The organism is Guptibacillus hwajinpoensis, assembly GCF_020171785.1.
GTDB classification, from domain to species: Bacteria; Bacillota; Bacilli; order Bacillales; family Guptibacillaceae; genus Guptibacillus; species Guptibacillus sedimenti.
The window spans coordinates 1-57,671 of record NZ_JAIVAE010000011.1 but is presented as its reverse complement, the minus strand read 5'-3'; the positions used below and the strand labels follow the sequence as shown (position 1 = coordinate 57,671).

General features: G+C 40.1%; 61 protein-coding genes, 1 other RNA gene, 1 pseudogene and 1 other annotated feature (1 of these 64 running past the window's edge). Of the genes and pseudogenes, 16 read left to right on the top strand and 47 right to left on the bottom strand.

Annotated features, from left to right (window positions below):
- The 6 genes in view from LCL91_RS16320 to mnhG are tightly spaced (at most 5 nt apart) and all read left to right on the top strand, a layout consistent with a single transcriptional unit that may run on beyond the window.
- Nucleotides 1–266: the final stretch of a Na+/H+ antiporter subunit A gene (locus LCL91_RS16320; RefSeq protein ID WP_224883871.1), read on the top strand. 2,077 nt of this gene lie to the left of the window's left edge; only the last 266 of its 2,343 coding nucleotides appear in the window; the start codon falls outside the window, past its left edge; it ends in the stop codon at nt 264–266.
- Entirely contained in the window at nt 266–604 is a 339-nt protein-coding gene (locus LCL91_RS16315) for a Na(+)/H(+) antiporter subunit C (RefSeq protein WP_098444328.1), read from the top strand. Before LCL91_RS16320 ends, LCL91_RS16315 begins: the two co-directional genes overlap by 1 nt.
- Nucleotides 597–2,078 (top strand): Na+/H+ antiporter subunit D, encoded by a 1,482-nt coding sequence (locus LCL91_RS16310; RefSeq protein WP_224883869.1) that lies wholly within the window; start codon nt 597–599, stop codon nt 2,076–2,078. The genes LCL91_RS16315 and LCL91_RS16310 overlap by 8 nt, the downstream gene beginning before the upstream one ends.
- 5 nt (nt 2,079–2,083) lie before the next feature.
- On the top strand, nt 2,084–2,560 hold the full coding sequence (locus LCL91_RS16305; RefSeq protein ID WP_098444330.1) for a Na+/H+ antiporter subunit E: 477 nt from the start codon (nt 2,084–2,086) through the stop codon (nt 2,558–2,560).
- Nucleotides 2,557–2,847: a Na(+)/H(+) antiporter subunit F1 gene (locus tag LCL91_RS16300; RefSeq protein ID WP_098444331.1), complete on the top strand. Its 291-nt coding sequence runs from the start codon at nt 2,557–2,559 to the stop codon at nt 2,845–2,847. Before LCL91_RS16305 ends, LCL91_RS16300 begins: the two co-directional genes overlap by 4 nt.
- The gene (gene mnhG, locus LCL91_RS16295; RefSeq protein WP_165996827.1) at nt 2,819–3,184 is read left to right on the top strand and encodes a monovalent cation/H(+) antiporter subunit G; all 366 of its coding nucleotides are present in this window, start codon (nt 2,819–2,821) and stop codon (nt 3,182–3,184) included. Before LCL91_RS16300 ends, mnhG begins: the two co-directional genes overlap by 29 nt.
- Before the next feature lie 40 nt (nt 3,185–3,224).
- Here mnhG and LCL91_RS16290 read toward each other — a convergent pair whose 3' ends face one another.
- Nucleotides 3,225–3,380 (bottom strand): hypothetical protein, encoded by a 156-nt coding sequence (locus LCL91_RS16290; protein ID WP_168212300.1) that lies wholly within the window; start codon nt 3,378–3,380, stop codon nt 3,225–3,227.
- Between the two features lie 187 nt (nt 3,381–3,567).
- Here LCL91_RS16290 and yfkAB point away from each other — a divergent pair, with 187 nt between their 5' ends.
- Complete coding sequence (gene yfkAB, locus LCL91_RS16285; RefSeq protein ID WP_224883867.1) at nt 3,568–4,686, top strand: radical SAM/CxCxxxxC motif protein YfkAB; 1,119 nt, start codon at nt 3,568–3,570, stop codon at nt 4,684–4,686.
- Between the two features lie 114 nt (nt 4,687–4,800).
- Complete coding sequence (locus LCL91_RS16280; RefSeq protein ID WP_224883865.1) at nt 4,801–5,547, top strand: GDSL-type esterase/lipase family protein; 747 nt, start codon at nt 4,801–4,803, stop codon at nt 5,545–5,547.
- A 475-nt stretch (nt 5,548–6,022) separates the two neighbouring features.
- On the opposite strand, the gene sigK is transcribed toward LCL91_RS16280, so the two are convergent.
- The 3 genes from sigK to LCL91_RS16265 form a co-directional block, all read right to left on the bottom strand.
- Nucleotides 6,023–6,730: an RNA polymerase sporulation sigma factor SigK gene (sigK, locus tag LCL91_RS16275; RefSeq protein WP_159783352.1), complete on the bottom strand. Its 708-nt coding sequence runs from the start codon at nt 6,728–6,730 to the stop codon at nt 6,023–6,025.
- A 127-nt stretch (nt 6,731–6,857) separates the two neighbouring features.
- Nucleotides 6,858–7,016, bottom strand: a complete 159-nt coding sequence (locus LCL91_RS16270; RefSeq protein ID WP_179886251.1) for a hypothetical protein — start codon at nt 7,014–7,016, stop codon at nt 6,858–6,860.
- 54 nt (nt 7,017–7,070) lie between these two features.
- Nucleotides 7,071–7,511 carry an Rrf2 family transcriptional regulator gene (locus LCL91_RS16265; RefSeq protein ID WP_224883863.1) on the bottom strand — a complete coding sequence of 147 codons (441 nt, stop codon included), beginning with the start codon at nt 7,509–7,511 and terminating at the stop codon, nt 7,071–7,073.
- A 196-nt stretch (nt 7,512–7,707) separates the two neighbouring features.
- Here LCL91_RS16265 and hmpA point away from each other — a divergent pair, with 196 nt between their 5' ends.
- A complete protein-coding gene (gene hmpA / locus LCL91_RS16260) occupies nt 7,708–8,922 on the top strand; it encodes an NO-inducible flavohemoprotein (protein ID WP_224883861.1) in 1,215 nt (404 codons plus the stop codon).
- A 43-nt stretch (nt 8,923–8,965) separates the two neighbouring features.
- On the opposite strand, the gene LCL91_RS16255 is transcribed toward hmpA, so the two are convergent.
- The 6 genes from LCL91_RS16255 to LCL91_RS16235 all read right to left on the bottom strand — a co-directional run bounded on the left by LCL91_RS16255 (nt 8,966) and on the right by LCL91_RS16235 (nt 11,640).
- Nucleotides 8,966–9,448 (bottom strand): hypothetical protein, encoded by a 483-nt coding sequence (locus LCL91_RS16255; protein WP_224883859.1) that lies wholly within the window; start codon nt 9,446–9,448, stop codon nt 8,966–8,968.
- Nucleotides 9,449–9,509: 61 nt separating this feature from the next.
- A complete protein-coding gene (locus tag LCL91_RS16250) occupies nt 9,510–9,959 on the bottom strand; it encodes a hypothetical protein (RefSeq protein WP_224883857.1) in 450 nt (149 codons plus the stop codon).
- A 90-nt stretch (nt 9,960–10,049) separates the two neighbouring features.
- Entirely contained in the window at nt 10,050–10,862 is an 813-nt protein-coding gene (gene nadE, locus LCL91_RS16245; RefSeq protein ID WP_224884018.1) for an ammonia-dependent NAD(+) synthetase, read from the bottom strand.
- 203 nt (nt 10,863–11,065) lie between these two features.
- Nucleotides 11,066–11,209: a hypothetical protein gene (locus tag LCL91_RS16240; protein ID WP_224883855.1), complete on the bottom strand. Its 144-nt coding sequence runs from the start codon at nt 11,207–11,209 to the stop codon at nt 11,066–11,068.
- A 122-nt stretch (nt 11,210–11,331) separates the two neighbouring features.
- Entirely contained in the window at nt 11,332–11,466 is a 135-nt protein-coding gene (locus LCL91_RS22075) for a hypothetical protein (RefSeq protein WP_255640069.1), read from the bottom strand.
- Nucleotides 11,467–11,493: 27 nt separating this feature from the next.
- Complete coding sequence (locus LCL91_RS16235; RefSeq protein ID WP_224883852.1) at nt 11,494–11,640, bottom strand: hypothetical protein; 147 nt, start codon at nt 11,638–11,640, stop codon at nt 11,494–11,496.
- A gap of 508 nt (nt 11,641–12,148) precedes the next feature.
- Between LCL91_RS16235 and LCL91_RS16230 the strand changes: the two genes are divergently transcribed.
- Both LCL91_RS16230 and LCL91_RS16225 read left to right on the top strand, forming a co-directional pair.
- The gene (locus tag LCL91_RS16230) at nt 12,149–13,690 is read left to right on the top strand and encodes a hypothetical protein (protein WP_224883851.1); all 1,542 of its coding nucleotides are present in this window, start codon (nt 12,149–12,151) and stop codon (nt 13,688–13,690) included.
- A complete protein-coding gene (locus LCL91_RS16225) occupies nt 13,687–14,376 on the top strand; it encodes an OmpA/MotB family protein (protein WP_098444341.1) in 690 nt (229 codons plus the stop codon). The genes LCL91_RS16230 and LCL91_RS16225 overlap by 4 nt, the downstream gene beginning before the upstream one ends.
- 84 nt (nt 14,377–14,460) lie before the next feature.
- On the opposite strand, the gene LCL91_RS16220 is transcribed toward LCL91_RS16225, so the two are convergent.
- The 6 genes from LCL91_RS16220 to LCL91_RS16195 form a co-directional block, all read right to left on the bottom strand.
- Nucleotides 14,461–14,691 (bottom strand): YrhC family protein, encoded by a 231-nt coding sequence (locus LCL91_RS16220; RefSeq protein WP_098444342.1) that lies wholly within the window; start codon nt 14,689–14,691, stop codon nt 14,461–14,463.
- 115 nt (nt 14,692–14,806) lie between these two features.
- Nucleotides 14,807–15,940, bottom strand: a complete 1,134-nt coding sequence (locus LCL91_RS16215) for a bifunctional cystathionine gamma-lyase/homocysteine desulfhydrase (RefSeq protein WP_224883850.1) — start codon at nt 15,938–15,940, stop codon at nt 14,807–14,809.
- Between the two features lie 3 nt (nt 15,941–15,943).
- Nucleotides 15,944–16,867 carry a PLP-dependent cysteine synthase family protein gene (locus LCL91_RS16210; protein WP_224883849.1) on the bottom strand — a complete coding sequence of 308 codons (924 nt, stop codon included), beginning with the start codon at nt 16,865–16,867 and terminating at the stop codon, nt 15,944–15,946.
- 15 nt (nt 16,868–16,882) lie between these two features.
- Entirely contained in the window at nt 16,883–17,350 is a 468-nt protein-coding gene (locus LCL91_RS16205; RefSeq protein WP_224883848.1) for an S-ribosylhomocysteine lyase, read from the bottom strand.
- A complete protein-coding gene (gene mtnN, locus LCL91_RS16200) occupies nt 17,343–18,047 on the bottom strand; it encodes a 5'-methylthioadenosine/S-adenosylhomocysteine nucleosidase (RefSeq protein ID WP_224883847.1) in 705 nt (234 codons plus the stop codon). The genes LCL91_RS16205 and mtnN overlap by 8 nt, the downstream gene beginning before the upstream one ends.
- A gap of 19 nt (nt 18,048–18,066) precedes the next feature.
- Nucleotides 18,067–18,705 carry a class I SAM-dependent DNA methyltransferase gene (locus LCL91_RS16195; RefSeq protein ID WP_224883846.1) on the bottom strand — a complete coding sequence of 213 codons (639 nt, stop codon included), beginning with the start codon at nt 18,703–18,705 and terminating at the stop codon, nt 18,067–18,069.
- A gap of 161 nt (nt 18,706–18,866) precedes the next feature.
- Here LCL91_RS16195 and LCL91_RS16190 point away from each other — a divergent pair, with 161 nt between their 5' ends.
- Nucleotides 18,867–19,073, top strand: coding sequence for a YrzA family protein (locus LCL91_RS16190; RefSeq protein WP_098444348.1), 207 nt, complete (start codon nt 18,867–18,869; stop codon nt 19,071–19,073).
- Between the two features lie 31 nt (nt 19,074–19,104).
- On the opposite strand, the gene LCL91_RS16185 is transcribed toward LCL91_RS16190, so the two are convergent.
- The 18 genes from LCL91_RS16185 to LCL91_RS16100 form a co-directional block, all read right to left on the bottom strand.
- Nucleotides 19,105–19,761, bottom strand: a complete 657-nt coding sequence (locus LCL91_RS16185) for a YrrS family protein (protein WP_224883845.1) — start codon at nt 19,759–19,761, stop codon at nt 19,105–19,107.
- 83 nt (nt 19,762–19,844) lie between these two features.
- Entirely contained in the window at nt 19,845–21,569 is a 1,725-nt protein-coding gene (locus LCL91_RS16180) for a peptidoglycan D,D-transpeptidase FtsI family protein (RefSeq protein ID WP_224883843.1), read from the bottom strand.
- A 138-nt stretch (nt 21,570–21,707) separates the two neighbouring features.
- The gene (gene greA / locus LCL91_RS16175) at nt 21,708–22,184 is read right to left on the bottom strand and encodes a transcription elongation factor GreA (protein ID WP_224883841.1); all 477 of its coding nucleotides are present in this window, start codon (nt 22,182–22,184) and stop codon (nt 21,708–21,710) included.
- A gap of 82 nt (nt 22,185–22,266) precedes the next feature.
- Nucleotides 22,267–22,905 carry a uridine kinase gene (udk, locus tag LCL91_RS16170; RefSeq protein WP_179886333.1) on the bottom strand — a complete coding sequence of 213 codons (639 nt, stop codon included), beginning with the start codon at nt 22,903–22,905 and terminating at the stop codon, nt 22,267–22,269.
- 57 nt (nt 22,906–22,962) lie between these two features.
- Nucleotides 22,963–23,607 carry an O-methyltransferase gene (locus tag LCL91_RS16165; RefSeq protein WP_224883839.1) on the bottom strand — a complete coding sequence of 215 codons (645 nt, stop codon included), beginning with the start codon at nt 23,605–23,607 and terminating at the stop codon, nt 22,963–22,965.
- A gap of 86 nt (nt 23,608–23,693) precedes the next feature.
- Nucleotides 23,694–24,848 carry an endolytic transglycosylase MltG gene (gene mltG, locus LCL91_RS16160; protein ID WP_224883838.1) on the bottom strand — a complete coding sequence of 385 codons (1,155 nt, stop codon included), beginning with the start codon at nt 24,846–24,848 and terminating at the stop codon, nt 23,694–23,696.
- Nucleotides 24,849–25,066: 218 nt separating this feature from the next.
- Nucleotides 25,067–25,369 carry a DUF1292 domain-containing protein gene (locus LCL91_RS16155; RefSeq protein ID WP_273833297.1) on the bottom strand — a complete coding sequence of 101 codons (303 nt, stop codon included), beginning with the start codon at nt 25,367–25,369 and terminating at the stop codon, nt 25,067–25,069.
- Nucleotides 25,365–25,784, bottom strand: a complete 420-nt coding sequence (gene ruvX / locus LCL91_RS16150; RefSeq protein WP_224883837.1) for a Holliday junction resolvase RuvX — start codon at nt 25,782–25,784, stop codon at nt 25,365–25,367. Before ruvX ends, LCL91_RS16155 begins: the two co-directional genes overlap by 5 nt.
- A gap of 9 nt (nt 25,785–25,793) precedes the next feature.
- Nucleotides 25,794–26,057, bottom strand: coding sequence for an IreB family regulatory phosphoprotein (locus tag LCL91_RS16145; protein WP_098444356.1), 264 nt, complete (start codon nt 26,055–26,057; stop codon nt 25,794–25,796).
- Between the two features lie 79 nt (nt 26,058–26,136).
- On the bottom strand, nt 26,137–28,770 hold the full coding sequence (gene alaS, locus LCL91_RS16140) for an alanine--tRNA ligase (protein ID WP_224883836.1): 2,634 nt from the start codon (nt 28,768–28,770) through the stop codon (nt 26,137–26,139).
- Between the two features lie 370 nt (nt 28,771–29,140).
- Entirely contained in the window at nt 29,141–30,205 is a 1,065-nt protein-coding gene (locus tag LCL91_RS16135) for an AI-2E family transporter (protein ID WP_224883835.1), read from the bottom strand.
- A gap of 27 nt (nt 30,206–30,232) precedes the next feature.
- Nucleotides 30,233–30,421, bottom strand: coding sequence for a hypothetical protein (locus tag LCL91_RS16130; RefSeq protein WP_224883834.1), 189 nt, complete (start codon nt 30,419–30,421; stop codon nt 30,233–30,235).
- Between the two features lie 144 nt (nt 30,422–30,565).
- On the bottom strand, nt 30,566–32,836 hold the full coding sequence (gene recD2, locus LCL91_RS16125) for an SF1B family DNA helicase RecD2 (protein WP_224883833.1): 2,271 nt from the start codon (nt 32,834–32,836) through the stop codon (nt 30,566–30,568).
- Nucleotides 32,837–32,863: 27 nt separating this feature from the next.
- A complete protein-coding gene (locus tag LCL91_RS16120) occupies nt 32,864–33,532 on the bottom strand; it encodes a tetratricopeptide repeat protein (protein WP_159783397.1) in 669 nt (222 codons plus the stop codon).
- 108 nt (nt 33,533–33,640) lie between these two features.
- A complete protein-coding gene (gene mnmA / locus LCL91_RS16115; RefSeq protein WP_224883832.1) occupies nt 33,641–34,756 on the bottom strand; it encodes a tRNA 2-thiouridine(34) synthase MnmA in 1,116 nt (371 codons plus the stop codon).
- 44 nt (nt 34,757–34,800) lie between these two features.
- Entirely contained in the window at nt 34,801–35,943 is a 1,143-nt protein-coding gene (locus LCL91_RS16110; protein ID WP_224883831.1) for a cysteine desulfurase family protein, read from the bottom strand.
- Between the two features lie 37 nt (nt 35,944–35,980).
- Entirely contained in the window at nt 35,981–36,400 is a 420-nt protein-coding gene (gene cymR, locus LCL91_RS16105) for a cysteine metabolism transcriptional regulator CymR (protein WP_159783403.1), read from the bottom strand.
- Complete coding sequence (locus LCL91_RS16100; protein ID WP_224883829.1) at nt 36,333–37,040, bottom strand: YczE/YyaS/YitT family protein; 708 nt, start codon at nt 37,038–37,040, stop codon at nt 36,333–36,335. The genes cymR and LCL91_RS16100 overlap by 68 nt, the downstream gene beginning before the upstream one ends.
- Nucleotides 37,041–37,187: 147 nt before the next feature.
- Between LCL91_RS16100 and LCL91_RS16095 the strand changes: the two genes are divergently transcribed.
- Nucleotides 37,188–38,531 carry an AAA family ATPase gene (locus LCL91_RS16095; RefSeq protein WP_224883827.1) on the top strand — a complete coding sequence of 448 codons (1,344 nt, stop codon included), beginning with the start codon at nt 37,188–37,190 and terminating at the stop codon, nt 38,529–38,531.
- Nucleotides 38,532–38,680: 149 nt separating this feature from the next.
- The gene (locus tag LCL91_RS16090) at nt 38,681–39,346 is read left to right on the top strand and encodes an RsfA family transcriptional regulator (protein ID WP_224883825.1); all 666 of its coding nucleotides are present in this window, start codon (nt 38,681–38,683) and stop codon (nt 39,344–39,346) included.
- Nucleotides 39,347–39,944: 598 nt separating this feature from the next.
- Here LCL91_RS16090 and ssrS read toward each other — a convergent pair.
- The 4 genes from ssrS to LCL91_RS16070 form a co-directional block, all read right to left on the bottom strand.
- Nucleotides 39,945–40,128: non-coding RNA, 6S RNA (ssrS, locus tag LCL91_RS16085), on the bottom strand.
- A gap of 77 nt (nt 40,129–40,205) precedes the next feature.
- The gene (gene aspS, locus LCL91_RS16080; protein ID WP_224883823.1) at nt 40,206–41,993 is read right to left on the bottom strand and encodes an aspartate--tRNA ligase; all 1,788 of its coding nucleotides are present in this window, start codon (nt 41,991–41,993) and stop codon (nt 40,206–40,208) included.
- Between the two features lie 2 nt (nt 41,994–41,995).
- Nucleotides 41,996–43,276, bottom strand: coding sequence for a histidine--tRNA ligase (gene hisS / locus LCL91_RS16075; RefSeq protein ID WP_224883821.1), 1,281 nt, complete (start codon nt 43,274–43,276; stop codon nt 41,996–41,998).
- 101 nt (nt 43,277–43,377) lie between these two features.
- Nucleotides 43,378–43,602 (bottom strand) — a binding site (T-box leader).
- 68 nt (nt 43,603–43,670) lie between these two features.
- On the bottom strand, nt 43,671–43,844 hold the full coding sequence (locus tag LCL91_RS16070; RefSeq protein WP_098444369.1) for an RNA polymerase subunit sigma-70: 174 nt from the start codon (nt 43,842–43,844) through the stop codon (nt 43,671–43,673).
- Nucleotides 43,845–43,975: 131 nt separating this feature from the next.
- On the opposite strand from LCL91_RS16070, the gene LCL91_RS16065 reads away from it, so the two are divergent.
- Entirely contained in the window at nt 43,976–45,406 is a 1,431-nt protein-coding gene (locus tag LCL91_RS16065; RefSeq protein ID WP_224883819.1) for an N-acetylmuramoyl-L-alanine amidase, read from the top strand.
- 72 nt (nt 45,407–45,478) lie between these two features.
- On the opposite strand, the gene dtd is transcribed toward LCL91_RS16065, so the two are convergent.
- The 9 genes and pseudogenes from dtd to LCL91_RS16015 all read right to left on the bottom strand — a co-directional run bounded on the left by dtd (nt 45,479) and on the right by LCL91_RS16015 (nt 55,820).
- Nucleotides 45,479–45,922 carry a D-aminoacyl-tRNA deacylase gene (dtd, locus tag LCL91_RS16060; RefSeq protein WP_224883817.1) on the bottom strand — a complete coding sequence of 148 codons (444 nt, stop codon included), beginning with the start codon at nt 45,920–45,922 and terminating at the stop codon, nt 45,479–45,481.
- 19 nt (nt 45,923–45,941) lie between these two features.
- Nucleotides 45,942–48,104 (bottom strand): RelA/SpoT family protein, encoded by a 2,163-nt coding sequence (locus tag LCL91_RS16055; protein ID WP_420541535.1) that lies wholly within the window; start codon nt 48,102–48,104, stop codon nt 45,942–45,944.
- A gap of 187 nt (nt 48,105–48,291) precedes the next feature.
- Entirely contained in the window at nt 48,292–48,804 is a 513-nt protein-coding gene (locus LCL91_RS16050; RefSeq protein ID WP_098444373.1) for an adenine phosphoribosyltransferase, read from the bottom strand.
- Nucleotides 48,805–51,159 carry a single-stranded-DNA-specific exonuclease RecJ gene (gene recJ / locus LCL91_RS16045; protein ID WP_224883813.1) on the bottom strand — a complete coding sequence of 785 codons (2,355 nt, stop codon included), beginning with the start codon at nt 51,157–51,159 and terminating at the stop codon, nt 48,805–48,807.
- Between the two features lie 130 nt (nt 51,160–51,289).
- Nucleotides 51,290–51,625 (bottom strand): LapA family protein, encoded by a 336-nt coding sequence (locus LCL91_RS16040; RefSeq protein WP_224883811.1) that lies wholly within the window; start codon nt 51,623–51,625, stop codon nt 51,290–51,292.
- Nucleotides 51,626–51,660: 35 nt separating this feature from the next.
- Nucleotides 51,661–52,569 carry a cation diffusion facilitator family transporter gene (locus LCL91_RS16035; protein WP_224883809.1) on the bottom strand — a complete coding sequence of 303 codons (909 nt, stop codon included), beginning with the start codon at nt 52,567–52,569 and terminating at the stop codon, nt 51,661–51,663.
- A 130-nt stretch (nt 52,570–52,699) separates the two neighbouring features.
- Nucleotides 52,700–54,914, bottom strand: a pseudogene (secDF, locus tag LCL91_RS22270) (protein translocase subunit SecDF).
- A 108-nt stretch (nt 54,915–55,022) separates the two neighbouring features.
- Nucleotides 55,023–55,280 carry a post-transcriptional regulator gene (locus LCL91_RS16020; RefSeq protein ID WP_098444377.1) on the bottom strand — a complete coding sequence of 86 codons (258 nt, stop codon included), beginning with the start codon at nt 55,278–55,280 and terminating at the stop codon, nt 55,023–55,025.
- Nucleotides 55,281–55,334: 54 nt separating this feature from the next.
- Nucleotides 55,335–55,820: a COG2426 family protein gene (locus tag LCL91_RS16015; protein WP_159783427.1), complete on the bottom strand. Its 486-nt coding sequence runs from the start codon at nt 55,818–55,820 to the stop codon at nt 55,335–55,337.
- A 120-nt stretch (nt 55,821–55,940) separates the two neighbouring features.
- Between LCL91_RS16015 and spoVB the strand changes: the two genes are divergently transcribed.
- The gene (spoVB, locus tag LCL91_RS16010; protein WP_224883805.1) at nt 55,941–57,494 is read left to right on the top strand and encodes a stage V sporulation protein B; all 1,554 of its coding nucleotides are present in this window, start codon (nt 55,941–55,943) and stop codon (nt 57,492–57,494) included.
- Nucleotides 57,495–57,671: the final 177 nt, after the last annotated feature.

Genomic DNA, 57,671 nt, shown 5'->3' with positions numbered 1-57,671 from the left:
TTAACTGGGTTATTTCGATTTCAGTCGGTGTTCTTGTCACAATGGTAGGTATCGCTTCTCATAGCACAAAGCTTTTTGAACCGATCTCCGACTATTTCCTAAAGAACTCTTATAAATTAGGCGGAGGAGATAACGTGGTTAACGTGATTCTTGTTGACTTCCGTGGATTGGATACGATGCTTGAAATCCTTGTGCTTGGACTAGCCGCTCTTGGTATTTATACAATGATCAAACTTCGTCCAGGTAAGAAGGAGGGAAATGATTAATGGAAATCATCATGTCTGTGCTTGCAGGAATTCTTTTCACTGCAGGGGTTTATATGATTTTGCAGAAACAAATTCTTAAAATCATTATCGGTACGGCACTGTTGTCTCATGGGGCTCACTTATTTATTATTACGATGGGAAAGTTGAATCGTGGGAAACCACCAATTCTATCTGAGGGAGTAACGAGCTACGCTGATCCGCTCCCCCAGGCCCTGATTTTAACTTCCATTGTTATTAGCTTTGGTGTGACTTCATTTCTTCTTGTGCTAGCGTATCGGACGTACCAAACGAATGGTACCGATAATATGGAGAAATTGAGGGGTAATGACCATGAGTAACCTAGCTATACTTCCAATTTTATTGCCGCTCTTAACAGGAATCATTCTTGTATTCTTGAATAAGCGGTTACCGCTTGTAAGATTGATCACCCGCATCATGGTTCTAGTAAATCTTGCAGTTGTTTCAATTATTGCTTTTAACGTTATTCAAAATGGAACGATTGTGCTAAAAGCAGGTGATTGGACAGTGCCTTATGGCATTGTTCTCGTCGCTGATCCACTTGCTATGCTACTCGTTGTTACAGCGAATATCATCTCGGTTGCATGTGCTTTCTATGCATTTAAATCACTAGATGAACAGCGTGAGCGGTACTACTTTTATCCGCTCTTTCAGCTTCTAATCGCAGGGGTAAGTGGAGCCTTTTTAACAGGAGACTTGTTTAACTTATTCGTATTTTTTGAAGTTCTCTTAATTGCTTCATACGGGTTAATTGTTCTTGGAGGCACGAAAGAACAATTCAGAGAGTCATTTAAATACATTATTATCAACTTGTTCTCTTCAATGCTCTTTGTTACAACCGTATCTTTTCTTTATGCAGTTGTTGGAACAGTAAATATGGCTCAATTGGCAGAACGTGTAGGAGAAGTCCAACAAGATGGTGTCTTAACAACCATTGCTATACTCCTCCTTATTGTATTTGCAACAAAGGGAGCACTTTTCCCGCTATATTTCTGGCTACCTAAGTCTTACACTGTTCCACCAACCGTTATTTCAGCATTATTTGGTGCACTCCTTACGAAAGTTGGAGTCTACTCGATTCTTAGAGTTTTCTCATTGATTTTCGTCTATAACCTTTCTGTAACGCACCAGGTTTTACTGATCATGGCAGGTTTCACACTTGTATTTGGCGTGATAGGAGCGTTGTCAACGAATAATGTACAACTTATTATCGCCTACAATATCATCCCAGCAGTTGGCTATATGATTCTAGGCATTGGCGTCTTCTCAGCTACTGCACTCGCAGGAACTGTTTATTATCTCCTACATGATATGATCATTAAAGCGGCGCTCTTCTTCCTTGTAGGTGCTATGGTGGCTTATGCTGGCACTTCAGATTTAAGAAAGATGGGTGGCATTATTAAAAACCAACCACTACTTGGATGGCTCTTTTTCATTGGTGCACTCGCACTTGCAGGGTTACCGCCATTTAGTGGATTTATCGGTAAGCTTTTGATTCTAAGAGGAGCGTTTGAAGAAGGTCATTATGTACTTGGCGTAATTGGCTTAGTGACAAGTCTCTTAATTCTCCTATCTGTTATTCGCATCTTTATTAATGGTTTCTGGGGCGAGCCTAAATCGGAATACGTACAAAATGAAAATTCTATTAAAGGTAAGATCTTGCCAGCTGCGTTTCTATTAGTGTTCACCGTATTCCTTGGACTAGGTGCAGAGTTTATTTACCCTACTGTCCAAACTATTGCAGATCAAATGATTGATCCGGCAAACTATATTGATTCCGTCATGAAGGAGTAGATGGCATGCCAATTCAAATTATCATTAATCTCATAATTGCCGTTCTCTGGATGTTTCTATTTGAAAGCTACTCTTTTAGTACATTTTTTATCGGTTATTTATTTGGGATTGGGCTGCTCCTCTTAATGGAGCGTTTTATTCCAGATCGATTTTATTTCTATCGTCTCTGGGCAATTATTAAATTGTTGTTCTTGTTTATTAAAGAATTGTTAATGGCTAATGTACAAGTCGTTAAGCTCGTCTACAGTCCTAAGCTTAAAATGGAACCAGGTATTATTGAAGTTCCTATTGACGTTCGCACAAACTGGGAAATAACAATGCTTGCGAATCTAATCACATTAACTCCCGGTACGCTAACGGTATCAGTTGCACCTGACAATATGCACATTTACATTCATGCGATGGATGCTCCTGATGCTGATGAAGTCATTAAGGAAATTAAAGGAACGTTTGAGAAAGCGATTATGGAGGTGACAAGATGACTTCTCTTTTATCTACCGTATCAACGATCTGTATCGTCATCATTGCGATCTCCACTTTGTTTTTACTTTATCGAGCCATAAAAGGACCCTCAAATCCTGACCGGGCAGTTGCACTAGATACAATCGGCATTAATTTAATGGCAATAGCTGGTATTCTAGCGATTAAACTAGAAACAGAATATTTCAATGATATTATTCTTCTCATTGGAATCCTTGCTTTTATAGGGACAGTAGCTATTGCTAAATTTTTGGAAAAGGGTGTTATCATTGAAAGAAGTCGTGATTAGCATTTTTATGCTTATCGGTACGTTTTTCCTTTTTTCTGGAGCGCTAGGAATTTTTCGACTTCCTGACGTATACACTCGTCTACACGCTGCTTCAAAAAGTGCTACGCTAGGAGTAGCTGGAATTCTTATCGCCGCTTTCCTTTACTTCATCTTCGAAGAACAAATGGTGAGTGGTAAGCTCATTCTCGGGATTATCTTTATTCTTATGACAGCACCGGTTTCTGGGCATATGATTTCAAGAGCTGCCTATCAAAAAGGAGTCCCTCTATGGGATAAAACAACGAGAGACGATCTTGATAAAGCGCAACAAAAAAAAGCAAGCACGAACAAGGGTTAATCCCTATCGTGCTTGCTTTTTCACATTTGCAAAACGTTTATTATCGATAATTTGCGTAATAATAGTACCCGCCGCCAATCACAAGCAATAAAACAAGCAGTACAACAATTAACGCAAAGTACCCTCCTCCATAGCCTGGATATGGATATGGGTATGGAGGATAGGGATATCCACAGCCAGGATAGCCGTAACTCATACGCCCCCTCCTTTTCTCCCTTAGACATTCTTCTGGTAGATAGTATAGTCTATGAAAGGTTCGAATAGAATGTATGGACATTGGCGGAGTTTTCTAAATTCATCACTACCGCTGTTCATCCGTTTCTTAATGCTCTACAATTAGGAGGGGTATGAAGCCTTGCAATTACTAAAAGGGGTCGATATCAATGACAACATCAATGAAAACAATAACACCCACATATGACCCATGGGAAGCTTATATGGATGTTGAAGAATACGGAAGTATGATACTTTCTAATATTGAACTAACGACAACGACACTATGCAATATGCGTTGTGAGCACTGTGCAGTTGGTTATACTCTTCAACCCAAAGATCCTGATCCGCTTCCACTGGACCTTTTGACTGGTAGACTAGACGAGGTGGAAAAACTTCGTGCACTAAGCATTACAGGTGGCGAGCCGATGCTATCTATGAAATCAGTGAAACAATATGTAGCGCCACTACTTAAATATGCCCATGACCGAGGGGCACGCACACAAATAAACTCCAACCTAACGCTTGATCGAAAGCGATACGATCTTATTCTACCTTATTTGGATGTTTTACATATTTCTCATAACTATGGAAGTATTGAAGATTTTACTGACATTGGTTTTGCAGTAATGGATCGCAAACCTTCGATCGCTCAACGAGAGGCCTATTTTCATCGCATGGTTGAAAACGCAAAAGATTTAACTTCTAAAGGAGTAATTGTTTCAGCCGAGACGATGATTAATCGCAGAACAATTCCGAATATCGTTAGCATTCATAAACAAATTGCAGAGATGGGTTGTCAGAGACATGAGATTCATCCAATGTACCCTTCTGATTTTGCTTCTGATTTAGACATTGCTTCATTGGATGAAATTCGAGAAGGAATACACCGTCTATTAGATAACCGAGATCCCAACGTCTGGCTGCTATTTGGAACACTGCCATTCTACCCGTGTAGTTCAAATCCAGAAGATCTCAAACTTCTAGAAAGATTATATGCTGAGCCAAACGTAACAGTTAGAAATGATCCAGATGGTCGCTCAAGGTTAAACTTAAACATATTTGACGGGGACATCATCGTCACTGATTTTGGTGACACTCCTCCACTTGGGAATATTAAAGACACAAATTTAAACGACGCTTATCAAAAATGGCAAGATAGTAAAGTTGCTAAAAGCATAAGCTGCCACTGTCCAGCCGTGAAATGTCTAGGTCCTAACCTTCTTGTTAAAGATGCCTATTACAAGAACATCGACTTTTTACAAAGAGAGACAAATCTTTCTCTTTAAACCTCCAATTTCGGGGGTTTTTTTACTCATTTTTGTATCTAATCACAATTTCAGCTTTCACTTCGTTGAAGATAGGGTATAATACCTATCGTAATCAATAGGAGTGTGATACTTGTGAGGAAAAAAGTATGGATTCTGGTATTAGTTGCCGGTTCTCTAGCTATTTTACTAGCACTGGCTGAAAATCAAACGGATTTTCTTAGAACCAATGCAAACGAAATGCCCGAGAACGATTCAGAGTCCAAGAAGAAAAATATTACGTACTATACCAAATATTATCAAACGAAAAAGAGCATATATGACTCTTATACTCACAAAGACAGTGAGACAATTTTCCTTGGTGATAGCTTGACTGATTATTATGAATGGGGAGAAGCTCTCAGTGACCACGAGGTATTAAATCGAGGCATTGCTGGTGATACAACCACTGGAGTACTTAACCGAATCGATGAGGTTGTAAAAGCGAAACCTGATCGGGTGTATTTATTAATTGGAATTAACGATATGATTGCAGGTCAGCCTATTAATAAAATTGAGACAAACTATAAGCAGATTCTTGATATTCTGAAGACGCGATCTCCTAATACAAAGGTGTACGTTCAAAGTTTGTTCCCCGTTAACACGGCATTAACTGGTCATCCTCTTAATAACGCCACCATTCGTGATTTAAACAAGCGTTTAGAAGACCTCTCAAATCTGTATAATTATCAATATATCGATATTTATCCAGAACTAGTCGAATTTGGGCAGTTGAATAAAGATTTTACGTTCGATGGTCTTCATCTTAATGGAGAAGGTTATCGCATTTGGACTCGAAAAATTCTTGCTACGTACAATACAAATGAAGGTACTGAAAAGTAAATCACTACAATTCAGTGATCCGTTATTGCTTTTTCGCTTTTGTGTGTTAAACTACAATAGACCAACCTTAAAATGCTTCGGAGGGAAACCTTCGGAGTTCTTTTTTTACTCCTCACTGCTTTTTACTTTGGAAATCTTTAAAAGAGTTTACCGCTAGAATTTGTTCAACCTTAAATGTTCGAATATCCCCTCTTAAGTAACAATACCCAATGATCTCTTGTTCATATACATTGAGTATCCTAACAATTCTCTTAGTAATCTTGTTTTGACCAGATACATAGATCATTTCTATTTTCTTATGATGTCTTAAGTGTTTTTTTATATCCTTATACATGAGACACTCTCCTATACATTTATTCTTATTATATGACGAACAAACGTTCCTAATCACTACATTGCATCGATTGATATTCTTCTTTTTTTTCATTTGGGAGTTAGGCTGAGTAAATTAAAAAAACCCTGCCTTTTAGCAGGGTTACGCGCCACTTTCTTTTCGATTTCGATAAAACTCATGAAACAATTTCATTAGCGCTCTTTTTTCAATTCTAGAAACATAACTTCGAGAAATACCAAGCTGCCTCGCAATTTCCCGCTGTGTTAATTCTTTTTCAAGGTTTAAACCAAACCGTCCCACAATGACTTCCTTCTCTCGATCATCTAGAATATGAATGTATTCATAGATCTTCTTTTTCTCCATATTAAGTTGAATTAACTCTACAATATCTTCCGTTTCTGCTTTTAAAACGTCAATAAGTGAAATTTCATTCCCTTCCTTATCCTGACCGATTGGATCATGTAGAGACACATCTTTTTTTGTCTTTTTTAAAGCCCGTAAGTGCATGAGAATTTCGTTTTCAATACACCTTGCTGCATAGGTTGCTAGCTTTGTGCCTTTATCTGTTGAATAACTTTCAATTGCTTTGATTAAACCAATTGTACCGATCGAGATAAGATCTTCAGGATCCTCGCCAGTATTTTCGAACTTTTTCACAATATGGGCCACGAGACGGAGGTTGTGTTCGATGAGCCGATTTCTTGCATCTTCATCTCCTTCAGCCATTAATTCTAAATACTTTCTTTCATCTTTTCTAGAAAGTGGCTGGGGAAAGGCATTGTTTTTCACAAATGAGACAAAGAAAAGAACTTCCTTACAAACGTAAGCAAGTGCTGCCAGTAAGGACACATACTCACCTCCCATTGATGGGCTGTTACTATATCTTAAGCTTATGTAATTGCCTACCACCACGTGTCTGTCCTTCTGGAATTTTAAATCAAAAAAATAAGACGCCTCTCTGAAAGGAAACGTCTCATCACTCATCATGATTTCTCTTCTTTTCTTTTATCCATTTCTCAGACATAAACTCTTCCCTTAAATAGCGATGATGAGCTGAATACCGACCATATTTCATCCGTATAACTGCAAGAATCGCAACAATTCCTCCAACACCCGTTAGTTCAAACCATTCCATACACTGCCACACTCCTCATATGACAGTGTATTCATCTAAACAATGATTGCTACCTTATCGATTCGTCTCAAATAATTGTCTAAGCATCTCATCATTTACGATAAGATCTGCCAATTGATATTGATCTAAAACTTCAAAATATGCTGTCAGGGCCGAATGGAGAACGTGTTTTAGACGACATGCAGGACTGATTACACATGAATTGTTTTCTTTATCAAAGCACTCCACTAAATTAAAATCCTCTTCGGTACTTCTTACAACTTCTCCAACGTTGATGTCCTTAGGGAGTTGGGCCAATCTTAACCCTCCATTCCTCCCTCTTATTGTCTCAATATATCCTTTTCTTCCAAGCTCATGTGCGACTTTCATTAGATGATTCTTTGAGATTTGATAAGCATCTGCAATTTCTTGTATGCTTGCTAAGTTACTTTTTTTCATACTCCCAAGATATATAAGCATTCTTAAAGAGTAATCGGTATAATTTGTTAATCGCATGGTCATTCAACCTCTTTTCACTCCTATGTTCATAGGTCTATTTTATCATATCATTGAAAACTTAATGTTATGTAATGCTCTAGATAAGATGTGAACAATCTTTTAAAGATTCATTTTTGATATTGCTTTTGGGAGGGATAACCGGTACCATAAAGATATATTCAAAATACATCTTTAACGAAGTTGGAGGGTTTTTATGTTATCACCCAAAACAATAGCAACGATTAAATCGACTGTACCTGTTCTAGAAATTCACGGAACTGACATTACGAAACGCTTTTATAACATGCTCTTCACGAACCATCCTGAACTGTTAAATATTTTTAATCATGCTAATCAAAAACAAGGCAAGCAGCAGCAAGCTCTCGCAAACGCAGTTTATGCTGCAGCAAAAAACATTGATCAATTAGAAGCGATTCTACCCGTTGTAAAACAGGTTGCCCATAAGCATAGAAGCCTAGGGGTTCAACCAGAGCATTATCCAATCGTAGGAGAATATTTATTGAAAGCCATTAAAGATGTTTTAAAAGATGATGCTACAGAAGAAATTCTTCAAGCATGGGAAGAAGCATACGGGGTGATTGCTAATGTGTTTATTGAAGTAGAAGAAGAAATGTACAAAGATGCTGCAAAACAGCCTGGTGGTTGGGAACAGGAGCGCATTTTTGTTGTCGATCGTAAGGAAATGGAAAGTGACGTTATCACATCGTTTTACTTAAAGCCACTTGACGGAAAACCAATTGCATCTTTCAAATCCGGGCAATATATTAGTGTAAAAGTATCGATTCCAGATGATCAATATACTCATATTCGTCAATACAGTCTCTCAGACGTACCCGGAAAACCTTATTATAGAATTTCTGTCAAAAAAGAAGCCAACACCGCCAAGCCTGATGGCATCGTTTCCAACTATTTGCATGATCATGTCGGAGTAAACGATCAGCTTACCGTTACTGCTCCAGCAGGAGATTTTTATTTAGAAAAGTCAACAGCTCCAATTGTCCTATTGAGTGGTGGTGTAGGGATTACTCCTATGCTTAGCATGCTAAAGAGCAGCGCGCTTCAACATAGAAAAACAACATTTATTCATGCAGCACTTAACGGAAATGTTCATGCTTTTCACCGTGAAGTTCTCTCTCTTGAACACCCTTCTCTAGATTATTTCGTCTGTTACGAAGCGCCGACAGAAAACGATGCTCATAAAAAGAGCTATGATAAAGAAGGATTTATCACAAGCGACTGGTTAAAAGACATCTTGTCACTTGACGTAGACACTCAGTATTATTTCTGCGGACCTCTTCCATTTATGAAAGCTATTAAAGTTGCGTTAACAAACCTCGGTGTAGAAGAAAAGAATATGCATTTTGAATTTTTTGGCCCTGCTGTTGCGCTTGAACCCGCTATGTCATAAGTAACCCTATGAAAGAGTAAAGAAGCGCCTTGATGGCGCTTCTTTACATAGAAATAATAACTTTTTGATTCCTCTCTTTAATAAAAGAACTAATTTCTTCCCAATCTTTTTCGAATGGAAGATAAGGCACAAAAATTGGTTTTTCCATGTTTCCATTAATAATGGCAACGACGGGCGAGCCATTAACTTTGCCAAACATTACTTTTTTCATAGAAGAAAAAGCAACACTTCGACAACTTAATCCAAGTAGTTTATGTTCAATACGATACTCAGTTAATTCGATTCGCTGTGTTCGAATACAAAAGCTAAGAAAGATACAAAACAACACATAAATTAAGCCGATCAGCATGAAGGTTCGCCAGCGTTCAAATGATAAATCACCTTTGACCCACAATAAAAAGGTACCAAAGCAAACGACAATGCCGTAGACGAGAAACATGAACAGTTCAATCGCTCTCACTTTCGGATAATACGTTTTGATTACCTTCACGATCGTCACACCTTTACATAAGATGGCTAAAATCATAGTTTTTCACCTATAGTAACAAGGTGGAACGATTTTGTATATCCTTTCTAAAAAGTCTTTTCTACTGAATGATTTCTCTCTCCCTGTAAAGATCCATTGATTGATTCCTCACAGGAACAAGAATATGAGACAACTCTGGAATCAGTTTCATTGCAAATTTCCAGGCATTGTCTTCTATGATGATCGACAACTGCCTCTTCTTGTTTACACATCGTGTACTTGACCTCTGTTTCGCTAACAGGACCAGACTTTTGTCAGCTGCGTGACCAAGTTCGTGCGCCACTATCACGGTAAAATAGTCATTCAAATGGTCATCAGAACCGAATAGAAGAATACATTGTTTCCTTACCTCTTCCATATAAATCGTGATCATATTCGTTTCTAACGAATACTTCCCCCCTATTAATCGTTCACCAGGAAAATAGTCTGTTAGTTGAATTGGTACATTCATGCTAGCCTGTTCCTGTAGCCTGCGTACGATTGAATGAAGTACTCCAGAATCGTCTTTCATATGCGAAACTCCTTTGTGATGTAAATCGAACGTTTCATCTATTCATACGCAAAAAAAAGAGACCTTATTCAGGTCCCTCTCTTACTAATCTTATTTCCACCAATTATCAAAAATGGTTGCTGCCATATTGCGCTTATGTTTTGTTTTGCTAAAATGATTTTCGATGGTTCTTGCTGCTTCTTCAGGTACTTCTCTTCCTTCAAGATAATCATCAATATGATTATAACTTACTCCAAGTGCTTCTTCATCTGGAAGAGAAGGTCGATCATCTTCAAGATCAGCTGTTGGCACTTTTTCTACAAGATGATCTGGCATCCCAATGTCTTCCAAGATAGATCTACCCTGTCGCTTATTTAAACCGAAAAGTGGAGTAATGTCGCATGCCCCATCCCCATGCTTTGTATAAAAGCCTGTCACAGCTTCTGCAGCATGGTCGGTTCCAATGACAAGCTTTTTCTCGTCTCCGGCAATATTGTATTGCGCAATCATGCGTTCTCTTGCTTTATTATTGCCTTTTGTAAAGTCAGTTAAGTTATTGCCCGTTGCTTCTAGATAACTTGAAACAGATGCATCAACAGCAGGCTTTACGTTGATGGTAACCGTTTGATCCGGTTTAATAAATTTTAAAGCAGCCTGCGCGTCATCTTCATCTTTCTGTTCACCGTAGGGCAATCTGACGGCAATAAAGGAAGCATCGATTCCTTCTTCCCGTAGTTCTTCAACAGCCATCTGAGCAAACTTTCCTGCAAGTGATGAATCCTGTCCACCTGAAATCCCCAGGACGAACCCTGTTGTTCCGCTTTTCTTTAAATATTCTTTTAAAAACCCTACTCGCTTCGTCACTTCTTCTTTTACATCAATTGTTGGCTGCACACCAAGTTCTTGAATGATTTCTTTTTGCATTTCTCTCATTCTCAATCACTCCTTTTTTAAGACCACATCATATATTTTTATACATTAAGCGCTAGTATTCAATACCCCTTCCTATTCTTTTAAAAACTGTTTCCCCATATGTATTCTTCTATTGTAAATCGAAAGAATAGATTTGATTCAGTTCTGAGAAAGATATTCAAAATAAAAGGCAGGATTACCCCTGCCTTTAATTATTAATGGTGGATATAGAAGCTTTGCTTGTATTGATTAGCATCAATTAATTCCCGTCTTCTTTTATGGTTTAACTCTTGATCAAGCGTTTGCCGATAACGATTGATCGTGACAGTAATTGTGACAAATACTAAGTTTAAAGTCAATCCACTCCACTCCCTTCTTCTTTATTCGTTTCAGGTTAACCCTTTCTCTACAGTGATCCATTTTTGAATTGCGCATTTTTTTAAGGCGATCCTCATTTTACTCTTCCTTTCATAACTTAATGTTAGAAAATCTTGAACTGTTTTTCGTGAACCTGATTCATTTTGCTTTTGACTCGCAAATCATTTTTTTCTTTCTCCAACGTTCGCTCATGAACGCGAATACCAATTGTTACAAATACTAAATTTATCGTTAACATGATCATTTCTCCTTATTTTGTATTGAATTAGGACAACCACATTGAAGCTCGATCTCGTTTAGATTCAGCTTCTGAGATGCGTTCAGGAATGGAGCGCTGATGAAGTTCAGATGAGAGACTTCGGTCAAAAACGCTTTTCATTTTTGTTATGATCATTAGATGGAATGGCAACATGTTAACGACCTCCTTTCGGTTCAGTTATTTCAGGGGACCCATTTTCTTCTTTTCTCTTGCACATTAAACATCACGTTTCCTTTAATAACCAATGTGATTCCTCCTCTCAAAATTTGGACACAAAAAGCCGCAGGGCATGAGCCTGCGGCTAAAAAAGCATAGAAATACCGCAGGCGTCGACCTGCGGCTTTTCAATCCGTTAGTAAAAAAGGATTGCCCTTAAAGAGGCGCTGGTCGAACAGATCGTTCATATTGAGTTACAGTAGCTTTCACTTTCATCATCTTCATCATTCTGTTCGACCTCCTTTTTTCATAATTGTTTACAAAGGTAAGTATATCCACCACTTCCATTTTTGTAAACCTTTTTTACTAAATTACCTAAATATTTTATTAAAAAGAAAATTTTCGACAATCATCGTCGAAATTTACTTTGACGTCATCACCTCTGCAGAAAGCATGAAAGTTCTGTTAAAGAGGACATACATATGTATAAAGCGGAGGTGAACACATGCTGAACGTGACAACAATCGTCCTCTTTATCATTGGGTTCCTTGCTGTGTTTGGAGTAACAGCTACGATTCAAATTAGTATTCAAATGAAGAAATGGCTGAGAGATATTGAAAATGCAGAAGTTCAAAATGATGCAACGGCTTATACAGCACCATGGATTCAAAACGTAATTAAGGAATATAAATCCTACCATCTAGCAGGCGTTTCTCAAGTGAATACGCAAGCGCTTATTGAAAAACATTTTTTTAAAGAATCGGTTCCTCTGTTTGGTTTTGCTCGTGTTCCTGCTGGCGGCATGATGCGATTTATGCAACAGCTCCCACCGACCTCGATTATCATCGGGATATTAGGAACATTTATTGGGCTAACGCTTGCCATATCTTCCATGCAAGAAACGCTTATGTTTTTATCACAAAAACCAGAAGATGCCAATTTAAACCTAGCTTCTGTTATTGAAGCGATTTCTAGTCCATTTCAAGGTATGAGCGTTGCTTTTATTACGAGTATAGCTGGCATTGGGAATGCTCTTTTTTTAACGCTAATCCAAAATGGTGTATTAACGAATGGACGGACGACAGCCTATTATTTAGAGAAAATCATATCCGATTGCGAGTCATTTCTTGATCATAATTTGAATGCAAGCTTAACTCAGGAAAAACCTCATGATGAAATGGAGCGAATATTGGACCGCCTAGCGGGACGAATTCAAGAAAGCTTTCATGAAACGCTTGGAGATTTCTCAACGAACATGGTTAACTTTACATCTGGGCTTGAAAAGGCGATGCAAGACGTTCAAGCGACATTGTCAGCGCAGCGTGAATATACGGAACAGTTTTCAAATACCACAACGACATTAGAAGCATTCGGTTTGAAGCTTCAAGAGTCCTTTACACAACTAGACGGCGTTCAAGAAAAAGCCACGAACGGTATTATCGAACTTGGCAATCGATTAAAAAATCTTGAGAGTCAGCTTCAGTCTTTATCAAAGCATCATGAAGCAGGACAGCGTAAATTCGAGCAGCTCGTTCAACGTTCTGATCAATTAATTAAAGATACCCAGAAAAAATCCGAGGAGACAGGGCAGCATTATTTGAGAGGACTGGATGAACAAATGCAGCGTTTCCAGGGCTCTCAAGAAGAGCTTGAGCGGCGTGTTCATCAAATGCAGGACGAATGGTATTACCGCTACCAGGATAAGCAGAATCAATATGGGAGAGCATCTCAAGAATTTGCTGAATCAGTATCCCAACTTGAAAAAGCGTGGTATAGCTCTCTTGATAAAATTAAACGGGAAGCACTTGAGCCGATTATCCATCGAATGGAACGCGATCAGCGTGATCAGCCTCTTCAGCATGAAATGAGAGCCCTCTCAAACAGCATTGATTCTCTTTACCAGGCGCTGGCTCGTGAGCTTAAAGATATTCAACATCAGCTAGCAGAATCCCACCAACTACAGCTACGACTCTATGAAGAACAAATGCGTCGACAATCAATGGCCCAGCAGCATGTCCAATCTAGAATCATTGGTGACAATCGATGAAAAATCGAAAAAGACGCTTTCAAATTCAGGGTGATGAGGAACACTATTGGCCTAGTTTTGCAGATATGATGGCAATGATCGTTCTCGTCATGCTTTTTATTGCAATCATTGCCTTCGTTCAAATGATTTATGACGCTTATGATCAAACCGTAATGAAACAAGAACTAGCAAAAGTAGCGGATGTAAAAAAGCATATTAGTGATTTAATTGAAGAACAGTTAGAAGAAAATGTTGGAAAAGACAAAATTGTGCGTGGGCCAAATAATACGATTTCAGTTGAGGGAGATATTTTATTTGACACTGGAAGTGCCGAAATTAGTGAGGAAGGAAAACGAGTATTAAACGATTTAGCAGATGTTTTTGCAAATTTAATTGACGAAGAAGACATTAGTCAATATCTCTACATCATTTTAATTGAAGGACACACTGACAAAGTCCCTTACGATAACTGGAAACTTTCAGCTGATCGTTCTGTAGCTGTCGTTAAAGAACTAATGAAGGCGAACCCAAAGCTTAATTCACCTGAGTACGCAAAATATTTAGCCGCAACAGGTTACTCAGAATACAAACCGGTTGTCGAAGAAGACACGAATGAAGCATACGAGAAAAACAGACGTATCTCATTCCAAATTATTCTTGATGATGAGAAATGGCAGGGGCGGTTGAAAGAAATTATGACGTATTAAGCTCAATTACTCATCAAAGAATAATAAAAGCCGAATCCTATTATTTAAGGAATCGGCTTTTCATTGTTATATTTCATCTATTAGTTAGGAATTCATGTTTTGCTCATTTATTTTTTTCTGTATAGCGATAGCGCGAGAATAAAAGAAAATCGCAATCCCAACTAGTAAAAATCCTCCACCAGTCAGTATAAGAGCAGCGCCATCCGTCTTTCCTTGAACCGGGAGAAAAGAACCAATATATAAGAAAACACTAAGACTAAGCAATACAAACGCAAATCGCTTATAGTCTGTCATTTTGTCTTGAAGTTGCTTCATAGTGCTCACCTCTCTCGGCTTTTATTCTATCATAAAAAACCAAGGTACTAGAGATGTAACTCTTTCCAGTCGTCTAAAAGCCCTTACCCGGTGAATCGGATAAGGGCTTTCTACATTATCCTAATGCATTTGCAAGGTCTTCAATCAGATCCTCTGCATCTTCAAGTCCAACAGAAATACGAACAAGACCTTCGGTAATGCCAAGCTCTGCTCTTCGATCTTTTGGAATAGAAGCGTGCGTCATTCGTGCTGGAACGGAAATTAAGCTTTCTACTGCTCCTAAGCTTTCAGCTAACGTGAAATATTTCACTTTACTTAATAGCTCATCTGCCTTCTCTGCACTTCCAATATCAAAGGAAATCATCCCACCGAATCCACGCGATTGATTTACAGCAATATCATTCCCAGGATGTGTACTTAGTCCAGGATAGTAGATCTTTTCAACGGAGGGGTGTTTGCTAAGGAATTGAACGATTTTTGCAGTGTTTTTCTCGTGTTCTTCCATCCGTACACCGAGCGTCTTCAATCCTCGAATCAGTAACCATGAATCCTGAGGTCCAAGAATAGCGCCTGCTGAATTTTGAACAAAATGTACTTCCTCTGCAAGCTCCTTAGAATTAACGACCACAAGACCGGCCACAACGTCACTATGTCCACCTAAATATTTCGTTGCTGAGTGAAGCACGATGTCAGCACCATGATCAATCGGGTTCTGCCAATACGGTGTATTGAACGTGTTATCAACGATCGTTAAAAGGTTATTTTCTTTTGCAAGTTTCGAAATGGCTTGAATATCAGTAACCTTCAAGAGCGGATTTGTTGGTGTTTCAACGTAAATGGCTTTCGTGTTATCTTGTATCGCCTCTTTTACAACTTCTAAGTCAGTTGTATCCACAAATGTAGATTCAATGCCAAGACGATTTAATACTTTTGTCATCACGCGATAAGTGCCACCATAAACGTCATCTGTCATGACAATATGGTCTCCAGAATTGAACATCATCATCACAGAAGAAATGGCTGCCATACCAGATCCAAATGCAAACCCTGCGAACCCATTTTCAAGGTCTTTAATCAGCTCTTCAAGAGCGTGACGCGTTGGATTCCCAGTTCTAGAATATTCATAGCCGTTGAACTTCCCGACTGCTTCTTGTTTATACGTACTAACCTGGTAGATTGGTACTGAGACCGCACCCGTTTGCGGATCACCAGTAATCCCACCATGAATGAGTTTTGTTTTTGGCTTCATTGCTTAAATGCCTCCCTCATAAATCTTCTTACTTAAGTATCGTTCACTACTATCTGGAAAGATCGTAGCAATATTCGTTCCTGGAAGTGCTTGCCTTGCTTCAATAAGAGCAGCTTCAAGGGCCGCTCCTGAAGAACTACCTACTAAAAGACCTTCTTTTTCAGCAAGCTCTCTTACACGGTTGAAGGCAACGTCATCTGTCACTGTGTGAATACTGTCAAAGTAAGCGTCATCCATGTAATCTGGTAAAAATTCCATACCGATTCCCTCTGTTTTATGAGGCCCCGACTTTCCACCGTTTAAAATGGATCCTTCAGGTTCAACAATGACCGTTTTCACATTCGGATTCTGCTCCTTTAAATAGCGAGCGGTCCCCATGAACGTTCCACCCGTTCCTGCACCAGCTACGAAAACGTTAAGCTCACCGTCAAGCTGCCTCCACAGTTCTGGGCCGAGCGTTTTATAATAAGTGAGAGGGTTAGCCGGGTTTCCAAACTGACGAGGCATATATGAATTCGGAATTTCCTTAATAAGTTCCTCAGCTCGGGCAATTGCACCCTTCATTCCTTGTTCAGTAGGGGTATTCACGATTTTGGCACCTAGTGCTCGCATTAAATCTTGTTTCTCCATGCTAAACTTCTCAGGGACCACAAACATGACAGTGTACCCACGATTGACAGCTGCAAGAGCGAGGCCAATGCCTGTATTTCCTGCAGTAGGTTCTATAAATGTTCCCCCGGGAGCTATTCGATTTTGCTCAATGGCTTCCTGAAGTAATTCCTGTCCGAGTCGATCTTTAATACTGCCCCCAGGATTATAGAACTCAAGCTTAGCGAAAAGGCGAACGCCCTCCGGTATATCAAAATGATGAAGCTCGATGACCGGAGTGCGGCCGACGAGCTCATGAATGTTATGAAAGATTTCCATAGTGTGAAACCCTTTCTATTCAGCAAACACAATATGCCATTCGTCACGGTGTGTCAGCATTTCGTCTGCGATTTCTTTAGCTCCTGCTAAGCTGTGGTTAGCAGCCCATCCACACTGCACTTCATTGCATGCTGGTACTTCATCAGCATTAAGCACATCCTGTAAAGTTTTCTCGAGAACTTCTAAGATCTCATCATAATTAGAGTGATTCAGAACCGCTAGATAAAATCCTGTTTGACAACCCATTGGCCCAATATCAACAACATTATCCATATGGTTACGAATATTTTCAGCCATTAAGTGTTCAATGGAATGGAGCCCTGCCATTTCCATATGTTCTTTATTTGGTTGCTTAAATCGAATATCGTATTTATAAATTTCATCACCGTTTGGCCCTTTTGTTACACCTACAAGGCGAACATATGGCGCCGCTACTTTTGTATGATCAAGATTGAAACTTTCTACATTCATTTTTTTAGCCATTCTTCTTCAACTCCTCCACTAGATTTAAAATTAAGTTTGCTGAATTAATTGAAGCTGTTTCTAGAAATTGATCGAAAGAAACATTTGATTCTTTCCCAGCAATATCAGAAAGCGAGCGGATAATGACAAAAGGTGTACCAAATTGATAACAAACTTGTGCAATCGCTCCAGCTTCCATCTCTGCAGCGTCGAGATTGGATAGTTTTGATCTAACGAATTCCACTCGATCTGCGTCATTCATAAATGAATCGCCTGTTGCGATCATCCCTTTCACTACCTGGTGCTCCGTTACTTTCTCTGCGCTTCTTTCAGCCGCTTCAACAAGCATACTGTTTGGTTCATAAAGAGCCGGCATTTGAGGAACCTGACCATATTCGTAACCAAAAATGGTCGCATCCACATCATGGTAGCGAACTTCTGAAGAAATCACGATGTCGCCTACTTTTAATTCAGGGTTAAATCCACCTGCAGAACCTGTATTTAGAATATAATCTGGTTTAAATAGTTGATTCATTAATGTAGTGCCGATGGCCGCATTCACCTTACCAATGCCCGATTTCAAGAGAACAACCTCCTGGCCATCAATGCTTCCTGTAGTGAACTCAGATCCCGCAATCACCTGTTCTTCTCTGTGATCGAGACGGTCACGTAAAATTCTTACCTCTTCTTCCATTGCTCCAATAATACCGATCTTCATGATGTACTCCTTTACTTGTTCAATTTTTAACGGCTTCCATCAACCAAACAAAATCATTTAGCTGTGAAAATACAACTCGAAATCCATGTTGCTGGAATAGTTCTTCTAACACTGGAATGGTTGTATAATATTCCGTTTGCAAGTCCTGTAGCAAATTGTAATATCCTTTTGCTTTCACTTTCTTATGCATCTCTATTCTAGCATTCTCATCTTTGAATGCTGTATCCGCAAATACAATTTTATCATTTTGCCCCAGTAGTTGGCTATATTTGTGAATGGCGATCTCCTTCTCTTTATCAGTGAGATGGTGAAATGCATAAGTACTCACGATTGTTTGTACAGGTTTGGTGGGCGTTGGGAAAACCATAAAGTCGCCATCATAAAACGTCACATCTGGCAGCCTTTTACTCGCCTTTTCTCTCATTGCTTTTGACGGTTCTACTCCAGTAACTTCCAAACCTTCATTAAGTAAAATAGAGGTTAAATTCCCTGTGCCAACGCCAAATTCTAAAACGTGTCCTGAGGAAGCTTGAGCGACTGAAGATAAGATTCCATCGTAACCTTTAAAAACGTCACGGTACTCTTCATCCTGTCCAGACACTGTTGTATCGTAGGAGTCTGCCCAACGCTCAAATAAATCAATAAATTCTCTTCCCATTACTGTCACATCGCTTTCCAAAATTTAATTCATAGTATTAAGGTATGAATAATATGCATTATGGTTCTAACTTATCATATTCTTTTTTGAATATCAATTTGTATGATTTAACAAAAATGTGTAGACTGTTACATGGAAAGCATTTTAAGGAGGAGCAACAAATGAGTTTTTCGCTCGAACGAATTGATGACAAAGTGGAATTTTTCGAAGGGTTCTCGCTAGAAGAGATCGAGAAAAAAATACAAGTTCAGATCGATAACAACAGAGCCCTGCTGCTTCAGGTTCATTCTGTACAGCATCACGCCATTACCCATGAGAAAACAGGCAGACCTTACTATTCTGCTGTCGTTCATTTTAAAGCCAAATAAAAAAGCAGGAGCATTTGCTCCTGCTTTTCTGCTATTCTGGTGTAACACTAACCGGTTTCCAACCTTTTCCATCAATCCACTCAAGTTCGATGGAGTAAACCTGGTTTCCTGATCCTGCTTTACTTACACGTGCATACGACTTTTGAGGTCCGCCGTTACCTCCTATTTTCCAGATCGTCATTTCATCTGCTGAGATTCCCATAACAGATTCAACAGCTTTTAACTTTTCATTCCAATCAGTTGAACCAAGCTCATAGCTAGAAGTATGGGGACCAGTTTGCGTTGTTCCTACAGGTTCCCAAGGACCTTCAAGGTTTGGTTCTCCCGGCTTCTGGTCAGCTTCTTCTTTATCCTGAGCCTCTTTATCTTTATCCTGATCTTTCTCTTCGTCAGCACTTTCTTCATTCGTACTATCTTTATCAGTGGCGCTATCCGACTCTGAATCACTAGCCTGTGAATCTTCAGCCTCATCAGAAGTAACGGAATCGTCACTGCTACTATTCGATTTTTCATCCGAAGTTGTTTGTGCGGTTTTCTGTTCTTCACTTGCGGTTTGCTGAGAGTCATCGCCGGTAAAGACTATATTGGCAACAAGTACAAGTATCACTGCGAGAACAATTCCAATTAAACTATTTAGGACGATATTTTGTTTTCTCTTTGAATGACGGTCCCCATATCGTGATCTCAAACCTATCCACTCCTCTATTTAGCTGTTGTTCTTATTTTACCATCTCTAAATGATTCGTAGAAGGCTTGACTTTTGTATCGTTTTTATCTCTCATTTTGGTATAAATCCTTAACAATGGTTGCAAATGCTTCATAAGCTCGATATTGTTTTTCTTTTCGTTCAAAATCTACAACCACTAAAGCATATTGTGGAGAATCATAAGGAAAATAACCAGCAAACCATTGATGATCATAGGAGACGTCTTCGCCAAGCTCTGCGGTACCTGACTTTCCTGCTACTTGTATCGGTAAATCGTTTAAATAAACATTCCCCGTACCACTTACTACTACTTCTCGCAATGATTTTTGAAGAGACTTGATTACATGTTTCGAAAGGTTTTCATCATGGCTTATTTCTTTGAAGCTAAGAAAAGTCGTTCCATTGCGATAGAGAATATCACTAACGACTTTCACATCTTTCGCTTCCCCACCCCTCCCAATTGTCGCCATCATATTACCAATTGCTAGGGGACTTAATTTCACATTTAATTGACCAATGGCTGTTTGGTCAATTGCTTTACGTATCCTCTTATCTTTTTCATCTTTAAAAAAGATCGGGATAGACTCGTCAGGAAACTGCTTAAAATTTTCATAATGATAAAGCTTATCTTCCCATCCAACCGTTGTTCCTACTCCAAGTTTCTCTGCGGTTTTCTCAATGACATCTGGATCAGTCTTAATAAGCTCTTCAGCAAGTTGTGTGAAGGTCGCATTACAGCTTTGGGCAAAACTATCTTTAAGGCTAAGCATACCTAACTTACGATTTCCAATGCCATCACGGTACAAATTTTGATCACAGTCAAAAAGACGCGTATCTTTAACATCATTTTCATATGCTGCTGCAAGAATAATTGTTTTAAATACAGACCCAGGGAAGTACCCTCTCACCATTTGATTCTCTGCGCCTTTCCCTAAAGGGTCCTCAGAATCAAATACCGGACGACTAACCATACCAATTAAATTATTCGACTTGATATCAATGAGAACCGCTCCACCATTTGTTATATTTGATTCATCTATTGCTTCCTCTAATTTCTTTTGAATCTTTGTATCTAATGTGGTCTTCACTTGAAGCGGATAAAATGAATCTGCACTTGAGAAATATTTTACATCAAGTCCAAGAAGTGGGTTCCCCTGACGATCAGCATGATAAAGAAGTGTTGTATCACCTTCAGACAGTAAAAAAGGGTCAAATGCAAGTTGAAGTCCAGATATCCCTAATTTTGTTTGTTCATCAATGGATCCTTCAGACCATTTTTCAGGATATTTTGATTGAATTAGCTCTGGGTTCGGTCTCACTGTCCCAATCACATGAGCCGCCAAAGGATTTTCATTCACAGGTTTATGGACGGCATAGACCCCAGGAATACTTTGTTCATTTATCTCTTTCATTTGCTCAATTGTTATCGTTTTGTCAAAAGTAAATGGTTGTAACTGTCCCTCAAATGAGCGTTCAAGACTCTCAGGAGTGACATTTATAATTTGGGCTACCTCCACAAGTGGCCATTCCCTCTCTTTAAGAAATGGAAATAGAACGAGAGAAGGAATTGATTCACTCATCGGAATCCCATTTCGATCAAGTATCGTTCCTCTACCTTCATCTAGCACATAGGACTGTGTACGTTGATTGATGCTTGCTTCAATTAAATTGATATGATGTTTTGAGTAAGACTCTGTTTCAACTAATTGAAGTTGGATCAAACGTCCGATTAACAAAAACATCCCACATACAAGGAGGAGACCAACCCCAATCATCCTTCTCCTTATCATCTCTCTCACCTCTGTATGAGTTTCGACGGATGTTCTCTATTTCAAACCCTTCAGAATGATTTGATCAACACATTGGAACATGAATAATATTTCCCCACAAAAAAGACAGCCTGAGCGGCTGCCATTTCCTTCTTACATTTAACTTACTTCCAAAATTTCTACGCGGATTTCTCCACCCGGAGTTTGAACATTTACTTTTTCTCCAATTTGACGACCTAGAAGACTTTTGGCCATTGGGGAATCATTTGAAATCTTTCCTTCAAAAGGATCAGCTTCTGCACTACCTACGATAAAGTATTCTTCTTCATCACCGTCTGGAATTTCAACGAATTTAACACGCTTACCTATTGATACAACATTAGATGAGCTATTGTCTTCTTCAATAATTTCAGCGTTACGAATCATATTTTCAACCGTTTGAATACGTGCTTCTACAAACGCTTGCTCATCTTTTGCAGCATCATACTCAGAGTTCTCAGAAAGATCTCCAAAACTACGTGCTATTTTAATACGTTCCACAACTTCTTTTCTTTTCTCAGTTTTTAGAAGGTCAAGCTCCTTCTCAAGCTTTTCTTTACCATCTTGCGTCATATAATACTTTTTATCCTCTGCCATTTCATTCACTCCTTCATCAATTAAGGGCATCAATCGTAATAAACTGTATGAAAAAAAGAGGTAAATATACCTCATTTAATCGTTATAGCATTGCTTTTTCTTCCAGTATCGTATGGATTTTCGTAACCATAAGGTCAATCGCAACTCGGTTTTGGCCGCCTTCAGGTACGATAATATCTGCATAGCGCTTTGTCGGTTCAATAAATTGAAGGTGCATCGGACGAACCACTGAAGTATACTGCTCAACTACTGAATCAAGCGTTCTCCCTCTGTCACGTATATCGCGAACCATTCTTCTTAAGATGCGAAGATCCGCATCAGTATCAACAAAAAGCTTAATATCCATTAGATCACGAAGACGTTCATCTTCAAGAATTAGGATACCTTCCAAAATAATGACATCTTTCGGTTCGACAGGAATAATTTTATCAGATCTTGTGTGAACTGTATAGTCATAGACTGGTTTTTGAATCGGTTTATATAACATTAATTCTTTAACATGTTCAATTAACAGATCGTTGTCAAATGCAAGTGGGTGGTCATAGTTTGTACCAAGTCGTTCAGGCATTGACTTTTCACTTTGATCTTTGTAGTAAGAATCCTGTTCAATAACTAAGACGGACTGATCGGCAAACTGTTTAAAAATCTCTCGTGTTACAGTGGTTTTACCAGAGCCTGATCCTCCAGCAACACCAATTACTACGGGTCTATTAACCATAATTCTTTCCCTTCTATTATAGAAAAACCGCCCGTACATGTGTACGTCGGCTTTCCTTCTTCATGAGTTTTTACGCTGACTAACAGCTAGACCATCTCCAATTGGATAAATCGTTGTATCTAACTCGGGATGGGAAATTAAAAATTCATTATAAAGACGGAGCTTTTTCACCATTGATTTAAAGCGCTTCTCCTCTATCTCATCTTCTGCAACCAATCCTCTGAATAAAATGTTATCAGAAAAGACGATGCCGCCTTCTTCTAATTCACTATAAAATTCATCAAAAAAGCGCTTATACTGACCTTTCGCCGCATCAATGAATAGAGCTTGATAAGGGCCGTATTGTTTGAGATCGTGAGCTAGATCAAATGCATCGCCAAATAGGACTGTAATTTGATCTGAATAGCCAGCTTTATCAATGTTTGCGATCGCTTCGTTATAACGAGTTTCGTCACGTTCTACAGTAAGTATCGCAGTATCCGGCAAACGCTCAGCCATACGAATGGCTGAATACCCAATAGCTGCACCAATTTCTAATATTCGTTTCGGTTTCAAGAAAGAAAGAATTTGAAGCATAACATCGAGACTCGTTTGTTCCATAATAGGAACATGGTTTTCCTCTGCATATTCCTCAATTTCTTTAATTATGCCTTCTCGATTCGGCCGTAAAGATTCAAGATATTGTTCAACATGATCGGATATCATGATCGGTCCTCCTTCATGTAACCCGAATAATTTTATCATAATCGAAAGGGGAATGGTAGTCTTACTCGCCATTCCCCATAAATTTCTTATTCTTCTTTCGCCTCTTCTTCTTTCTTCTTATAATACTCGTCCCATTCCTCTTTATACTTAGCTACTTTTTTATTGTGTTCTTTATTTGTTTCTGAGAACAACGTCTCTCCACTTGGGCGAGCATAGAAATAGAGGGCATCTGTATCAGCAGGTTCAATCGCAGCTACTATTGATGATTCACCAGGGTTCGCGATTGGTCCTACGGGCAAACCTTTTTGTTTATACGTATTATATGGCGATTTTAAATCAAGATCATCCTGTGTAATTTCACCGGATTGTTCTCCTCTGGCATAAACAACGGTAGGATCCGTTTGTAAGATCATATCCTTATCCAGACGGTTATAAAACACTTTTGAAATCTTTGTTCGATCAGCATTGGCGGAAGCTTCTTCTTCAATGATCGATGCGAGCGTCATTAGTTCATGGATTGAGTCGTCCCGATCTTCTATTTCAGATCGGTATTTATTTAGCACACTGTCTGTTTTATCTAACATCTCTTTTACAACAGCTTCCACCGACGGTTCTTCTACAAAATCATAAGTAGCAGGGAATAGATAACCTTCGAGCGGATGACGTATATCATCATTTAGAATATCATCTGTTAAAAACCAATATTCATTAATTAGAGCCTCCATGTACTTCTCATCATCTAACTGCTTCATCACATCTTCTTTCTTTAAATCCAATTCTTTTGCGATACGGGCGGCTATGTCTTCTATCCAGATTCCTTCTGGTACAGGAATCGTAGCAACAGCCTCTTTCATTACTTTTCCGCTTTTCATAATCGCAATAATTTCATCCATCGTCATCGATGGTGAAAGTTCATAATCTCCAGCCTGAAAGCCGCTTTCATTTTTATATTTTACATAATAACGAAAAGCCGTCCCATCTTTGATAATTCCCTCTTGTTCTAAGGTTTCACCGATCGAGGAAGTTGAAGAGCCAATTGGAATCGTAACAGCTGTTTTCGTGCTACTATTCGGATCCACTGGCTCAAGAATGTTTTTTATGTAGAAATAACCACCTGTTATAACGGCAGCCACCGTTATGGTTAAAAGCAATAGAATTATAAAAACAATTTTTCTTACCGTATGATTTTCACTTTGGCGCTTCATAAGCTTCTCTTTATACAAGTCTTTAAAATCAGACAACGCCGTGGCCCCCTTTCGTTCTTCACCTATTATACTACAAGTCGACATATTGTCAGCGTTATTGCTAACGTTCGCCATATTTACTCCAACATGTATTATACAAGTTAACGATAGAGGTTTGTAGTCATTTCCAAAATTCAGTATCGAAACGTTGTTATAATGATCAACTAAACATAAAAAAAGCTGCCGATGAATACATCGGTAGCTTTAATTGAACGTTATTCGTTCTCGTCCTCTTCTGAGAAAGTGTTGAGCATTTCTTCAACCATTTCCCATTCCTTATCTGATTCGATAGGGAAGAGCTTATAGTCTCGTTCTTCGTTATCTTCTTCTTCATAACGGAAAGCGTAAACCTCTACTTCTTCTTCGCTATCTGCCTGATCAGCTGGAACCACAGTCATATAAGATTGTCCGTTCTCAGCTACGTCGAAAGTAAAGAGAACTTCAAATAAATGTTCGTCTCCGTTTTCATCTGGAATGATAATGCGTTCTTTTTCCTCCATGCTTTTCACCTCATTAATTTTGCTTGCTGTCTAAGTATCCTTGCAGAATCATAACAGCAGCCATTTTGTCGATCACTTTCTTCCTTTTCTTACGACTCACATCAGCACTTATCAGCATGCGCTCAGCAGCGACAGTTGTCAGCCTTTCATCCCACATTTCCACTGGCAAATTGGTCCTTATCCGAATGAGCTCTGCAAATGCCTGACAAGCTTCACCACTCGGACCAATTGAACCATTCATGTTTTTAGGAAGTCCAACAACAATCTTGCTGACATCATTCCCATTAATGATTTCCATTAAACGATCAGGAATCACATCCTGCATATCCGGGTTACGTTTCACCGTTTCTAATCCCTGTGCCGTCCAACCCATCGCATCGCTTAGCGCGACACCGATTGTTTTTGTACCGACATCCAAACCAAGTGTTTTCATGCTGTCTCCTTATCTCTGATGATGAGTAAGATACGATTTTACAAGCTCTTCGATTAATTCATCTCGTTCTAGCTTACGAATTAAGCTTCTCGCATCATTGTGTCTCGGAATGTAAGCCGGATCTCCAGAAAGGAGGTATCCCACAATCTGGTTTATCGGATTGTAGCCCTTTTCTTGAAGAGCGCTATAGACGGTGAGCAACACTTCCTGGACATCGTGGTTGTCTGCGTCGTCTGGAAAATTAAATTTCATTGTTTTGTCCATCGAACTCATTCCTTACACCTCTTTCTCCGATCCCCATCTAGAATCGTAACTAGTCAACTAATTCTTATTGTACACTACTAAAACCAAATTAGGAAATGGATTTAACCCAATCTGTTGTATAAGCAAGCGCGTCATCTAACTTCTCAGGGTTTTTGCCGCCCGCCTGTGCCATATCCGGACGACCACCACCGCCACCGCCACAGCGTGTAGCAAGCTCTTTAATCAATTTCCCAGCATGATAACCTTCTTTTACAAGGTCATCTGTAATACCAGCCGCAAGTTGAACTTTTCCGTCAGCCCCACTTCCCAATACGACAATGACGCTTCCAATCTGTGATTTCAAATCATCAACAATACTACGAAGGTTATTCATATCTGTATCGATGCGTTTAGCAACTACTTTCACACCGTCTACTTCTTGAACATCTCCTGCCATTTGCTTCGCTTCAACATTTGCAAGTTTTGACGTCAATGAATCATTTTGGCGTTGTAAATCACGGATCTGACCAAGTAGTGCTTCTGTTCTTGAGGGGACGTCCTTCACATTTGATTTTAACAAGTTAGCCGTGTTTTTCAAAATCGACACTTGTTGATTCAAAACCTGGTAAGCTCCTTCACTAGTTACAGCTTCAATACGGCGTGTTCCTGCCCCAATACCTGATTCAGCAACAATTTTAAACAATCCAATTTCTGCTGTATTTTGAACGTGCGTACCGCCACATAATTCAAGACTATAATCACCAACACGTACAACCCGAACAGTATCTCCATATTTTTCACCAAACAATGCCATAGCTCCCATTGCTTTAGCTTCTTCAATAGGCTTTACCATCGTATTCACTGGAATGTTCGCCCAGATTTGATCGTTTACTTGTTTTTCAATCTCTTCAAGTTCTTCAGATGTAATCTGTCCGAAATGAGAGAAGTCAAAGCGAAGGCGCTCAGAACCTACGAGTGAACCAGCCTGGTTGACATGCTCACCAAGTACATCCTTTAAAGCTTGATGTAGCAAGTGAGTTGCTGTATGATTCTTTACGATTGCCGAACGGTTTGAACGATTGATTTCAGCTGTAATTTTTGCTCCTGTTTTTATTGTTCCAGATTCGACAACCGCCGTATGGACGTGCTGGCCATTTGGCGCTTTCTGTACATCCGTGACGCGAAGCTGAACATCTTCACCCCGAATTACACCAGGATCTGCAACTTGCCCGCCGCTTTCAGCATAGAAAGGCGTGCTTTGGATAATCACTTGAATTTCGTCCCCTTCTGACGCTACTTCCGTCAGCTCTTTGTCTTTTATAATAGCGACAACTTCTGTATCAACAGAACGCTCTTCATATCCGACAAAATCACTTTCCACTGAAATATCACCGAGGGCGCCACCTTGAACTTGCATAGAACCTACATCCTGGCGAGCATCTCTAGCACGTTTACGCTGCATTCCCATCTCATGCTCGAAACCTGTACGATCAATTTCCAACCCTTCTTCTTCCGCATACTCCTCTGTTAGTTCGACAGGGAAACCGTATGTGTCATATAGACGGAAAACATCGCTACCTGAAATAACGTGATTACCAGCTTCTTTTTCTTTCTTCATAATATCCGAAAGAATCGAAAGTCCTTCATTTAAGGTTTCGTAAAAGCGATCTTCTTCGTTCTTAATCACTTTCTGAATAAATTCCTTCTTTGCATTTACTTCTGGGTAGAATTCAACCATAATGTCACCCACTACAGGAACAAGTTCATACATAAACGGACGGTTAATACCAATTTGTTTAGCAAAACGAACAGCTCGTCTAAGCAGTCTTCTTAGCACGTACCCACGCCCCTCATTAGAAGGTAGGGCACCATCACCAATTGCAAATGTAACAGTTCGAATATGGTCAGCGACTACTTTGAAAGCAGTATCTCCCTCTCGAGAAGCTCCATACTTCACGTTTGCCATTCGCTCAGTTTCACGAATTGTCGGCATGAATAGATCTGTATCATAGTTTGTTTTTGCATCTTGAATAACAGATACCATGCGTTCGAGTCCCATTCCCGTATCAATATTCTTTTTAGGTAAAGGGGTATAAGTTCCATCTGGATTATGGTTGAACTGAGAAAACACAAGGTTCCAGATTTCGAGATAACGCTCGTTTTCGCCACCAGGATAGAGTTCTTCTGTAGGATCTTCAAAACCGTATTCTTCGCCACGGTCATAGAAAATTTCTGTATTTGGTCCACTAGGTCCTTCACCGATATCCCAGAAGTTGCCCTCTAGTCGAATGATACGCTCTTCTGGAAGGCCAATTTTTTCACTCCAAATTGTATAAGCTTCCTCATCTTCCGGGTGGATTGTTACCGATAATTTATCAGCTTCAAAGCCAATCCAGTCTTTGCTAGTTAAAAATTCCCAGCCCCATTCAATCGCTTCTTCTTTAAAGTAATCTCCGATTGAAAAGTTTCCAAGCATTTCAAAAAATGTATGGTGACGAGCTGTCTTTCCTACATTCTCAATGTCATTGGTACGAATTGACTTCTGTGCATTAACAATTCGTGGATTATCAGGGGTAACGCGCCCGTCAAAATATTTCTTTAATGTAGCGACTCCACTATTGATCCACAACAAAGTTGGATCTTCATGAGGTACTAGCGATGCACTAGGTTCCACCGAGTGACTTTTTTCTTTAAAGAAATCGATAAACATCTGTCTTACGTCAGCTGACGATAAGTTTTTCATACGAAACATCCTCCTTCAATTCTGATTGAACTCTTTCGCTATTCTAGGTGGTTTTTTTACATACAAAAAAACTCCCATCCCTGAATAAATCAGGGACGAGAGTTTTGTTTTCATACTCACGCGGTACCACCCTGGTTATAGACATCATCGTCTATCACCTCAAGCGACCGTAACGAGGTCGAGACGGCGGGGATTAATCCGCACTCAGGATTAGCGTTCTGCTGATCAATTCATAAAGCTCTTTCAGCCAAGGAGCTTCTCTCTTAGGAATACATTTTGTATTCATGAATAGGGGTCAACATACTGGATCCGTCAATGTGTTTTGTTTCTTAATCTCTGAAATAATTATAGTCAGAGCTTGAATCGTTTGTCAATTGCTTCGTTCATCTTCGTTGCGATAGAGAATGAGCGCCTTTAAAACGGCCAGCACAGGAACTGCCAGTATCAATCCAATCACACCGGCAATTTCTCCTCCTGCTAGCAGGCCGAAAATAATAACCACCGGGTGAATATGCAAACTTTTCCCTACAATATAGGGAGAAAGGATATTGCTTTCAATAAACTGAAGAACAATAATGACGATGATCGTAACCAACGTCATTTTAACTGAAACAGTTGACGCAATTAATAATGCTGGCGCCGCCCCTAAAAAAGGACCAAAATACGGAATAATATCTGTTACGCCAACAATAATGCCAAGCAAGATCGCATATGGAAGCTTAATTAACCAAAAGCCTAGTGCAGCAAGAACACCTAGAACACTAATGACAAAAAATTGACCTCGAATGTAATTCCCAAGGGATTCATCAATTCGAATCAATACGTTTCTACCCGGTATTCTCCATTTTGGAGGCGTAACTCTCCAAGCTATTTTCTTTAAATCTTCGAAATCTTTAAGCAAATAGAACACAATAAAGGGAATAATCATGATAATAAAAATAGAACTTAGCAGCTTTTTTGCTATTTCAATTGCAAGTGTTAATGTATGGTTAACAGCATCTTCAGCATCCTGAAACGATTGATCCACCTTTTCTTGAAGAGCAGGAGGTAAATTAGCTGTAAAGTCATAGGTATGGTGCACCGCATCTCGATACATATCAATAAACATCGGTACGTTCTCCATTAACTCCTGTGACTGCTTCACAATATGCGGAATACCTTTAACAATTGCATACCCAGTGCCTCCAAAAAACAAGAGATAGATTAAGAGGACAGCAACACCTCTTGGTAGTCCTTCTTTATGAATTTTCTCTACAATCGGGTGAAGTAAATATGTGATGAGAGAAGCAATTAAAAAGGGAACGATCAATACCGTTAACACATTTACAATCGGCTCCCAAATCGGAGCTAATTTCAATAACAAATACACACATAGAAATACGAGCAGAAGGGTTGTTAAATAAATGAGCCAATTAAGGTTCCATTCACGCTTCACATTTGATCCCTCCAGCTATCACGCCATCTACAGTTCAACTCGCATATCATAATCTTCAAATAAATCATCAAGGGATGTAAGTGAACCATCTTCTTCTACTTGATGAAGGGAGAGTACACCTTTGACCACAGACATTTCCACAAAACAGTTCCAACAATAGAATTGATTGGCACCGATCTTCCCTATATTTTTACTTTTGCAATTTGGACAATTCATCTCCATACGCCTCCTAATCGAGCTATTTAAGAAGATATACATTCCATCCTGCCCACACGCTCCACTTTCTATACAACAGCTCTAGAAGTGCATCCCTGTCCAAAAGTCTTTTCAATAAAAAAAAGCCAGGAAATTCTCTGACTTTTAGATTGATTCTTCAATTGTTGGTTGTTCACCAATCATTTCTTGCAATTTCTCTGATAACTGCGTATTTCGAATCTGATCATCTTCTGTTTTTATAGCAAGCTTAATCGCATCTTCTTCGCCGCACAAAATCAAATAATCCTTGCTTCTTGTAACGGCTGTATAAAGAAGGTTCTTCCGCAGCATCCGATAATACCCTTTTACAATAGGAAGCACCACAATTGGAAACTCACTACCCTGGGATTTATGGATTGAGCAGCAGTAGGCATGTGTTAATTGATTAAAGTCAGGCCTGTCATAAACCACTTCTTGTCCATCAAAAGAAACAACAAGTTGATCCTGCTTTTCAATATTTTCTTTCGCAAAGAATACAGAAACCACTTCGCCCATATCCCCATTAAAGACATTGTCTTCAGGATTATTTACCAGTTGTAGAACTTTATCTCCGACTCGATAAACGAGATCTCCATGCAACAGCTCTCTTCGCTGATCTGTTGGAGGATTAAATAGCTTTTGAAGCTCCTGGTTTAGTCGATCCACTCCAGCTGATCCTCGATACATGGGAGCAAGAACTTGAATATCCCGAGGAGAGTACCCCTTCTTTAATGCATTGCCACAAACTTGCGAAACAACCTCAATAATCTGCGGTTGAGAACAAGGAAAGAACCTTCGATCAGGCGTCGGTTTATGGAACTCTTCTGGAAGCTCTCCTTCTTTAATGGAGTGGGCAAGATCAATAATTGAAGAGCCTTCAGCCTGCCGATAAATGTCCGTCAGTTTACTAACGGGAACAGCATGTGAATCAATCATATCCTTAAGGACCTGTCCTGGTCCTACTGAAGGAAGTTGATCTTCATCACCAACAACAATTACTTGAATTTGAGATGGTAAGGATTTAAATAATTGATTGGCTAGCCACACGTCAACCATAGATACTTCGTCAACAATTAATAATCTACCTTCAATTGGATTATTCTCATCATGTTCAAATCCCGCCTCACCTTTCCAGCCCAGTAATCTATGTATCGTGAAAGCCGGTAATCCGGTTGCTTCACTCATTCGTTTGGCTGCTCTTCCTGTTGGTGCGACGAGCAGAACGGGAAAGGGGTTTTCTTTTGTGTAATCTTTTGGATCTAAAGAAAGGCCATTTAATTCAGCATAAAGCTCAACAATCCCTTTTATAACGGTTGTTTTGCCCGTACCAGGTCCTCCAGTCAAAATCATGAACGGAGACGATATCGCTTTTTGCACCGCTTCACGCTGTGATGGCGCATATTGAATCCCAAGTCGTTCTTCGAGATCTCCAAGTGCGCGATAAAATTCAGATTCAGGAAAAGAATCAGCATACTCTGTTTGTGACATCACATTATTTAATCCAGTGACAAGACCTTTTTCAGCATAGTAAAGTGAATGTAAATAGATTCTCTCTCGATCAAGAATTAACTTATCACTCTCGTAGAGCGAAATCAGTTCCCTTGAAATATCTGCTTCATCAAGTCGATCACCTAGCAGCTCATTTACAGATCGAATCAAAGCATCGTACTCTAGATACACATGTCCTTCCTGTAACGTTTGTTCATTTAACGTATGAAGACACGCCGCTCTAATGCGATCAGGATGCTTTCCCTCAATACCAATTGATTTCCCTAAATCGTCCGCTCGACGAAAACCAATGCCTTCCACATCTTGGATAAGCTGATAAGGATTTTTCTCAACAATTTCGAGTGTTTCTTGCTTATATGCTTTAAAAATTTTCATTGATAGTCTCGGTCCAAACCCTAATTCAGTTAATCGAATCATAATTTGGTCAAGCCCCTGATGCTCCATGAGAGAATCATATAATCCTTTTGCTTTTTCTTCAGATAGCTTTGGTACCTTACTTAATATTGAAGGATCACGCATAATCTTAGCTATGGCGCGCTCTCCTAGCGCATCAACAATCGATTCCGCCGTCTTTTCACCAATTCCATGGAATAAATCACTTGATAAGTATTGAACAAGCCCCGGTTTGGATTCAGGCATCTGTCGCTCAAATGATTCAACAGCATACTGTTTTCCGTAGCGCGGATGGTCTGTAAACCGTCCATAGAAAACGTAAGTTTCATCTTCCAAAAGTCTTGGAATCATTCCATTTACAACGACTTCTTTCTCATCGTAGGGTTCATTCGTTTCTGAAATTCGTAGTCTTGCCACCCCATACAAACTATCTTCATTGAAGAAAATCATTTGTATCGGTCTTCCTTTGATATAGCCTTTTTGTGGCTGATCCATAAGATCTTCTCTCCAATAACTTAAAATTTAATTGTTATTGTTCATCGCTTGTTCCATTTGTTTCTTCCCATTACCTGCTAAGAGATGATCTGGTTGAATAGCGAGTGCACGATCAAAACAGCTAATTGCTTTCTCCAAATTTTCTTGATAAGCATAGCTCACACCCAAGTTAAACCATGCATCTGCATGATCAGGGTCTTCTTCAACAACTCTCTCAAACTGAGGAAGAGCCACATCGACTGCCCCATCTTGCGCAAGACAAAGTGCATACTGGAAACGAGCTTCTGAATCTTCCTCATTAAGTTCAACAGCTCTCTGGAAGAAAGGTAACGCTAAACGTAGCGCATCCTGCATCATAAAGCATTGGCCCATCATAAAGTGAACATCGCTTTGATCAAGTCCCTGCTGAATCGCCTTTTGATACATATCTGCAGCGTCTTTGTACTGTTCTAGTTCAAAGAATGCATTTCCTGCGCCATAATACGCTGTCCCTTGCGTTTCATCGAGATCAATCGCTTTTTCAAAATATGCAACAGCCTGCTTAATTTCCCCTGCCTGTGCAAGGAGGTTTCCAATATTCGTATAAGCAACCGGATCTTTAGGGTTCTCTTCAATCGCTTCATATAGTAGCGTTACAGCTTTTTCTAATTCTCCATTATTCATCGCTTCAATCGCTTGTTCATTTTTTTGGCTCATCTTAAAAACTCCTTATTTCTTTTGCTTATTCTCTAGTTTAGCATAAGTTAGCAGTTGATTCTTCACCTCAAAAAACAGCCCCATTTCTTTTTGAAATGAGGCGTGTCATTAAACGTATGTGAGTTCACTTGCATTCTTAAATACTTGATCTATTGTTGCGCCGCCGAGACACTCATCACCATTGTAGAAAACAACAGCTTGTCCAGGTGTGATTGCACGAACCGGCTCATCGAACGTCACTTTTAAACGATCATCATCAAGTTTCTTAACCGTTACCCCTGAATCTTTTTGACGATAGCGGAATTTAGCCGTGCACGTTATCTCATCATCCATTGGCAAATTGGATACCCAACTTGAATTTACAGCAATAAGAGAATCAGAATAGAGTAGCTCATTATGGAACCCTTGATCAACGTAAAGAACATTATCTTCAAGATTCTTTCCAACAACAAACCATGGCTCACCGTCGCCGCCAATTCCAAGGCCATGGCGTTGACCAATCGTATAATACATTAATCCGTCATGCTGACCCTTTTCTTCTCCATCAAGCGTCATCATCTTGCCAGGTTGAGCCGGTAGATATTGCCCAAGAAATTCTTTGAAATTTCGTTCACCAATAAAACAAATGCCTGTACTATCTTTTTTCTTAGCTGTCGCAAGACCTGCTTCTTCCGCAATTTCTCTCACTTTTTTCTTTTCAATGCCACCAAGCGGGAACATTACTTTCGAGAGCTGTTCTTGTGTTAGCTGATTTAAAAAGTACGTTTGATCCTTATTGTCGTCAACACCACGGAGCATTTTCACTTCCCCATCACGTTCAACGACTTGAGCATAGTGCCCTGTTGCGAGATAATCTGCACCAAGCGTAAGTGCGTGTTCAAGAAATGCTTTAAACTTGATTTCTTTATTGCACATCACGTCAGGATTTGGTGTGCGTCCACCTTTATATTCATCAAGGAAATAAGTAAAGACTTTATCCCAGTATTGCTTCTCGAAGTTGACTGCGTAGTACGGAATGCCGATCTGGTTGCATACACGAATCACATCATTGTAATCTTCTGTTGCTGTGCATACCCCGTTTTCGTCGGTGTCGTCCCAGTTTTTCATAAAAATGCCAATTACATCATAGCCTTGTTCTTTCAACATTAAAGCAGCTACAGATGAATCAACACCTCCGGACATTCCAACCACGACTCGTATATCTTCATTCTTTTTTGCTGTCATGGTTGCACCTCCTCTTCTATAACACAAATTGTGTCCTGCCTATTTTATAACTTCTTTAACCGATTGACAATCTTAACGACTTCACCGGCTGCTCTCTTAGCATCATCGATCGAATTTCCATATCCAAAACTAAATCGAATCGCCGTCTCTGTTCGCTCATTATCTCCAAACATAGCTGTTAACACGTGGGAAGGTTCATGGGACCCTGCCGTACAAGCCGATCCACTTGAAACCGCAATTCCTGCAAGATCAAGATTCATTAGCATGGGCTCAACCTTTGCATCTAAAAAGCTAATATTCATCACGTGTGGAAGCATGTTTTGACTATCTCCGTTCACTAGATAAGAAATAGATTCTTCATCAAATATATCGATCATCACTTGCTTCATATTTTGATAAAGCTCGACTTTCGCATCTCTATCTACATGCATCAGCTCAGCTGCCTTCTCCATGCCAACGATGCCAGCCACGTTTTCCGTACCGGCACGGCGCTTACGCTCTTGCTCTCCACCATAAGAATAAGGAACTAACTTTGTGCCAGCCTTTGCATACAGAAAACCTACACCTTTAGGTCCGTTAATCTTATGAGCTGAAACAGAAAGGAGATCAATGCCCATTTCCTTCACATTCAGGTCGATTAACCCATAAGCCTGAACAGCATCTGTATGAAATAAGATACCAGAATCGTTTGCTATTCTGGCGATTTCTGCAATAGGTTGTATGGTTCCTACTTCGTTGTTTCCATACATAACCGTAATCAAGATCGTTTCTGAACGTATCGCATCTTTTAAATCAGTTATCGAAATCCTACCATTCTCATTTACTGGTAAGTAGGTCACACTAAAGCCTTCGTTTTCAAGTCCTTTGCACGCATTTAATGCTGCATGATGCTCAATCGACGTTGTAATAATATGATTTCCTTTTGCCTGGTTTCCTTTTGCAGCTCCGATAATTGCAAGGTTATCTGCTTCTGTCCCCCCACTAGTGAAAATCACTTCATTCGGGTTAGCATGAATACTCCTCGCAAGATTGCTTCTTGATTCATCAAGTGCGTGACGCGATTTCCGACCAAACTGATGGATACTGGATGGATTACCAAAGTCATTTTGAAGTGAAGACATTATGGCCTTCATCACATCAGGATGGACGGGCGAAGTTGCAGCGTGGTCCATATAAATTGCATTCATTCCTATTCACCTCTTACGACCAGCCGTGGACTGGCAACTAAATATAGAACATATAGCTATCTTGTTCGCCTTCTCCTTCATAAGTTGCAAGGTCTTCAAGCGTAGTTGAATCCAGAACATCTTTTACAGCATCTCGTATTTTCAACCAAAGATCTCGTTTGGCAGGTTCCTCATCATCCATTACTTCAACCGGACTAATCGGTCCTTCTAGCACGCGAATAATGTCCCCTGCTGTAATTGAATTCGCTTCTTGTGCAAGAATATAGCCACCATATGCTCCGCGAACACTTTTAACGAGACCGGCATTACGTAATGGGGCAACAAGCTGTTCGAGATAGTGCTCTGATAAGTCTTTGCTTCTAGCAATGGATTTCAAAGAAATAGGTCCATCACCGTGCTTTTTTGCTAACTCCATCATAATCGTTAATCCGTATCTTCCTTTTGTTGATATCTTCATTTCTTCCACCTCTTTCTATCAATCGAGCGACAAACGTTTTACACTGTGGCAAAGAATAACCAACGATCGGACCAATCGTTATACAAAACAAAAGCGTTCCAATATTAACCGGCCCTTGTAATAGCCATCCAAGAAAAAGAACCACCATTTCCATTGAAAGGCGAATTCGTTGTACTTTCCAACCCGTGCGCTCGGTTAAGACAAGCATTAAGCTATCTCTTGGACCTGCTCCTCTATCTGCCGCAATATAGAGACCAATTCCATACCCCATAATAAGAATTCCACTACTCAGCATAACCAATTTTCCCGGTAAATGATCAGGGGTTTTAAGAAAAGGAAGCCATAAATAAATGTCAATAAAAACGCCAACTAGAAGCATATTCAGGAAAGCACCAAGCTTCGGCCACGACTGTTCTAATAAAGACGTCGCCCCAATAATCACGAAACCTATGATAATGGACCACGTACCAATCGTTAATCCGAACTGTTGATAAAGTCCGATATGGAATACATCCCACGGCGCACTTCCAGCTTCTGCACGAATCATGAGAGCAATTCCAAAAGCCATAACTAAAAGACCTGTAACAAAGATTGCCCAGCTCATCCAGAACCAGGATATGCCCCTATTCGCTTGTTTCATTTCATCCCTCTTATCTCAAACTAATCTCATCTATCTAGCTATTGTTTCTGTTAGTAAACCTTTGCTATTATAGCACGAACCGCTTTTTCTTGCATTTCCAAAACCCGTATAGTATGTTTCAAATAACTATGAAAGGACGGGTTTTCTATGGATCTATTTGATTATCCAAAAGATAATAGCAACACTACTTCAGGACCACTCGCAAGTAGGATGCGACCGAGATCAATCGAGGAATTTATTGGACAGGATCATATTATTGGAGATGGAAAGTTATTAAGAAGAGCCATTCAAGCAGATCAACTAACACCTATGATCTTTTTTGGCCCTCCCGGAACGGGGAAAACAACCCTAGCTCGCATTATTGCCAATACGACATCAGCTCATTTTGAACAGCTAAATGCCGTAACGTCCGGAGTCGCTGACATTAGAAGATTGACCTCCGAAGCAAAAGATCGCTTGAAGCTTGACGGTCAAAAAACAGTACTCTTTATTGATGAAATCCACCGCTTTAATAAATCGCAACAAGATGCGCTTCTTCCTTTCGTTGAAGATGGAACGATCGTTTTAATCGGGGCTACAACAGAAAGTCCGATGTTTGAAATTAACGCGGCACTCCTTTCTCGCTCAAGATTATTTCGTTTTGAACACCTAAACGAAACAACTATTAAGAACATTCTTTACCAGGCGATCGAGGACAAAGATCGCGGTTTTGGAAAATATAATATTGAAATTGAAAACGATGCTATCGATCATCTCATTGATGTTTCAAACGGTGACGCCAGAACGGCGCTAAATGCATTGGAACTAGCCGTTCTTACGACAACTCCAAATCAGGATGGGCAGCTCATGATTACACTCGCAATCGCAGAAGAGTCCATTCAACAACGTGTACTTCAGTATGATAAAGATAGCGACAATCACTATGATACCGTTTCAGCTTTTATTAAAAGTATACGAGGATCAGATCCGGATGCTACGCTATATTGGTTAGCTAAAATGATTTATGCAGGCGAAGACCCTCGCTTCATTGCAAGACGTCTTTATGTTCACGCTGCTGAAGATATTGGACTTGCTGATCCGAACGCACTTCTTATTGCACACGCCGCAACTTATGCGGTCGAATTCATTGGAATGCCGGAAGCTAGAATTCCGCTAGCTGAAGCAGCTTTATACCTTGCTACCGCCCCTAAAAGCAATGGCGTTATTTCTGGTATAGATGCGGCGCTTGCCGCAGTAAAAAAGGAGAAAAACGGCACTGTCCCTGTCCATTTACGTGATTCCCACTACAAAGGGGCTTCAGAACTCGGCCACGGCGTTGACTACAAATACCCACATAATTATCCAGGAGGTTACGTTCCTCAACAATACCTACCTGATCATATGATAAGAAAAACGTTCTATAAACCTACTGAGCGTGGCCACGAAAGAACCATTCAAAAAAGACTGGATTATTTCAGTGAGCGGATCAAATCAGATAGTAAGAAACCGTAACAGCAGGGGGCTAGCCCCTGTTGTTTTTTTATCTATTCTTGCAATCTATCTTAAATTTACAAGACTTCTGTATAAATTCTTCCAGACTGGCAAAGCTATGATTACTTTCAAAACGCAAAGTTTTTCACCACATAAAGGAGCTGAAGGAAATGAAAGTAAGACAAGATGCCTGGTCTCATGAAGATGATTTAATGCTTGCCGAAACAGTGCTGCGGCATGTTAGGGAAGGTAGTACACAATTAAAAGCCTTTGACGAAGTCGGCGATCGACTTAGCCGAACATCAGCAGCCGTTGGATTCCGTTGGAACGCCATTGTCAGAGATCGATACGAACAGGCTTTAAAGCTTGCGAAAAAGCAGCGAAAAGAAATGAAGCGTGCTGAGCGTAGACAACCGGAATATACGAAGAACGAGATGCATACACCATTACAGCAAGAACAACCTGTCGCCAAACCTGTACTTAAAACACCAGCCAACACGACTGAACCAATCCAAACTAAGAAGGAACTAACGATGAGAGATGTCATCACATTCTTATCCAATCTCGAACAATCCGCATCCTCAACAAACAAACTTAGAACAAACCTTGATAAACTAGAATCGGAGAATCAGCTACTAAGAGAAGAAAACACCCTGCTCAACCAAAGAATCAAAACACTTGAAAACGAACAACAAGTCATGAAAGAAGATTACCAATCCCTCATCCAAATCATGGACCGAGCCAGAAGAATGGTCGTCCTAAACGACAACGAAGACCAAAACGTCCCAACCTTCAAAATGGACAAGAATGGGAATCTAGAAAAAGTCGCGAGGTAAAAGCGAAAAGCGGAGACGAGCGTCTAGAAACGGAGATATTAGAACTCTTGAACTAGAACACGCCCTTTGTGTTCTGGTGAAAGAGTGAAATATCGCAGTTTCTGCGAGTCGCAGCTGGATCTACGAAAAGCGAAAGCGCCCGTTTAGACACGGCAGGCACTGGAGCCTTTTCATTTGAACACGGTCTTGGTGTTCGGATGAAAAGGTGAAGTGACCGAGTGCCTGGGCGCTGCAGCTGGATCTACGAAAGGCGGAGACGAGCGCTTAGAAACGGAGATATTGGAACTCTTGAACTAGAACACGCCCTTTGTGTTCTGGTGAAAGAGTGAAATATCGCAGTTTCTGCGAGTCGCAGCTGGATCTCCGAAAAGCGAAAGCGCCCGTTTAGACACGGCAGGCACTGGAGCCTTTTCATTTGAACACGGTCTTGGTGTTCGGATGAAAAGGTGAAGTGACCGAGTGTCTGGGCGCTGCAGCTGGATCTCCGAAAAGCGGAAGATCCTGAGACAGGGGGCTGCACTTGAATCTAAAATTTACCTAAAGAAAAAGCATCCGCTCAAGACTTGAGCGGATGCTTTATTAATTGTCATAAAAATAGAAGAGCCCCAACTGTGCCGTCCTTTCCATAATTGTTGAACCTGCATTGGCAGGTGGGTGCCCTATTCCACTCTCCGTACGTCCTCAGCTACCGAGGCATGTACTTTGAACGGAAAGAATCAGGCTCCCGTTGTAAAAGTGTTGGCTCAAATTATTATGGAAGTAAACGAACACTTCAGGACTCTTCGTTAACTTGTAATTGAATTATAGCAGACCTTCTAATCGATTTCAATCTTCGAGGATTAGGTCCTTTTTATTATTTTTATTCTTTCTCAGCGGCAACTGGCTTCTTAGCTAGTTCAAGATGTAGTTCTTTCAACTGATCTTCACTAACAGGAGACGGCGCTTCCGTTAACAAGCAGCTGGCGCTAGCTGTTTTAGGGAAAGCAATTGTATCGCGAAGATTCGTTCTTCCAGCAAGCAACATAACGAGACGATCAAGTCCAAAAGCAATTCCGCCATGTGGAGGCGTTCCGTATTCGAATGCTTCAAGAAGGAAACCGAACTCTGCTTCTGCCTCTTCTTTTGTAAAGCCTAATGCTTTAAACATTTTTTCCTGAATATCGCGTTGGAAAATACGCTGAGAACCACCGCCAAGCTCATAACCATTGAGTACAAGGTCATATGCATCTGCACGTACTTTGCCAGGCTCTTCTTCAAGGAGGTGAAGATCTTCTTTCAACGGCATTGTAAATGGATGATGCTCTGCAAAATATCGATCTGCTTCCTCATCATAACTCATAAGCGGGAAGTCCATAATCCAAAGGAAGTTAAACTTCGAATAATCAATAAGGCCCAGGTCTTTACCAAGCTTTGTACGAAGAGAACCAAGACTATCAGCAACAACAGATTTACTGTCAGCTACGAAGAGTAGGAGGTCTCCCGCTTCAGCGTCAAATGCTTCTTTTAGTTGAGTAGCTTGTGATTCATCAAAGAATTTAGAAATAGGTCCTTTCAAACCATCTTCCTCTACTTTCAACCATGCAAGTCCTTTTGCTTTATATGTTTTCACATACTCTGTTAAAGCGTCAATATCTTTGCGTGAATATTCACTAGCAGCGCCTTTTGCATTGATACCTTTTACTGCTCCACCAGAAGCAACTGCTCCAGAGAATACTTTGAAATCAGAATCCTTCACGAGTTCAGATACATCTACAAATTCCATTTCAAAGCGTGTGTCTGGCTTATCTGATCCATAGCGATTCATTGCTTCAGCATGAGTCATACGCTGGAAAGGTGTCTTCATTTCGATGCCTTTCGTTTCTTTCAATACAGCACTCATCATTTCTTCCATCATGGAAATTAAATCCTCTTTTGGAAGGAATGAAGTTTCAATATCAACCTGAGTAAATTCCGGTTGTCGGTCCGCTCTAAGGTCTTCATCACGGAAACAGCGAACAACCTGGTAATAACGTTCAAATCCAGAAACCATTAACAGCTGTTTAAACAGCTGAGGAGATTGTGGAAGTGCATAAAATTCTCCATCGTGCACTCGGCTAGGTACTAAGTAGTCACGAGCACCTTCAGGCGTACTTTTTGTTAGCATAGGGGTTTCAATCTCAAGAAATTCATTCTGATCTAGAAAATCACGTATTACTTTCGTTGTCCGATGACGAAGCTTAAATGTTTCTTGCATAACCGGACGTCGAAGGTCTAGATAGCGATACTTTAAGCGAATGTCTTCTCCAACCTCTACATCGTTTGCAATGCTAATGGGAGGGTTTTTAGCCGCATTGAGAATTTCAAGTGATTCAGCATGTACTTCAATCGAACCAGTTGGTAAATTGGGATTAACCGTCCCTTCTGCACGTGCTACTACTTTCCCTGTAATGCCTAGCACATATTCATTTCTGACATTCTCTGCAAGTTCTAGCGCTTCTTTGGATAAATCCGGATTGAAAACAACCTGAACAATCCCAGAACGGTCTCTAAAATCAATGAAAATTAACCCACCAAGATCACGACGTTTTTGAACCCATCCTTTTAATTCTACTATTTCTCCGATTTCGTTTTCACGAATCTTTCCACATGAGTGACTTCTTCCGATCATTCTTAAACTTCCTCCTTTAATTTCATACAAAGATAGGTATCAACTTCTGCAAGGCTAATCGCCTCTTGTTCGCCAGTGTTCATATTTTTTATATTAATTTCATTTTTTTGAATTTCTTCATCGCCTAGAATAGCGACATATTTTGAATGAAGGCGGTTAGCCGCTTTAAACTGACCTTTCATCTTCTTATCAAGATAATCACGTTCCGTTGAAAGTCCGGCTTTTCTAAGTTTTTGAACAAGGCCGTTCGAAACTTTTTGCGCTTCCTCTCCCATTGTGACAACGTAACAATCAATTGTCTTTTCAATCGGTAATTCTACGCCTTCTGCTTCTAACGCCATTAATAAGCGCTCGATGCTCATGGCAAAGCCAATCCCTGGAGTTGATGGGCCACCCATCTCCTCAACTAGCCCATTGTAGCGACCACCACCGCTAAGCGTGGTTATGGCACCAAATCCTTCCGCATCACTCATAATCTCAAATGCAGTGTGGTTGTAATAATCTAACCCGCGAACAAGACGATCATCGAGAACGTAATCAATTCCCATTTGATCGAGCGCTTCTTTTACATTTGCAAAATAAGTTGCTGAGTCTTCGTTTAAGTAATCAATGATTGAAGGCGCAGTTGCCATCAATTCATGGTCACGGTCCTTTTTACAATCAAGAATACGAAGGGGATTTTTTTCAAGACGACTTTGACAATCGCTACAAAACTCTCCGATTCTCGGTTCAAAGTGATCCACTAATGATTTACGATGAGCTTCACGACTTTCTTTATCACCAAGACTATTTAAGTAAAGCTTAAGCTTTTTTAACCCTAACTCCTGATATAGTCCCATTGCAAGGGCAATAACTTCAGCATCAATGGAAGGATCGTTACTACCAAGCGCCTCAATGCCAAACTGAACAAATTGTCTCATTCTACCTGATTGCGGACGTTCATATCGAAACATCGGACCAATGTAATACAGTTTAACCGGCTGCTCAGGTAAACCGTACATTTTATTATTAACATAAGCCCGAACGGCTGAAGCAGTGCCCTCAGGACGAAGTGTTAAACTACGATTTCCTCGATCTTCAAATGTGTACATTTCTTTTTGGACGATATCTGTTGTATCACCTACTCCGCGTTGAAATAACTCGGTATGTTCAAAGATTGGTGTGCGAAGTTCATGATAATTGTATCTACGGCAAATATCTCTAGCCTTATTTTCAATGTATTGCCATAACTCTGATGTACCAGGAACAATATCCTGAGTACCCCTAGGAATTTGAAAACTCATTCTTTATCCTCCTTTAATCACCAGTAAGAAGCTTTCCACTGCGAAACTGAACGAGTGGTACCTTTTTTGGATACAAAAAAACTCCCATCCCTGAATCGAAATTCAGGGACGAGAGTTACCCGCGGTGCCACCCTAATGGAAGGATATATCCTTCCGCTTGAAACAGTTAACGCCTGTCTACGTCGCCCCCTACTGAGTTAACTGTTCGGAGGCGATCCTTGGAAGTGTCTTTCAAAAAAGCGGTATCGAGAAATGCTCTCAGCCTAACGGCATTTCCTCTCTGCTCAACCCGGTATTTTTTTACTTTTCTTCCTCAACGGAGCTTCGTATCGATTTACTGAATTGTTTTCTATCATACGAGTCAGTCTTTTTTTTGTCAAGGGGATTCCTCGTGTTAACGTTTCATTTTTTGTTTCATGATCTTTACACTTTTTAGAGACAGTCCAAATTCTTCCGCGAGTTCCATATTTGACAAACACTGCTCTTTTTGTAGAAAATCATGAAAGTCGACGCCAAATTCCGGTTGCGACATGTTGTAGCTCATCATTTCTTTATTTGTCGATCGCATGAAAGCTCACCCTCTTCGTGTAGTATTTTCTTAGTTTCACCAAAAAGTAAAGGTTTTACAACTAAACGAAGGAATCTTTTCATCCGATAAAGAAATTATCTAAGCTAAGATTTATTGAAAGGAGATTTCCATTGAAAAGATTGATTTTTATTCTGAGCCTATTATTAATAGCCCTTTTTATTCCTCATACAACTTCAGCGGCTACTCGTGCCCTTTTTGAACAAACCGTTAATGTGCGCTCAGAACCATCTATTTCGTCCACTATCATTGCTCAAGTTCACCAAGGTAACAAAGCAACGATCATTGATAGTCAAGATAATTGGCTATATGTAGAACTTCCTACCGGAAAAAAAGGTTGGGTAGCCACCAGTTTCGCAATGTTAATGACTGATTCGCAGACCGAACAAACCATTCGATCCACCGTAGCTGATTTACAAGTACGAGCTGGTCCAGGAAAAGAGCACAAAATTATCGGGAGTATTTCCCAAGAAAGCGAATGGAACGTGTTAAAGATCGATGGTGATTGGATTTCAATCGATTATAACGGTCAAACGGGCTGGGTAGCTTCATGGTTAGTAAATTCAACAACACAAGATAATGCAAACAATTCCAGTATAAAAAAAGAAGTCACCACACGACTATTAAATGTTCGAGAAATGCCTGGGACAGAAAACCGCATTTTATCTCAGCTTCCTTCAGGTTCTGTCGTTGAAGAAATCAAAACAGAAAACAACTGGAGTTTTATTCGATATGAAAACGGACAATTAGGATGGGTGGATACTACCTATTTACAAAACACGAATAAGAAGGAAGAGGCAGGCTTTGTGACGATTTTATACCACGCAACAAACCTTAGAAGCGGACCTGCCTTAAGCAATGATGTCATCAAGCAAGCATCGGTCCAAGAGCGCTATCAAATAGATGGAAAAGAAGGTGAATGGTATCGTATACTCCTTGATGATGGCCGTTCAGCTTACGTAGCGGATTGGGTCGTTTCAACTGCTTCAAGGCTTACCACTTCTCCCAAGTTAAAGTCTGGAAAAACAGTCGTACTAGATGCTGGACACGGCGGTTTTGATAGTGGAGCTTTAGGAATTACTACGCTTGAGAAAATCCTTACTCTCAAAACAACGAACACGATTGCTGAGAAATTAAAAAACGCAGGTGTAGAAGTGATTTTAACAAGAGATGATGATACATTTATCTCACTTGCACAACGAACTATAATTTCTGAACAACACCAAGCAGATGCTTTTGTCAGCATTCATTTCGACAGCACTGTCGATCCAACGGCAAATGGGACGACGACTTATTACTATGAGGAAGCGGATAAGCCACTTGCCTCTTCCATTCATGCTGAGATTGGCGACGAAACTTCTCTACGAGATCGCGGCATACGTTTTGGCAATTACTATGTTCTTCGAAATAATCAACAGCCTTCCGTTCTTCTGGAACTAGGATTCCTTTCCAACCCATGGGAAGAGCAATTAGTGAACAAGTCGACTTATCAAAATAACATTACGAACGAAATTTCTAATGGAATTCTTGCATTTTTACAATAATCTCCCTAAAAGCATTTAAACCTAAAGAAATAATAATATAAAAGCCGCGTTCATAAGGAACGCGGCTTTTACCTATTCTTTACTTTCAATCACCAGGGTAACAGGTCCATCATTCGTAAGCTGAACATCCATCATTTCACCGAATATTCCAGTCTGTACGTCGAGATCTTCTTTTCTAAGTAGCTCATTGAACTTCTCATATAAAACGGCTGCTTCAGAAGGCTTTGCTGCTTTCATAAAGTTCGGCCGCCTTCCTTTACGGCAATCTCCATACAAAGTGAACTGTGAAATCGAAAGAATGGCGCCGCCTTTATCTTTCACAGATAAATTCATACGATCACTGTCATCTTCAAAGATGCGTAGATTGGCAATCTTTGAAGCAAGATAAGCGGCATCCTCTGTTGTGTCTTCGTGAGTGACCCCTAGAAGGACGACAAGACCCGAATCAATCTCACCTGTCGTCTCTCCATTCACGGTGACTGATGCATGCTTAGAACGTTGTATAACGGCTTTCATGAAGAACTTCCTTTCTACTTTACTGCATAATCCTACGCACAGCATAGATATCTGGAATTCGCTTCACACGCTCAACGACTTTCTGAAGGTGAGCGGTATTCCTAATAGAAACAGTCATGCTAATCGTAGCCATTTTATTGTTATCCGATCGACCCGAAACGGATGTCATATCCGTTTTGGTTTCAGCGACGGCCTGCAGGACTTCATTTAAAAGACCACGGCGATCAAAACCACTGATTTCAATATCAACATTATAACTTTTAGGAGAGTCGCTTTCCCATTCCACTTCAAGAAGACGCTCTTGAGCGTTATCTTCATTCACATTCGGACAGTCTTTCCTGTGAATGGAGACACCCCTTCCTTTAGTAATATAACCGACGATATCATCACCCGGAACAGGATTACAGCATCGCGAAAGACGAATTAACAGGTTATCAATTCCTTTAACGCGCACTCCTGACTCCGCTCGTTTTAGCGGTTTAGAAGGTGAGTGCGTTTTCCCCTCAATAATGGATTTTGCAAGCTCTTCTTCCTGCTCTTTTGTTCGTTCTTTACGCGCTTTATCGGTTAATCTTGTTGCAATTTGAGCGGCTGTAATACCCCCATACCCAACTGCGGCATACATATCTTCTTCACTTGTAAAATTAAATTTCTTCGAGACATTCGCAATGTTATCTGAAGTCAGGACGGCTTTTAATTCAAAGCCATGATTTTTTATTTCCTTTTCAACTAGCTCCCGGCCTTTAACTACATTTTCTTCACGCTTTTCTTTCTTAAACCACTGCTTAATTTTGTTCTTAGCGTGAGAACTTTGACTAATTTTCAACCAGTCTTTACTAGGACCATATGAGTGTTTCGATGTTAGGACTTCCACAATATCCCCGGTCTTTAATCGATGATCAAGCGGGACCATTTTGCCATTCACTTTTGCACCAATGCAATGATTCCCAATTTCCGTATGAATTCGATATGCGAAGTCTAGTGGAACTGATCCTGTCGGCAATTCAAACACATCGCCTTTAGGGGTAAAAACAAAAACCATATCGCTAAATAAGTCAATTTTAAGAGACTCCATAAACTCTTCAGCGTTTGAAACGTCATTTTGCCATTCAAGAATTTGCCTGAACCAAGAGAGCTTTTTCTCAAAAGAACTATTCACTTGATTTTGATCGCCTTCTTTATAAGCCCAATGCGCGGCAATCCCATACTCAGCAACTTTGTGCATATCAGACGTTCGAATCTGCACCTCAAGCGGATCACCTTTTGGACCAATCACCGTCGTATGAAGCGACTGATACATATTCGCTTTTGGCATTGCAATATAATCTTTGAATCGACCAGGCATTGGCTTCCAGCAAGTATGAATAATGCCAAGAACGGCATAGCAGTCCTTAATGCTATTTACAACAATGCGGACAGCCAGTAAATCGTAAATTTCATTGAATTGCTTATGCTGCTTTGCCATCTTTCGATAAATGCTATAAATGTGCTTCGGGCGTCCTGAAATTTCAGCATCGATCGATACTTCTTTGACACGTTCTTGAATTTCATCCACTACTTCATGTACAAATCCTTCACGTTCGGCTCGTTTCTTCTGCATTAAATTCACAATGCGATAATATTGCTGTGGATTTAAATAACGAAGCGCTGTATCTTCGAGCTCCCACTTAATCGTGGAAATACCAAGACGATGCGCAAGAGGCGCAAAAATTTCTAACGTCTCATTTGCCTTTTGCATTTGTTTTTCTTTGGGCATGTGCTTCAACGTTCGCATATTATGAAGACGGTCTGCCAGTTTAATGAGAATGCACCTAATATCCTGAGCCATAGCAATCATCATTTTTCGATGATTCTCAGCTTGCTGCTCGCGCTTTGATTTATATTTAATTTTCTTCAGTTTTGTTACGCCATCTACAAGCATAGCGAGTTCAGGACTGAATTCATCAGATATTTGCTCAAGCGTTACGTCGGTGTCTTCGACGACATCATGAAGAAAGCCCCCTGCAACTGTGACGGGGTCCACTTCAAGATTCACAAGAATGCCAGCAACCTCAATAGGATGAATAATATAGGGTTCACCCGATTTACGGTACTGGCCTTCATGTGCGTTTCGCGCGTATTCATATGCTCTATTAAGATAGGAGAGATCGTCTTCAGACAAATACTGCTCCGCTCTTTCCATCACTTCTTCTATCGTCATCAAATCACCTTGATTACTGTTGGTATATTGCTTCTATTATCGTTAAAAAAAGGCAGCATGTAAAGAGATTAAGAGAAAAATGTCGTTTTTCCTAATGAGTTAAGACAAGAATATCTTGATAATGGTTCATAAAGAGAAAGAGCGTCCGGCAATTCGGACACTCCATTCTTTAGTATGTCATTAACGTAAAGATATCATGACGATCAAGATTTTTACGACCTTCGAGGTATGAAAGCTCAATCATGAAAGCAAGTCCTACAACGACTCCTCCAAGCATTTCTACAAGTTCAATTGTCGCGTTGATCGTGCCGCCGGTAGCAAGTAAATCGTCCGTAATCAATACTCTTTGTCCTGGTTTAATAGCGTCCTTATGAATCGTTAGGACGTCTTTACCGTATTCGAGACCGTAGTCAACTTTTGCTACTTCACGCGGAAGTTTTCCTTCTTTTCGTACTGGTACAAAACCAATGCCGAGAATATAAGCTACAGGACATCCCACAATAAACCCTCGTGCTTCTGGTCCAACAATAACATCGATATCTTTATCTTTAGCGAAGTCCGCTATGTCATTTACGACAGCACTGTAAGCTTCTCCATTTTGCATAAGGGGTGTGATGTCTTTAAAACGAATCCCCTCTTTTGGATAATCTTCAACTACTGCAATATAATCTTTGTAATTCATTTACTTTATGGCCTCCTCAGTGCTATTGAAACAATTAACTGATTGATCGAACCAACTTTTCAAAGCATGATAGGAGGAATAGCAAAAATCGTTTTCGAGCTTTGCTTTTTCAAGCTTACTCCTATACGTTTTAGAAGAAGTTAATTCAGTTTTGACAGATTGTGGATTTAGAGAAATCAGTCCATTATCCATTGTAACAAAATCTAGCTCAAAAAACACCTCTGACATAAAAGGCACCGTTTCTTTTGACCACCCTTTATGTTTAGCGAGCTTTTCTGCGTCTCGTAAATGGAAGCTTCCTTTTTTCATTAAGAAAGCATAATACCATTTGAAATCCTCCCGTGATGGTAAAGTTGAGAAAAAATGATCTTCCTCATGCTCAAATACCACATAAGTTCGATCTGGTATACCGCCTGAGCGAAAAAGGTTCACAAGGTCTTCTTCTAAATCAGGTAGATCAAGCAACATGACATACTTTTGATCAAACGAAACGTCTTTGTCTGATGGATCAGTAATGACGTAGTCCTTCCATTTTTCAAGACCTAGCTTTGAGATCGTATTGCTCTGAAAAGCTACCATCACTAACTTATCTAGCGGCAAAGTTTCCAGACGTTTCTTTAAATCACGTATGCCTCTGTAATCAAAAAGCTGCCACTCATTAACTGCGATATCTTTCACGAAAATTTGTGGCTTTCGAAGCCCATTCCATTCGTTGACAGAGAGTTGACCAATGACACTCACCGCTGCCCTTGATGCAATTTCTTCAAAAGCATAGCCGAAATGGAATCCTACGCCATCAAGCGTTGTACCATTTTCCTCAAGAGCTACCTTAAGATGATTGTCCTGACTACCTATTCTTCTAATTTGAGATAAATGAACGTCCTTGAGCATAACAACTGGCTTTGGATTGCTCACACCAAAGGGAGCAAGAAGATTCATCTCTTCAATCGTTTCTAGCGTTACATCTTCTACGCGACAATGAAGATCCACTTTTGTAAGCGGAGTTAGATCTTCTTCCGTTAACTTCTCTATAGCCAGGTTATTCAATCTAGTGCGCAGTTGCTCCAAGTAATCCAAATCAATCGTCATCCCAGCTGCCATTGGGTGACCCCCAAAATGCGGAAGAATGTCCCTACATTCAGATAAATTCGCAAACATATCGAATGCCTCAATACTACGTGCGGAGCCTTTTGCCACACCTTTCTCTCGGTCAATACTCATCACAATCGTTGGACGGTAATATTTCTCAACAAGTCGAGAAGCGACAATTCCAATTACCCCTGCATTCCATCCTTCTTTCGCAATAATCAAGACGCGATTGCTTTCATCACTTATATAATTTGTTTCAACTTCTTCAATCGCTTCTTTCGTCATTGTGTTTACAAGCTCTTGACGGTTTTTATTCAGAGCATCAATATCAGAAGCAAGTTGCTCTGCTAGTAGCGGATCATCTGTTGTAAGCAGTTCAACAGCAGGATCTGCACTATCTAAACGTCCTGCAGCATTTAATCTTGGTCCTATTCCAAAACCAAGATGCTCTTCGTTTAATTCCTGATCTTTCAAGCCACATACATCTAAGAGCGCTTTAATGCCGGGTTTATTAGAATTTTGAAGTGCTCGTATTCCTTCACTTGCTAGAAGACGATTCTCATCTTGAAGCGGAACTAAATCTGCTATAGTACCCATTGCTGCAATCTCAAGTAAATGTCCTGGAATCCTACCAAGTAAGGCCTGTGATAATTTAAACGCAACGCCCACACCTGCAAGTCCTTTAAAGGGGTAAGTGCATCCAGGTTTCTTGGGATTAATCGTCGCATAAGCATCAGGAAGTACAGGAGGTGGCTCGTGATGATCTGTAATAATGAGATCAACACCGATTTCCTTTGCAACTTCTGCCTCATGGACACCAGAAATACCAGTATCAACCGTTACAATGAGATGATAACCATCTTCCTTCGCCTGCCTAAAGGCCGCTTCATTTGGTCCATACCCTTCTGTAAAGCGATTTGGAATATAGTAATCAAAGGTTGCACCAAGCTCTCGTAACGTATAAACCAGGACGGTTGTACTACTAACTCCATCCGCATCATAATCCCCAAATATTAGAATTCGCTCATCCGACGCGATGGCTTGTTGAATTCTTTCCACCGCTTCCTTCATTCCACTCATGAGGAACGGGTCATGATAGGCTAAATTCTCTTTATATAAAAACCTTCTAGCTTCTTCTTCTCCACTAATACCTCGATTCACTAAAAGCGAAGCAGCAAGTCGAGAAATTCCTAGTTCACTCTGGAGCCGATCAATGTTTGTTTCATCTGTTTCAGCAAGTTTCCAGCGCGTTTTAGATCTTAACATCGAATCACCTCTTAACCTGTTCATTATATATAGTTTACATAGGTTTGACTATAGTTCAAGGAGAGGAATCTTGCTTAAAGAAGATTTCTCTTCACTAAAAAAAGCCCCGATCTTACTCAGGGCTATTTCGTTATTCTCCATCTGTACCGGTGCCTTCATCCATCGTTTCACCGTCAAGTGGCGTATGCACTGATTTGGTTTCAGTAGCGATCGGCTCAGATTTTAATTTCTCATTTTCTTTTTGTAACTTTTTAAGCTCTCTCTTCAGTTTATAATATTTGACCATCCCAAAACCAAGAACAAGAATGGCTCCCATTAGTACCGATCCTAATATAACGAGAACGAGCGGCCAATCAGATGTACCAAATACGTAATTCACTTGAACTGGATCAACATTCACAACTGAAAAAACAGCAATAATCAGGGCAAATACAAGTGCTACGACTAATCCCCATTGTCCTTTCAACTTAATCTACCTCCTCTACTCCAATACCTATTCCATTACTCACTCTTTTTTTCCTTCGGTTCGAAAGGATTGATATGAACTAATACGTCATGAACCTCATCCTCTTCAAGAAGGCGTTCTTTCACCGCTTTACCGATATCGTGACCTTCTTTAACGGAAATTTCAGGGTCCACGCCTAACTTCATATCAATAATAACATAGTGCCCATGCTCTCTAGCATAAAACTCATCAAGGTTCACAACGCCCGGCATTCTGATAATCAATTCTTTATACTCAATCGTATCCTCCTCATGCAACACATGATCAAGCGTCGTATGAATCGATTCAAAACCAAGTTTAACAGCCATTTTTGCAATCAAGACAGACACAAATATCCCTGCAATAGGATCCGCATAAATTAGCCATGGTAAGTTAAGCCTGCTTCCTAAAATAGCCCCCGCAATCCCGATTAAAACAGCAATTGAAGAATAGACATCAGAACGATGTTCGTATGCATTTACGATAAGTGCATCACTTTTTATCTTTTTACCCAATCGATACTTATATTGAAACATCACTTCTTTTACTATGATTGAAATCAAAGCACCATATAGCGCAAGCGTTCCTGGGGCTTCAATCGGATTGAAAATAGCTTTTCCAGAACTAATGCCAATTTCTACTCCGACCAATAATAATAAAACCGCTACGATAATTGCTGCGATCGATTCCGCCTTCCCATGACCATAAGGATGATCTTTATCTGGTGGCAGTTTCGCTGCACGCAATCCTACAAAAACAGCAAATGATCCAGCCACGTCTGAAGCCGAGTGGGCCGCATCGGCGATAAGGGCTCGACTGTTGGAGATTGAGCCAATAACCCCTTTTAACACAGCTAGAATAATGTTTCCTAGAATGCCGACAATCGCTGCAATTTCTGCTTTCCGAAACCGTTCTTCCTTATTCATTTCTCCACCTCTTACAATTCCAAGTCATTATCAATATAGCTTTTCCCGTATTTGAAAATCTCACACCCCGCTTTTGACACGCAAAAGCCATGGCTAAGCCATGGCTTTTCTTCTAAAGGTGACCTACCTTTTATACTTCAGTTTCAGCAGGAGTAAACTTTTTCTTTTTTAATTGTTTCCCTTTCCATACTGCCCATAGTTGAGAAGCAATAAAGAGAGAAGAATAAGTACCTGCAACGAGACCAATCAATAGCGCGATTGCAAATGGTCTAATTGCTTCCCCTCCAAAGATTGTTAAGGCCGCTGCCGCAAAGACAACCGTAAGAACGGTATTGATCGAACGAGCAAGCGTTTGAACAAGACTTTTGTTCACGACACGTGCTACATCTTCAAACGTCTTCACTTTCTTCTCGAACTTCATATTTTCACGAATGCGATCGAATGTCACAATCGTGTCGTTAATGGAATAACCAACAATTGTTAGTACTGCCGCAATAAAGGTAATGTTAACTTCTATCTGCAGAATGCTAAAGACCGCAATGATGAAGAACGCATCATGGAATAGCGCAACAATCGCCGCTACACCTTGTAGCCATTCAAAACGCAGGGCCACATAGATAATAATCCCTACAGATGCGATCGCAAGGGCGATAAATGCATTTTTTGCTAAATCTACCGCTACATCTGGAGAAACGGTACTAATACTTGGTTCAACAGAGTAAAGTTCTGTGAAATGATTTTTAATTTCTGCAATTTCGTCTTTTCCAAGCTCATCTTTGAAGGCGGCTACTGCCATTTCACCACCACCTGCAAGCGTGACGGACTCAGGGTCAAACCCAAGCTCCTCGAATTCTTTGCTTACTTCTTCAGTTGTTAGCTTGCTTTCTGATTGAAGATCTACACGAGAACCACTTGAAAAATCAATGCCAAGATTCAATCCAAAGATCGCAATTGCTAACCCACCAAGAACGATCAAAGCAAGTGAAATCGCAAAAAATTTATTCCGATGTTTGACAAAATCAAACTTGGTATCTCTTACTTTAGAGCTCATCGATTTCACTCTCCTTTACGCCAAAAAGTCCGGGCTTTTTATTCAGTGCCCTGCTCTTGACCCATAGGCCGAGAAGAATTCGCGAACCCCAAACGGCAGTCAAAAAGCTAACGACGATACTCGTGATTAACATTACTGCAAATCCTTTTACTGAGCTTGTTCCATAAGCAAATAAAACACTTGCAGCAATTAAAGTTGTAATATTCGCATCAAAAATCGTTGTAAAGGAACGTCTTCCCCCAGCTTTGAAGGCGGACATGACCGATTTACCTGAACGAATCTCTTCTTTAATTCGTTCATACGTAATTATATTCGCATCAACCGCCATACCTACCCCGAGAATAAGGGCAGCAATACCTGGGAGAGTTAATACTGCGTTCATCCAATTAAAGACAACAAGAATCAAATAGATATACGTCGTTAACGTAATCACCGCAATTACCCCTGGTAAACGGTAATAGAATAGCATAAATAGGAAAATTAACCCAACTCCAATAAATCCTGCAATAACCGTTTTATCAAGAGACTGTTCGCCGAACTGTGCACCAACTGAAGTTGAATAAATCTCTTCTAGCTGAACCGGTAAAGAACCTGCGTTTAAAAGCTCTTTTAGATTTTCAGCTTCTTCAAGTTGGAAAGGTGGCCCTGAAATGACTACAGTATTTTGAGAAAGGACCTGGTTGACAGCTGGATCGGAGATGAATTTTTGTTCATCAGCTGGCTTTGTCACTTCTTCTTTATAAGAATCGCCTTCCTCATAATCAAGCCAGATCACTAGTCGATTATCCGGCTGAGGCAATTGACTGAGGTCTCGCGTAATATTTGCGAATTTTTCAGGATCCTTTAGGGTTACTTGAACGACGGGTTGGTTATTATCAAAAACAACCTTTGCCGCTCCTTCTTTCAGATCAGCACCGCTCATCTTCTCCTTATCGTCCGTTGTGCGGAATGTTAGCTCCGCCTGTGTAGACAGAAGTTCACGAGCCTGATTCTGATCTTTCACACCAGCAAGCTGCACGCGAATGCGATCTTCGCCTTCGATCGTAATACGAGGTTCTGAAACCCCTAGTACGTTAATACGCTTGTACAGGGCACTTACTGTACTGTTTAATAAATCCTGACTAAGCTCCTGGCCTTCTTGAGCAGGTTCTACTTCATAAAGGACTTCAAACCCACCTTGCAGGTCAAGACCTAGTTTAATGTCTTTTGTTACACCCATGACGGTTGTTCCAATCAATCCGCCAAGCAAAAGGACGATCAGAAAAAACGCTACGATCCTGCCTTTTTTCACCATAAAAAAACTCCTCTCTAAACCCCCAACATTCTTGCTTATGTAAATCACATCTCACACAGTACTAGCTATTATATCGAATGATGAATTTTTCTGTCAATTTCAGTCTTTTCAGGCTTTGCTTTCAAACGTTTTCGTACCTTTATAAGCATGGATTGTTAACCAGTTCATATACTCATTAACTGATAAACGCATAATCTCGTTTACCAACTGGTGTAACTTCATCTCTTCCAACTCATTGTTTCTTTCAAAACGAGCAAGGAGACACTCCCAGATTTCGTCCATAGTTGCGCCATTATAACCTAACAATAAAAATTCATCCCGCTTGCTTTCAAGAGCTGGTGATACTTCCTTCTTCCACTCATTCATCTCTCGGTCTCCTTTCTTAGAATCGTTTACATACCAGAGATCTTACAGCTCTATTTAAAAAATTGAATAGATTGCTGCTCCTACACCAAGTCCTGCAATAATGACCCCTGTAAGGATGGAAAGAAAAGCATATTTAAAACGGATTGTAAATAGAGCTGCGGCGACACACGCACTGTAAGCTCCTGTCGTCGGAAGAGGGACAGCGGTGAACAAAATAAGTCCAATCGCACCATATTTATCAACGTTCTTACTTTTGCTAATCGTTCGATGATAAAGCCAATCATAAAACCGTTTATACAAGCTAAATCTCATCAACCAGTTACTTAATGGCTGAAACAGAAGAAGCAAAGGGATAATCGGTAACGCATTTCCTAGAAGGCTTAATGAGAAAGCCTTAAGAAAAGAAAAGTCAAAAGTATGAGCAAGAGGGATTCCGCCCCTCAATTCTAATATTGGAAGTGCAGAGATCACTACGACAATCACTTCCTGAGGTAGAAAACTAAGGTTCTCTACAACAAACTGTTTAATTTCTTCTTTCATTAAAACACTCCTATATGCCTGTCATGCTTTGTCCCCTAATAAGCATATACATAGTGATAAAAAATATCTAGACTTTTCTACAATTTCTCAGGTGTATTCTGGATAGAAAGTAGGGAGTATATGTCAAAGCAAACCTTTCTTAGAGGGACACTGTTTCTCATCTTAGCCGGGTTAATTACGAAAGTTTTAGGTTTTATTAACCGTATAGTGATGGTTCGTGTGATGGGTGAAGAAGGTGTCGGTCTTTATATGATGGCCGTTCCTACATTAATACTAACGATAACGCTAACACGCATGGGACTTCCTGTTGCGATCTCAAAAATGGTAGCTGAAGCTGATGCAGAAGGTAACCGCCAGAAAATCAAACAAATTTTAATTGTATCCCTTTCGATTACGACTGTGCTTAGCGTTATTTTTACAACGATGATGATCTTTGCAGCTCCATTTTTGTCAAAAGAGGTTTTCACAGATGAGCGCACATTTTATCCGCTTGTCGCTATTGCCCCTGTTGTCTCAATTGTGGCTCTTTCTTCAGTGCTTAGAGGGTATTTCCAGGGATTACAGAACATGAGACCGTCTGCTTATTCTCAAGTCATTGAACAAATTGTACGCATTTGTCTCGTCGCAGTTCTTACAGGCGCGTTTCTACCTTATGGTGTCGAATTTGCCGCGGCAGGCGCAATGATTTCCGTAGTACTTGGAGAACTCGCCTCGCTTCTCTTTATGTTTTCCATGTTTAAAATGAAAAAGCGGATTAAAATAAGAAGTGGATTTTTCAACTATTTAAAAGGCGGGAGAAGGACTTTCAACAGTTTAATGAAGATTTCGCTACCGACAACTGGTAGTCAATTGATAGGATCTCTCTCCTATTTTTTTGAACCGATTATGGTGGCACGAAGCCTTGCCATCGCTGGAGTTGCCACAACACTTGCCACAAAACAATACGGTCACTTAACTGGTCTTGCTATACCACTGTTGTTTCTCCCTACCTTTATCACCTACTCTTTGCAGGTATCACTTGTACCCGCTATTAGCGAAGCACATGCTCAAAAGCAGTATAAACAAATTCAACACCGGTTAAGCCAAGCAATCCGACTATCGATGGTGGCTGGTGGACTTTCGGTAGTCGTCACATATATCTTTGCCGTTCCATTAATGGATATCATGTACAACGCCCCTCACGTCGCCATCTATGTACAAGTCATGGCTCCTTTCTTCTTCTTCTATTATTTTCAGGGTCCGCTTGCAGCCGCCCTACAAGCATTAGATTTAGCTAAGGCTGCTATGATCAATAGTTTTATTGGCGCAGGCGTTAAACTAATTGCGATCTTCTTTCTTGCTTCTCGACCTGAGTTAGGCATTATGGGCGCTGCTCTTGCAATTGTAATAGGCATTCTTCTTGTAACCCTTCTCCATTTTGCCACTCTTGTAAAGGCAATTGGTTTTTCTCTTGTTGTAAGTGATTTACTTAAAGGGGTAACATCCATTATAGCAACTGGATTTGCCGGACATTTTCTTTATCATTCCTTCTCTTCATCTTCCACTGATCTATTCGGTACGGTCTTAGCTATTTCGGTCACATCAATCATTTATCTTGTCATTTTACTACTGCTTGGACTTATTAATCGACATGACTTAAGAAGAATGCCATTCATTGGAAAATTCATTCACTAGTATAATATAGCCTACTTTAAACTGCATTCATACAGAGAAAAAGTAACCGTCACGGTTACTCAGGCTGTCGAGAAAGTCTCGACAGCCTGTTTTTTTTATCTCATTTCCCTCAATTATCCATTTTGTTTTGTTATCCTATAGGTAGATTCTATTTAGGCGGTGATTTTAATGTTCCAA

Coding starts and splice junctions, on each gene's coding strand:
- LCL91_RS16315 (WP_098444328.1), top strand. CDS start 266: ATGGAAATCATCATGTCTGTGCTTGCAGGAATTCTTTTCACTGCAGGG.
- LCL91_RS16310 (WP_224883869.1), top strand. CDS start 597: ATGAGTAACCTAGCTATACTTCCAATTTTATTGCCGCTCTTAACAGGA.
- LCL91_RS16305 (WP_098444330.1), top strand. CDS start 2,084: ATGCCAATTCAAATTATCATTAATCTCATAATTGCCGTTCTCTGGATG.
- LCL91_RS16300 (WP_098444331.1), top strand. CDS start 2,557: ATGACTTCTCTTTTATCTACCGTATCAACGATCTGTATCGTCATCATT.
- LCL91_RS16290 (WP_168212300.1), bottom strand. CDS start 3,380: ATGAGTTACGGCTATCCTGGCTGTGGATATCCCTATCCTCCATACCCA.
- yfkAB (WP_224883867.1), top strand. CDS start 3,568: ATGACAACATCAATGAAAACAATAACACCCACATATGACCCATGGGAA.
- LCL91_RS16270 (WP_179886251.1), bottom strand. CDS start 7,016: ATGGAATGGTTTGAACTAACGGGTGTTGGAGGAATTGTTGCGATTCTT.
- LCL91_RS16265 (WP_224883863.1), bottom strand. CDS start 7,511: ATGCGATTAACAAATTATACCGATTACTCTTTAAGAATGCTTATATAT.
- hmpA (WP_224883861.1), top strand. CDS start 7,708: ATGTTATCACCCAAAACAATAGCAACGATTAAATCGACTGTACCTGTT.
- LCL91_RS16255 (WP_224883859.1), bottom strand. CDS start 9,448: ATGATTTTAGCCATCTTATGTAAAGGTGTGACGATCGTGAAGGTAATC.
- LCL91_RS16250 (WP_224883857.1), bottom strand. CDS start 9,959: ATGAAAGACGATTCTGGAGTACTTCATTCAATCGTACGCAGGCTACAG.
- nadE (WP_224884018.1), bottom strand. CDS start 10,862: ATGCAAAAAGAAATCATTCAAGAACTTGGTGTGCAGCCAACAATTGAT.
- LCL91_RS22075 (WP_255640069.1), bottom strand. CDS start 11,466: ATGTTAACGATAAATTTAGTATTTGTAACAATTGGTATTCGCGTTCAT.
- LCL91_RS16235 (WP_224883852.1), bottom strand. CDS start 11,640: ATGTTGCCATTCCATCTAATGATCATAACAAAAATGAAAAGCGTTTTT.
- LCL91_RS16230 (WP_224883851.1), top strand. CDS start 12,149: ATGCTGAACGTGACAACAATCGTCCTCTTTATCATTGGGTTCCTTGCT.
- LCL91_RS16225 (WP_098444341.1), top strand. CDS start 13,687: ATGAAAAATCGAAAAAGACGCTTTCAAATTCAGGGTGATGAGGAACAC.
- LCL91_RS16220 (WP_098444342.1), bottom strand. CDS start 14,691: ATGAAGCAACTTCAAGACAAAATGACAGACTATAAGCGATTTGCGTTT.
- LCL91_RS16215 (WP_224883850.1), bottom strand. CDS start 15,940: ATGAAGCCAAAAACAAAACTCATTCATGGTGGGATTACTGGTGATCCG.
- LCL91_RS16210 (WP_224883849.1), bottom strand. CDS start 16,867: ATGGAAATCTTTCATAACATTCATGAGCTCGTCGGCCGCACTCCGGTC.
- LCL91_RS16205 (WP_224883848.1), bottom strand. CDS start 17,350: ATGGCTAAAAAAATGAATGTAGAAAGTTTCAATCTTGATCATACAAAA.
- mtnN (WP_224883847.1), bottom strand. CDS start 18,047: ATGAAGATCGGTATTATTGGAGCAATGGAAGAAGAGGTAAGAATTTTA.
- LCL91_RS16195 (WP_224883846.1), bottom strand. CDS start 18,705: ATGGGAAGAGAATTTATTGATTTATTTGAGCGTTGGGCAGACTCCTAC.
- LCL91_RS16190 (WP_098444348.1), top strand. CDS start 18,867: ATGAGTTTTTCGCTCGAACGAATTGATGACAAAGTGGAATTTTTCGAA.
- LCL91_RS16180 (WP_224883843.1), bottom strand. CDS start 21,569: ATGATAAGGAGAAGGATGATTGGGGTTGGTCTCCTCCTTGTATGTGGG.
- greA (WP_224883841.1), bottom strand. CDS start 22,184: ATGGCAGAGGATAAAAAGTATTATATGACGCAAGATGGTAAAGAAAAG.
- LCL91_RS16165 (WP_224883839.1), bottom strand. CDS start 23,607: ATGATATCCGATCATGTTGAACAATATCTTGAATCTTTACGGCCGAAT.
- ruvX (WP_224883837.1), bottom strand. CDS start 25,784: ATGAAAACACTTGGTTTGGATGTCGGTACAAAAACAATCGGTGTCGCG.
- LCL91_RS16145 (WP_098444356.1), bottom strand. CDS start 26,057: ATGAGTTCGATGGACAAAACAATGAAATTTAATTTTCCAGACGACGCA.
- alaS (WP_224883836.1), bottom strand. CDS start 28,770: ATGAAAAACTTATCGTCAGCTGACGTAAGACAGATGTTTATCGATTTC.
- LCL91_RS16130 (WP_224883834.1), bottom strand. CDS start 30,421: ATGAATTGTCCAAATTGCAAAAGTAAAAATATAGGGAAGATCGGTGCC.
- recD2 (WP_224883833.1), bottom strand. CDS start 32,836: ATGGATCAGCCACAAAAAGGCTATATCAAAGGAAGACCGATACAAATG.
- LCL91_RS16120 (WP_159783397.1), bottom strand. CDS start 33,532: ATGAGCCAAAAAAATGAACAAGCGATTGAAGCGATGAATAATGGAGAA.
- mnmA (WP_224883832.1), bottom strand. CDS start 34,756: ATGACAGCAAAAAAGAATGAAGATATACGAGTCGTGGTTGGAATGTCC.
- LCL91_RS16110 (WP_224883831.1), bottom strand. CDS start 35,943: ATGAATGCAATTTATATGGACCACGCTGCAACTTCGCCCGTCCATCCT.
- cymR (WP_159783403.1), bottom strand. CDS start 36,400: ATGAAGATATCAACAAAAGGAAGATACGGATTAACGATTATGATGGAG.
- LCL91_RS16100 (WP_224883829.1), bottom strand. CDS start 37,040: ATGAAACAAGCGAATAGGGGCATATCCTGGTTCTGGATGAGCTGGGCA.
- LCL91_RS16095 (WP_224883827.1), top strand. CDS start 37,188: ATGGATCTATTTGATTATCCAAAAGATAATAGCAACACTACTTCAGGA.
- LCL91_RS16090 (WP_224883825.1), top strand. CDS start 38,681: ATGAAAGTAAGACAAGATGCCTGGTCTCATGAAGATGATTTAATGCTT.
- aspS (WP_224883823.1), bottom strand. CDS start 41,993: ATGATCGGAAGAAGTCACTCATGTGGAAAGATTCGTGAAAACGAAATC.
- hisS (WP_224883821.1), bottom strand. CDS start 43,276: ATGAGTTTTCAAATTCCTAGGGGTACTCAGGATATTGTTCCTGGTACA.
- LCL91_RS16070 (WP_098444369.1), bottom strand. CDS start 43,844: ATGCGATCGACAAATAAAGAAATGATGAGCTACAACATGTCGCAACCG.
- dtd (WP_224883817.1), bottom strand. CDS start 45,922: ATGAAAGCCGTTATACAACGTTCTAAGCATGCATCAGTCACCGTGAAT.
- LCL91_RS16055 (WP_420541535.1), bottom strand. CDS start 48,104: ATGGAAAGAGCGGAGCAGTATTTGTCTGAAGACGATCTCTCCTATCTT.
- LCL91_RS16050 (WP_098444373.1), bottom strand. CDS start 48,804: ATGAATTACAAAGATTATATTGCAGTAGTTGAAGATTATCCAAAAGAG.
- recJ (WP_224883813.1), bottom strand. CDS start 51,159: ATGTTAAGATCTAAAACGCGCTGGAAACTTGCTGAAACAGATGAAACA.
- LCL91_RS16035 (WP_224883809.1), bottom strand. CDS start 52,569: ATGAATAAGGAAGAACGGTTTCGGAAAGCAGAAATTGCAGCGATTGTC.
- LCL91_RS16020 (WP_098444377.1), bottom strand. CDS start 55,280: ATGAATGAGTGGAAGAAGGAAGTATCACCAGCTCTTGAAAGCAAGCGG.
- LCL91_RS16015 (WP_159783427.1), bottom strand. CDS start 55,820: ATGAAAGAAGAAATTAAACAGTTTGTTGTAGAGAACCTTAGTTTTCTA.
- spoVB (WP_224883805.1), top strand. CDS start 55,941: ATGTCAAAGCAAACCTTTCTTAGAGGGACACTGTTTCTCATCTTAGCC.